The sequence below is a fragment of the Staphylococcus taiwanensis genome, from assembly GCA_020544305.1.
GTDB lineage: Bacteria > Bacillota > Bacilli > Staphylococcales > Staphylococcaceae > Staphylococcus > Staphylococcus taiwanensis.
This window is the reverse complement of the sequence record CP058667.1, coordinates 346028-403698: the sequence shown is the minus strand read 5'-3', so window position 1 is coordinate 403698 and position 57671 is coordinate 346028. Positions and strand designations below refer to the sequence as shown.

Genomic DNA, 57671 nt, shown 5'->3' with positions numbered 1-57671 from the left:
GTTTGAATAGCCATTATGATGACCATCGTTATTGTAATCATTGTTATTGTTGTGACGCTCTTCATCATCTAAGTTACGTAAGCCGCCTTCATTGTTGTTTCTATTGCGATTGTCATTATGATCATTGTTATCGCGATCATAGTTACGATTGTTGTCGTAGCCATAGTCATTACGGTTATGATTGTTGTTATTATCATAAGCATTGTTATGATTGTTGTCATAACGATTGTCATTATGACGGTTATCATTATTTCCATAATAGTTATGATCGTAATTGTTATGTTTCTTAGCTTTTCTAACTAATAACATGATACCTGCAATGACCCATAGCAATGCACTGATCCAGTTATTTGTTAATGCAACAATTGCTGCAACAATAAGTAAAACACCTGCAACTTTCGGTTTTTTACTAATTAAAATACCACCAATAATTGCTAGAACTAATGCGATAATTGAACCCCATGTAAAGAATCCAATTAATCCACTTAAAGCACTAAAGCCATCATTAACTTCAGTTGAAGATACTGAATTGCCTTGATTTTGTGATTGTGTTACAACTTGTTCTTTAAAGCTACTATTACCAATAAATGGTTTTAAAATTAAGAAGATAATTGCTACTAAAACTTGAAGGGCAACGCCAAGCCATGTGAGGATATGTTCACCTGTACGTTTAATTTTGTTCTCTTGAGTATGATTTGATGTATAATCTGTAGATTGATTAGCCATGTTGATGCCTCCTTTTTTTGTTGTATACCCTACCATTCAATAGGTTACACTTAATTTTAAAAAGTATAGCAAATTTCCTTTCCAAAATATTAAGGATGACGATTCACAATGAGGTAATAAATACGTGATGTAATCCAATACATCAATGCATAAATGGCTACCACAGCTACAAGCACACCTATATAGCTTGTCGCAAAAATACCTAAATTATTTACATTCAAGATTCCTAACACATTAAAAATAATCTTAGATGCAAAGGCAACATGAATCGTAGCGACCAAAATAGGTAACGTGAAAATCCAAATAATCTGGCTATTAATGGTCGATTTAATGCGTGTGTCCTCTATACCCACTTTTTGCATAATTTGATAATTTTTTCGATCTTCATAACCTTCAGCAATATTTTTATAATACATCATCAGAAATGTGCCTATAATTAAGATGATTGAGACAACGGTACCAACAAAAATGAGACCACCGTTAATTTCGTATAATGTAGCTGCCACTTCTTTTTTATCTTCAATACTCACACTATATTGCTTCATTAATTGATCTTTCACTTTATCAAACTCAGCAGTATTTTTTGTCATGATATTAAAATGCATAAATGTATTTTGCACTTTATTTGTACCATGTGTGTTTGCTTTGTCTTTATTCGCATAATAATTTGTTAATTGACGATACGTTGTCAAATCTGGTGTAACCACCGTTAAAGATCCAGGCACTGGATAAGAATAGTTTCGACCATTAAGTTGTTTTACGTTGAATTTATCTCCCATCATCGTCGTTGTATTCAATTTCTTAAAAGGTTGATTGGCACTAGAGAATCCTAATTCACCGTGTTTAAGTTTAACTTTCTTCGTATTCAATTGATTATAATCATGTTGCGTCATAATCACTAAATAGGCACTGTCTAAGGTCATATTTAAATATTTATTATCTCGATATTTAAATACACCATTTTTGTCATAATCGGTGGCTATCAATGTCACAGCATTGATTTTAAAGAAATCAACATCGGCATGTTGTTTAATATCATGCTCTAAATTGCGAACTTTCTGTTGTGTGTGCTTATTGAAATGACTATTTCCATCAATCGAAATTCTATATTGGTCTGTAATAATCGAATCGACTTGATTCGAAATGCCTCGGTACGTCGATACGGTCATTCCAACTGTAACAATTAGAAATGTGCATAACATTGTGATACTCGCAAGGCCAATAGCATTGGAATTCATTCGAGACCGCAAACCTGAAATAGTGAAAAAGAACTTGGGATTGTAATACAACTTGGGAATATATTTCAGCCAATCTAAAAGCAGAACACCTAGTGATAGGAATAAACAATAGGTACCAATCATGACCAACGCAATCGCACTAAACAAATCATATAATGATTTCAAAACCATTTGGTTAGATAAGGCGATATGATAACTGCAAAATAACGTAACCAATCCAACGATTAATAATACATACAAGATAGGTTTAGGTAGTTTCCTTTCCGCTTTATGACGCTGATGGATTAATTTAATGGGACTTTGAAATAATATTTTGACATTATTAATTAAGAATAAAACTAACATAATCACTGCTAAACTGATTAACGTGATACTCATCGCTTTAATATCAAATGGATAATCCATTAATGTCATGCCAGTTTGGTACATGAGTTTGTTCATTAACATGAAGATTAACACGCCAAACAAATAGCCACCTGTAATACCAATAAGTGCAATAAGAATAAATTGATACAACGTCTCAAACAACATAATAATGCGAAAATGTTTCTTCTCCATACCGAGAATCATATTCATCGCAAATTCCTGTTGGCGTCGTTTCATCATAAAACGATTCGCATATAAGATAAAGATAAGTCCTAATACACTCATAAAGAAATTACCAATACCTATGAAGATCGGTAATAATTGGCTACGTCTTTGCACATAAGCATTCATATTAAGAGACAATAATATAAACTCCGTCCCAAACATGATACCAAGCACTAATATGAAAGGCATAATTACATGTCGCTGCATTTTAAAATTTTGAGCAGTCATCTTCCATAGCATGTGCCACGTCATCTTAGTCACCTCTTTCGTTTAAAATAGCCAAACTATCCGCAATTCTCTTCTGAAACGCTTGTTGTGATTCCTCTCCACGATAAATTTCGTGATACAATCGACCATCTTTAATGAATAGCACTCGCTTTGCATAAGAAGCGTCTACAGCCGAATGTGTAACCATTAATATCGTTTGTGCATGCTGATTAATTTCTTTAAACAACTGCATGATATGCTTTGAGGTCTTTGAATCGAGGGCACCTGTTGGCTCATCGGCTAGTAACAAATCAGGTTCATTGATGAGTGCACGTCCAATAGCAATACGTTGTTGTTCCCCACCTGAAATTTGATACGGATATTTATTTAGCAGTTGATCTATACCAAGTGCTGTACTAAGTTCATTTACGCGTTGTTCCATAAATTTATGAGAACGATTGGCTAAGACAAGTGGCATCAACATATTATCCTTATTCGTCATCGTCGGTAACACGTTGAAATCTTGAAAGACAAACCCCATATGATCACGTCGGAAATGTGCAATCTGTCTATTGCGCAGTTTACGAACATCTTGCTTATTGATAGTAATGGTACCTTCCGTCACTTTATCGAAAGTAGCAATCAGGTTGAGCATCGTTGATTTGCCTGACCCCGATTCGCCCATAATCGCTACGAATTCTCCTTTATCAACGGTAAATGAGATGCCATTCAATGCCGTTGTAGCATTTAACCCTCTGCCAAATGTTTTTTTAACATTCCTCACATCTAATAGCATTTGTCGTCCCTCCTTTTCGGAAAATGAAAAACCAATCCTTTATAAATGAGTGACTTAATTAAAAGCCTCGCAATAATCATTTGTATCAATTGTCGTTAAATCTATCATAAAACAAAAAAGCACCAACAACATTGATAATTTCTTACAAATGTCGTTGGCTAACTTACAATATCGAAAGGTTAATTATTTTTCGGGAAATAAATATGAAATGTCGTACCTTCTCCAAGTTCAGATTGTACTTCGACTTTATGGTGTAAATGACGTGAGATATGCTTAACAATAAACAGGCCAATGCCACTTGATTTATCATTTAAACGACCATTATAGCCAGAATACCCTTTATCAAAAATCTTCGGTAAGTCTGCTTTACTAATACCAATGCCGTTATCACGAATCGTTAACACTTGTTGTTCCTTATCAAATGCAACCCATATATCTTTACCACGTGCATACTTGAGCGCATTATTTAAGATTTGTTCAATCATAATCGTACACCATTGCACGTCTGTAAGCACTTCATCTTCACAACGTTCATAGTGAATCTTCGTCTTCTGATCAATAAATTGAATAGAATATTTCATAATTAGCGGTCGCACCAAGTCATTTATTTTAACCTGTGAAAAGGACATGTCCGTTTCTTGATTCATTAATTTTAAATAACTCAAAGCTAGACTGGTATAATTGTCAATTTGTATAATCTCTTGACGTACGCGATTGACCACATTCTCTTCATTTCGTTCCAATAACAACTTCGAAGCCGTAATCGGTGTCTTCATTTGATGCACCCACATCAAGAAATAGTTCTCCACATTTTCTTGATACTCCGTTTGGTCACTCTTTACCTGTTGAAGTTCATGCTCTAATTCAGTAATCGTATCTTCCAAATGCACTTGTTTTTTAAAGCCACTTAATTGCACAAGCCAATAAATCACCATAACAAAGATAGTAATGCCTGCACCTAGAAGATAAGCCCCCATTGAAAGGTTGAATAAGAAAAAGATTAACCAAAACAATAATAAAAATGCAATGACAATGATGATTTCATTCAGTATTGATTTAAAGAAAGCTTTCATCATAATTATGGCACCTTATATCCGACATTTTTCTTCGTTTCAATTAAATCCTTCACACCAATCGACTGTAATTTCTTACGCAGTCGTGTCATGTTAACCGCTAACGTATTATCATCAATAAAATTCTCTGACTCCCAGCACTTTTCAATCAACGCCGTTCGACTGACATACTTACCTTCATTGCGAAACAGCATATTTAAAATCTGTAATTCAGTAAAGGATAATTGCACCGACGCATCGTGATAATATAGTGTTGCTTCATCTACAACAAGCTTGCAATCTTTAACCGTCACTTCATTATTAGAAACCGCCAAATCATACGTTCTACGTAATAATGCTTGAATCTTCGCCACAGTTAAAGACAAATTGAATGGCTTCTCAATAAAATCATCGCCGCCCATTTGAATTGCCATAATTTGATCCATATTATCCGTACGTGAACTAATGAAGATAATTGGTACATTAGACGTCTTGCGAATCTCTTGGCACCAATGATAACCATTAAATGTAGGTAAGTTGATATCTAACAACACAAGTTCTGGTTGATGTGTATTAAACAAATCGAGTATATTATCAAATTGTTTGGCAACTATAACGTCATAATTCCATTGCGATAGTTCTTGTTCTAGGCTTTCAGCAATTACGAAGTCGTCTTCCACGATTAATACTTTCATATTGTACACCTTTCATTACAAACTTCTATTTAATCTATGATTATTCCTTATGATCATTGTCATAATAAGGATTAGAAAGTTTATTCTTCTCTTTATCAATTTCTGCTTCTTTATTTTGTGTTTTGTTTTTACGTTTTCGTTCTTCCATAATTGATAATGCGATAAAACCGATGATGAGTAATGGAGATAACATAATTAATATCATAGGTAGAACACCTCTATTTCTATATTTAATTGATATATTGTCTTAATTTTCATTTTACAACTTTCATCTCGAAATGAACATTATAAAAACAGAATCGATACCGAAATCATAAATATTTCAAGGGACCGCTTCTATCATATATCTACTAATGCTTTAAGAAAACACACGAGCCATTATTTCTTATTTAAAATATACGTTCTAATATCTTCAATCGAAACACTACCATATATTTGCTTTTTTATATCTCCTTTTTTTGCCGCTTTCAACATACTGCCACCATAATTCTTTGGTGAAAACTGCTCCCAATAGTCTAATTGTTCAAATAGTTCTTGCAATGTTGCCATATGTTTTACCACCTTTTCATAAATTTGGGTAAATAAAATAGCCCTCCTTAAATAAGAAGCGCTCACGGACATCTTCTTATCTTTCAGGAATTCCTGTTGGATTTAGCACCTCACGTCAAACGCAGTTGCTGGAGTTTCATAGGGCCAATTCCCTCCACTCACTCTTAATAAGACAAACTATTTTATTTAATATGATTATAACTATTTTCTGAAAAAATGAAAAGCAATAAATCGAACGTCATCAATAAAGTTAAATTCGCAATGGTTTCAAATAGTTAATAATTGTTTACAATTACTTAACTTAAAAATAACTTTATACTAACTGTATCTCAAATAATGTTTCTTAATATGAATATGTAACAACTACTTTATACATATTAGGGGGCTTTTTGAAATGAGTTTCATCAGCAAATTTGGTAAAACAACAGTGGCGAGTTCAATCATAGCTGCATCTCTATTGGGGACAACACAAGTATCTTTCGCCTCAGATTCTGGCGAAGGAAATCAAGGCCAACAAGGTCAAGACGGCGACTACATGGCAATTGGTAATACTAAAAATCCTAAAAATGTAATCTTCATGGTTGGCGATGGTATGGGTCCTGCCTATAACTCAGCTTATCGTTACTACGCTGACAATCCAAACACAAAAGAATTAGATCAAACTGCATTTGATAAGTACTTAAAAGGGACAAATCGTACAAACCCAAATGACCCTAAAGAAAATGTTACTGACTCAGCAGCAGGTGGTACTGCCTTTGCGACTGGTCACAAAACATATAATGGTGCTATCTCAGTTGATAATAATAAGAAACCATTAAAGTCAGTATTAGAAGATGCTAAAGAACGTGGTAAATCAACTGGTATCGTTACAACTGCAGAAGTTACAGATGCAACACCCGCTGTATATGCTGCACATGTAGATGATCGTGATAAAAAAGATGAAATCGCACAACAATTTTATAATGATAAAATTAACGGTCAACATAAAGCAGATGTCATCTTAGGTGGCGGCTCTAAATACTTCGGTAAAGACAATGGCAACTTAACTGATAAATTTAAAAAAGACGGTTATGATTATGTAACGAACAAAGATGAATTGGCTAACTCTCAAAGTGATCAAGTGTTAGGTCTATTCTCTGAAAAAGATATGCCATTACAAATTGATGCACCTCAAAGTAATCCATTATTAGTAGATATGGAAAACAGTGCATTATCTAAATTAGAAAAAAATGACAAAGGCTTCTTCTTAATGGTTGAAGGTGCGTCAATTGATAAATCAGGACATCCTAACGATATTACTGGCGTTATGTCAGAAATGGGTGGCTTTGAAAAAGCTTTCCAAAACGCAATTGACTACTCTAACAAACATAAAGACACTTTAGTTGTAGCAACTGCCGATCACTCAACTGGTGGTTTATCAATTGCTAAAGGCAAAGATTATGTCTGGAATCCTGAAGCGATTCATAAAATGAAACACTCTGGTAGCTACATGACGAAACAAATTGCTGAAGGCAAAGATCCTGAAAAAGTAATTAACGAAGGTTATGGTATTAAATTCCCTTCTAAACAAATGGATAAAGTGAAAGACGCTGCTAAAGAACTTAAAGATGCTAAATCTAAAACTAAAGATGAAAAAGATCCTAAAGTCGTAGCAGCTACAACGAAATTACAAGATGCAATTCAAAAACCAATTAACGATGAATCTCATACTGGTTGGACAACTTATGGTCATACTGGTGAAGACGTAAACACTTACGCACACGGTCCAGGCGAAGATAAATTCACAGGTAACAAAGATAACACAGACAGCGCGAAAAACATCTTCGACTTCTTTAGTAAAGACGTATCATCTAATCAAAACCAACAATAATATCTCAGTCATAGCGTTATAGAGATCAAGACCCCTCCATGGAGCGGGCGTCTTTTTTTGTGTTCCTATTGTGTTTTTGAGTTCTAATACAAGAAAACACTCTGTCGATGATTATTGTCATCAACAGAGTATTTTCTAAGATATTAAAAATTAATTATTTAATTTCTAAGTTGTCTTTTAGTTTCTTTTTAATGTCATTTAAACTATTTTTATCAGGATAGAAGTAATATAAATTGTCATCTCCTAATTTATTTTGACCATTAATTGTTAAACGTTTTACGTTATCTTGTGCATTATCATAATCTGATTTAAAACGATTTAATTGGCCAAAGCTCAAGTCTGTTTTCAAGTTATCTTGTGCTGCTTTGAAAATACCATCTAGTTTTGTAATGGAATTAATTGAGAATGCTTCTTTAGCAACTGCAGTAATGATTTGTTGCTGTCTCATTTGACGACCTTCATCACCGCCTGCACCTTCATCTTTACGACTACGCATATATGCTAATGCTTCTTCCCCATCCATATCGTACTTTTTACCTTGTTTAAATTGATAATCTTTCTTCGAATCTGTTGTATTGAATGTTGCATTACTTGGAACAGTTACGCCACCAATTTCGTCTACTACGGTTTTTACACCATCCATATTAATTGCTACATAATGGTCAACTGGCACGTCCATTAGCTTTTCAAGAGATTTTACTGCCATATTTGGACCACCATATGCATATGCATGATTAATTTTTTCAGTAGTTCCATGACCAACGATTTTAGCTCTCGTATCCCTAGGGATACTTACCATTACAGTTTTATTCTTTTTAGGATTAATTGACATTAATACGATTGAATCACTTCGTTGACCTAAAGCTTCTTTTTCTCTTTGTGCATCATCATCAATACCATATAATACTACTGTCATTGGATCTCCATCTTTAGCCGGCTTATCTCTTAATTCGGATTTATCCCTATCGAGAGGTTTAGTAATATTATCACTAAAAGAATGTATTTTGGCAAAAATGTATATTCCTGCAGCAATAGCTAAGACAAGCAACACAATGAATATAGTTAAAAGAATTTTAAATAACTTTGATTTTCTTTTTTTCATTCTTTTTCTCCTATCATATTTTTCAACTATATATGCTCAAAAAGCATCTCAATTTAAGTTGATATGAGTTTCAACTTCTGAGATGCAATTTGAATATTTATTAGTTATCAACTTTAAATGACTCAGGTTTTGCTTCTCGAATACCAAAATAATATTCTATATTTTCACAAATGCGTCTTGAAGCTTCACCATCACCATAAGGGTTACTAGCTTTACTCATTTTCACATATTCATCTTGATTATCTAATAACGTCTTCGTTTCATTAAATATTGATTCATATGTTGTTCCAACCACTTTTAATGTACCAGCGCTCACACCTTCTGGTCTTTCAGTTGTATCTCTTAAAACTAATACTGGTTTACCTAAAGAAGGCGCTTCTTCTTGTACACCACCTGAATCTGTAAGAATTAAATGAGATTCATTCGCGAAATTATGGAAATCAATCACATCAAGTGGCTCAATCAATTCAATTCTAGGATGATTTTCCAGGTATTGGCCAGCAATTTCTCTTACTTTAGGATTTTTATGCATTGGATAAATAACAACAATATCTTCATACTCGTCCACTATTTGCTTAACTGCTTTAAAAATATTGTGCATCGGTTCCCCAATGTTTTCTCTTCTATGAGCTGTTAATAAAATAATTTTTTTATCACTGTGTCTTTCAAGTATGTCTGATTGGTAATCATCTTTAATTGTTGTTTTCATAGCATCAATAGCAGTGTTACCTGTTATTGCAATACTATTTTCTGCTTTATTTTCTTCTCTTAAATTATCAGCAGCTTTATCAGTTGGCGCAAAGTTTAAATCGGCCATATTTCCAACCATAACTCGGTTCATTTCTTCAGGGAATGGAGAATATTTATTCCAAGTTCTTAGCCCTGCTTCAACATGTCCAATTGGTGTTTGATTATAAAAAGCAGTAAGACCACCTACAAACGTCGACGTTGTATCACCATGAACAAGTACCATGTCTGGTTGTTCTTCTTTTATAACTGCATCTAACTTTGTTGTAATTCTAGAAGTAAGTTCTGCTAGAGTCTGGTTTGCTTTCATAATATTTAAATCATGATCTGGCTTTACATCAAATATCTTTAAAACACTATCAAGCATCTCTCTATGTTGTGCTGTAATGACAACTACTGGTTCTAAATGTTCATTCTTTTGTAATTCTTTAACTAAAGGTGCCATTTTTATCGCTTCGGGACGAGTACCAAAAATAGTCATTATTTTCTTCATTTTTATACCCCTTATTAATTGAATATGGTTAATGCGAATTTGCTTATTTTTTCAACTCAATATCCTTAGTTTTATATAGATTACCATAGTTAAAGTAAGATACTTCATTAAATTCAGATTTAACAATATTTTTTGTGTCAAAGATGATTTTGTTTTTCATATTTTCAAAGTCACTGTCATTGAATGTTTTAAATTCTGAATGATCGCTAAGTATTAAAACAAGTGATGCGTTATCTGTTGCTTTTTTAATATCTTTTTCAACAAAATCTAATTCTACATGTGGATCATAAGCAGTAACTTCTAATTGTTCGTCTTGTAATAATTTATAAATATCAAATGCTGGTGACTCACGAATATCATCAACATCACCTTTATAAGTTAAACCAAATACGGCTACTTTAGCATTATCGACGTCAATTAAAATGCGTTTTACGTTTTCAACAACATATTCAGGCATTGAACGGTTAACTTTGCGTCCAGTTTGGATTAATGGTGAGTGCTCTGGATCTTTAGCGATAATGAAGTAAGGATCTACTGCTAAACAATGTCCTCCTACTCCTGGTCCTGGAGAATGAATGTTTACACGTGGATGCTTATTTGCCATTTCGATAACATCTAATACATTAATGTCTAAATTGTTACTAATTTTAGTAATTTCATTAGCTAATGCAATATTTAAATCACGATACGTATTTTCCATTAATTTACTCATTTCAGCAGTACGTGCATTGGTTTCTATCATTTCACCTTGCACGAAAGTACTATAAACACGCTTACCCGCTTCAACACAATTAGGTGTTACGCCACCAATAATACGGTTGTTATACACTAATTCTTCTAATATTTTCCCAGGTAATACACGTTCTGGGCAATGCACTAAATAGATATCTTCTCCAATCGTGAACCCTTTTTCTTCTATTAAAGGTTTTACATGGTCATCCATAGTTCGTGGCGCAATTGTAGATTCTACAATAATCGTATCCCCTTTTTTAAGGTAAGGTAATACGCTATTCACAGCACTCAATACGATAGAAATATCGCAAGACTCATATTCATCATCATTATTAGGCGTTGGTACCGAAATGATAAATGCATCTGCTTCAGCAGGTGTTGTAGATACTTTTAATTTCCCTTTTTCTAAGACTTCTTCAAAGACTTCTTGTAATCCTGGTTCTTCAATGTTAACTTTTCCACTTTGTAAGCTATCAATCGTTTTTGGGTTAATGTCTACACCTAGGACATCCACACCATGCTTAGCGAACATAATTGACGTTGGTAAACCAATATAGCCTAATCCTACTACTGTTAATTTCAATGTAATACCCTCCATTAAACGCATTTTTTATATGTTATTTTCATTTAAATGTTTCTAAAAGTATTAGCTATTATTCATGATGTCATTAATGATTGTTTTAAAATCTTGTTCTCCGAGTTCCACTTTGTTTTCATGTAAATATAAATCATTTCCATATATTAAATTCCCATAAAGCTTTGAAATTACTTTCACTTTATTTAAAAGTGGATAAGTAAATTTTGGTATTGGTATTAATATCGTTTTCTTATTTTGAGAATTACGAATTTCTGTAATTACCTCGGTCGTATCAAAATTGAAACTATCTTTAGGATGATAGATACCGTTGTAGTCCTTTTCAATAAGTTGTTTGATATAACCCTCTAAATGTTTAATATATAGCGCACTTCTCATATTATTAATCTTTGGTATAACTGGTAATATCTCAGCCACTCTTTTCAATCTAGAGAAATTACCTGGTGAATCTTTTCCGTAAATCATTGGTGGACGTACAATTACTATCTTGAAATCTTCATTATTCATTTCAAATAGTTTCTCTTCGGCTTTAGCTTTGGACATACCATAATTTGTGACAGGATGGATTGCTAAAGGATTCGTAATTTCATCTACAGAACCTAACTCTCCATCTTTACCATAAACTGCCATAGTACTCATAAATATAAATTGATGAACACCGTCTTCCTTAGCTTTCTTAGCTAATTCTATCGGCAAGTGAGTATTTACTTTGAAATAATCTTCAAGTTTCGCATTCGGATCATTATTATGAACCAGTGCTGCTGTATGGATTATTGTATCTATGTCACTAAATGATTGGCTTTTCCAAAGTGAATTTCTCACGCTTAATCTTCGAACGATATTGCCACTTCGTTCTAAACTTTCTGCTAAATGACTTCCTACATATCCACTTGTACCGGTAATTAATATTTTTTTATTCATTAGTGTGATACACCTTCTGAAGAAATCGTATTAATAACTGTTTTATAGATAATATACATATCTAATTTAAATGATTGATGCTCTAAATAATATTTGTCATACATTACTTTTTGATCGTCAGTATTATTATCTCTACCCATGACTTGAGCTAAACCTGTTACCCCAGGTCTTATAGTATGAACATTGACTTTTGTTCTTTTTTCAATTAATTCATATTGATTATAGAGTGCCGGTCTTGGACCTACAATTGACATGTCCCCTTTTAACACGTTAATTAATTGAGGTAATTCATCAATTGATGTTTTTCGAATAAATTTACCAGTTTTAGTTATAAAATCAGCTGGATCCATTAAGTCAGTTGCTACATTTGGTGTATCCATCTTCATTGATCTGAACTTATAGATATTGAACAGTTTGTTATTTAATGTAGGTCTTTTCTGTTTAAATATTGCTGGTCCCGGTGATTCTAATCTAATTAATAAACTTACTATTAATAGAAAAGGACCTGCTACAATGAGTCCATAAATCGCACAAAATATGTCGAAAGCTCTTTTCATATTAATGACCTCCATTCAATAATTTATAGTATTTTTCCGTGTTATGTGCTCTTGTATATTTATCTTTAAATAGCTGGTAGGCATTTTGCCCTAATTTTTGTAAATATTCTTTTGAATGATGGTCTACAAAGTGCTGAATATCTATCGCTGCACCATTGTTAATTTGAATACCTGCATCATATTCTTCGACATGTTTAACAATGTCTGACTGTTTATCCATTATTAAAATAAGCGGTTTTTTATTCGCTAAGTAACCATAATTTTTACTTGGCACTCCTAGCCCTACGCCCTCTTCAACTAATGAAGCGAAACAGGCATCTGCTATTTTTAATACATCCGTATAATCAGTTCCAGTTAAAAACTCATATATTTTAACATTAGGAATATTATTTGCTTCTATTGTTTGTTTCACATGTTTGTATTTCTTACCATGGCCACATAATATGGTTAAAGTATTATTGTTTTCCTTATTTAATTTAAGAAAATCAATAATAGTATCCATGTCTTGTAATTGACCCATATTTCCGCTATATAATAGAATCTTGTCATATTGTTCTCTTAATTTACGGAATTCTGAATTATACACTTTGTCATCTTTTGACTCCGTATACCAATTTGGAATCACATGAATATTACCTGGGTTACCAGAAATCTTATTTTGTAATAAATAATTTTTCATTTCAGTTCCCAATACGATGACGTTTTTGGCACTTCTATAAACACGTTTATTAATAAATTTCATCAATCTATCAATTAAACTACCAGGATTTGTTGCACCTGTTTTCAAAGCATTATCTGGAGCAATATCATATACAACAAAAGAATAATCTTTCTTAAACACACGATGTAGTACATCCGGTATCAACGGTAAAATGGGAGGATTTGAGTAAACAAGTATATGGTCGTATTTCAACATTTTTGGCATTTGCAGTATAAACATTATGAATAGAGAAAAGAAGTTAAAAATACGTCCGATTTTAGATTTATTATTAAACTTAGAATATTTTAATCTACGAATATTAATTCCTTTATAATTCACCTGTTTTTGGACTTTTCTTTCTTTACTATATTCATAAGGCCAACCACAAATAACGTCTATTTTCATTCCTTTTTCAACTAAATCTTCAGCCATTTGTGTAGGTAAAGTAGCCGAAGATACATATTCAGGATAAAAATACTGACATAGTATTAATATTTTTTTCTTTTTCATTTTTTATCACCCAAAACTTTTCGGTTTTTCGAAAAATAATACAAAACTACAAAAAATAGGACATAAGAAACTATTAGTACTACTGTATTTAGTTGCACAAAATTTACAAAATCAAATTTTAAAAACTTGCTAATATAGAAAGTGATTACTGTCCCGATAACAAAGGCAGCTTGCAACATCAACTCTATTTGTTGTTTTTTTATAACAACAACTGATAGCGATACTGTAGATACTATTAACCTAATGGCAAATAATGGAATAGTAATCTGCATTATTGTTATAGTACCTGTCCATTGAGTTCCTAAAATTAGATTTACAAAATTCCCACTTAAAAAATAAAATGGTACATAAAGTACTATTGATAAAGCAATTAATGCTCCAGTAAATTTTATTAATAAGCTTCTAAAACTGCCTGTTCTAATATAGAAATCGTTTGCTCTTTGCATAAAAATCTTAGATAGCCCTAGTGAAATTATTGTTACAGGAATACCTAATATTCTAATTGCCATACCATATATTCCAACTTCTTCACTAGAATACAAAATTCCTAAAAAGAAAATTACAATTGAAAAAGATAGACTATTTAATAAAATAGAAGGAGTTGAATATACTAATTGATTTTTATGTTCTAAGAAATCCTCTTTCATTTCTTGATTATTTTTAATTATGTAGAAATGTTTTTTAAATGTTCTGTAACCAATTCCAATACCTGCTACATATGAAAATGCAAATCCAATAATTAGTCCTAAACTTCCAAAATGCACCACTCCAAAAGCTATTTGTATAATAGTCATCGATGCTGATCTTAATATATTAATTAGACTAAGAGATTTATAATCTCTTTCTCTATTTAAATAATTAGTAAAAATATTGGTCAAGCTAACTAGTAATAAAGTTACTAAAATAAAAAGCATATCCATTATATATTGAGGATAAATGAAGGAATATATTATTGTTATTGGGATTAAGATCACTAAAATTATTGCAGAAATGATAAAACTGATTTGTGACAAAATATTAGCTTTATGTCTATTCTCTGCATTAATAATTAAAAGATCATACCTCGCATTTATTATTGGAATTAATATCATTGCTATATTAGAAAATATTGTAAATTCTCCAAATTCTGAAGGAGAATATAATCTTGAAATTAAAGGAGTTGTGGCAATTAAAATTAATTGTGATATCCCACTACTAACTATCATTAAGAGTGAATCACTTAAAAACTTATTTTTTTTCATATATTACCCCAACTTTTTTATAACTCTTGCAGGATTACCAGCTATAACAATGTTTCCTTCTTCAAAACTTTTAGTAACAACTGACCCCGCGCCTACAACTGTTTTTTCTCCTAATTTAACGCCTGGTAATATAACTGAATTCATTCCAATCCAGCTATTCGTTCCAATAACAACATTTTTTCCGTCCACGTGTTTTTTTAAGTTGTTTACGTCATGATTAGCAGTTATAATCCCAACATTAGGCGCAATGTAAACACCTTTCCCTAAAATAATTTGTGCTGAAAAATTATTGAAATAAGTTCCAGGTGATTGAAAGATATGAATATCATCTTTATCAAATATTAAATTACTAGCTTTATGAATCCTTACTGTAGGATCTGCTGGAAATGGTAATCTAGTGTTAATTCCAATTAATTTAAAAGGGATTGCTTTCCAAGCCCATAGCCATCCCATTACTTTTTTATCAAAATAATATCCTGTTAAATATTTTTCTTTATAAAAAAGTTTTAATGGCCAATTTGCAATTCTAAATACTTTTGTTTTCATCAGACGTCTTATCATTCATAAGCATCTCCTCTACTAATTGCCTTTTTAACTAATATTGAAGCAAATATTATGATTGAATAAATAATAATTATTGAAGATATTAAAGTAATAATTGGTGTTGTGTGTCCAAACATACTAGCTACAACCCTCATATATATATACGTACCAACAAATATTAATTCTAAAGATTTTGTTTTGTGTAAAAACACTTCAAATACACATGATAAAAACAAGTTGAAAACTAGTACTAAGAAAAATAGGATTGGTCCGAAGTATATATATCCGTATCCTGCACTAGAGATTAAGTGACCAGTTAATTGTTTGTTACCATAAATTAATTGGTTAAATAACTGACTAGTTATTAAATGATCGTGATTAATAAATAAATTCAAACCAAAAATCGCTCTAGTGTTATCAAATATAAATTGACTAAATGAACCTTGATGATAGTTTAAATAATCCATTGCACCTGCAACATTACTTGGGCCATAAAAATAAGATTGAATTTGGTCAACAAAATTAATTTTACTTGTGCTACTAGCTTCTAATGCCGCACTATATGAAGAATAGTTAAATATGTATAATTCTTTATATAGAGTCATTAATAACAACACAAAGCCACCTACTATTAAAATAACTACATTAATTTTTTTACTATGTCGTTTGAATAATAGAGTAATGATAACCAATACTGAAATAAGGGTATAAAGTTGTAAACTTCTTCTTTCTCCAACAATTAAACTGATATTGATTAATCCAAAGATTAAAGGTAAAAATAGATAATAGATTCTAGGATTATTTTTGTATTTCTTATAAGATAAGTAAGATACTATAACAAACATTAATGCTAACGCTAACTGTAATAGCATTCTAATTAGTACTACCATACTGCTAGTATCTTCAGTACCTCTTCCGGTATCATGAGTTTGTATAATTAAAAAAGATACACTTTCTCTTGCTTTTTCACTATATATAAATACAAAAAATACTACGATAATAAATATTGCATAAAATATTTTAGAACCTGCAACTTTATAATTAATCGATTTTCCTGAAACTTTATTTGTAAATAATTTACTGAAAATATAGAGAAAAACTGCCCCTATAATATATTCAACAGAAATCAAACCTACTGCTTGATTAAAATATTCATGCCCTAAAGGTAAATTATCTATTATTTTATCTCCAGTTATTCCAATTAGAAGTGGGATAACTAATAACCTAATAATTCCAAACACATCATAAATCATACGTGTAAATTTTAAATTTACGTTTGATATAAATAATAAAATAACCTTAGCTACTAAATAACTTAATGGCATAATAGTTAATAACATTTCATTTTTGAAAACTAGAATAATGATTGCACAAATCAAAAGAAAAGAAATTAATATATTATATAACTTATTCATTAAATACACTTTCTAACTTCTTATAAAAAAGGGTATTTTGTTTCATTACATTTGTTATATATTCTTTTCTTTTTTGATTTATCTGTGCATTATCTAATGTGTTATAATAATCAATTATTTGCTCTCCAAGGTTTGATAAATCATTCGAATTAATTTGAATTCCTAAACCAAAATTTTGAGCTTGTTGATTAGTGTATGTGTCTTTAGAAGTGAGGATTGGTTTATTCAAGAATAATGAATAATACATTCTAATAGATAGCGCAGTATCAAGCGCTATATCTTTACTTCCATATAGATTATTAATTATATCTGTATCGTCCAAAAATTTAGGTGTTTCATGAATATCAAAACCACCTGAAAATCTTACATTTTTAATGTTGTTATCTTTTGCATATTCTTCTAAAGCTTCTGATCCAGTTCCAAAATATTGTAATAAAAACCTTGAGTCATTTTTTAATTCGCTAATAATTTTTTTATTTACATCTAAAAATCTCACATTTCCTATAAAACTAATTTTTAATGGAGATTTCAATTCAATTTCATCTACTGATTTCGCTTGTTCTATTACTTTAGCGTTATAACTATAAATCACTTGATATTTTTCGGAATTTGGTAAAAATTTCAAAAAGCCATCAGATGATATTGTAGTCATATAACTAAAATTTACTAATTGAGCCATTCTAGCAAATATGAAATTGTTATTTTCATAAAAATAGTCCCTAATATTCAAAATAAAACGCTCTTTGTAATTTTTAATTAAAAAATTTTTAAATAAATGACCAGTATAGCTCCCCCATACAATTACAAAATCATAATTATTTTCTTTCAAAATCTTTGTAGCATATGGTTTAAAAGCATAATAGTTCATCGCTTTTTTCACAAAAGACCAATTGGAATTAATGTCAACTGAATATTTATAATAGTTTGTTATTCCATCAACTTTTTCATCAATATCATATTTATCTGTGTATATTATGTCTACTTGATTCTTACTCATATCAATATTGTCAAGGTAATGAGATATCAAAGACATATGTTTAATATTAGTTGCTCCTAGGATAGCAATTTTCATACTTACTTCCTCCAAGTATTGCGATTGATAATATCTTTATAGCTTTGGATAATTTTCACAACTTTAGTTGAAACATTCGTATCTTTGTAATCAATTGCGTCAATCATTGGTTCATCATTTTCTTGCATAGATTTAGCCAATTCTACTGATTGCACAAGATTATCATATGAAATACCACCCACGATGACTGTACCTTTATCTAATACTTCTGGTCTTTCTGTTGAAGTACGAATTAACACGCCTGGGAATTTTAAAATTGAAGATTCTTCAGATAAAGTTCCGCTATCAGATAAAACTACAAAAGCATTTTTTTGCAATGCGTTGTAATCAAAGAAACCAAATGGTTTTAATTGTTTAACTAACGGATGGAATTTGAAGTTTCTTTCTTCAATTTTCTTCCAACTTCTTGGATGTGTTGAATAGATAACTGGTATTTGATATTTTTCTGCAATATCATTAATGGCATTCATTAGTGACAGAAAGTTTTTTTCATTATCAATATTTTCTTCACGGTGAGCTGAGACTAAAATATAATTTTGAGATTCTAATTCTAATTTTTCCAAAATAGTACTTTCGTCTATTTTATATGCATATTCGTCTAGGACCTCTTTCATAGGCGAACCAGTCACGAAGATATTTTGTTTTTGAAAGCCTTCATCTAATAAATAGCGTCTACTATGTTCCGTGTAAGGTAAGTTAACATCACTGACATGGTCAACAATCTTACGATTGATTTCTTCAGGTACATTTTGGTCAAAGCATCTATTACCAGCTTCCATATGGAATACAGGAATCTTAAGTCTTTTAGCAGACACGGCTGCTAAACAACTATTTGTATCACCAAGGATTAATAGTGCATCTGGTTGCTCTTCAGCCAATACTTCATAAGATTTGGCTAAAATATTACCCATCGTTTCACCTAAATGATTGCCAACCGCTTCTAAATAGTGATCAGGTTCTCTTAATTCTAAATCCTCAAAGAACACTTGATTCAATGTATAATCATAATTTTGTCCTGTATGAACTAGAACTTGATTAAAATATTTATCACACGCTTTTATTGTTGCAGATAAGCGAATAATTTCTGGTCTTGTACCTACAATTGTCATTAGTTTTAATTTTTCCATTTAATTAGACCTCCAAAAAGTATGTGTCTGGATTATTAGGATCAAAGATTTCATTTACCCACATGATAGTAACCATATCTGTGTCACCTAAATTTTCAATATTATGTGTGTAACCCACTGGTATATCAACAACCTCTAATTTCTCGCCTGAAACATGATATTCTATCACTTCGTCTTGTCCTACTTTTCTAAAGCGTATAACACCATTACCTGAAACAACCAAGAATTTTTCATTTTTTGTATGATGCCAATGATTACCTTTGACAATACCTGGTTTTGAAATATTGACTGAAACTTGTCCTCTATCTTTCGTTTTAAATATCTCTGTAAATGATCCTCTATTGTCGACGTTCATTTTTAACGGATAACTGAAACTTTCTTCAGGTAAATAGCTAAGATATGTACTATGTAACGCGTGTTCAAATGGGTCTTCAATATTTGGTAACGATTTATCATTAGGAATTTCTTTAAATTGATATAACAATTTAGCAATGGTTCCTAATTTCTTTTCATACACATTCGGAACTTTTGGTTCTCCATCTTCTATATTAGGATGACCATCAATTGCATTTTTAAATTCTTTAATTACATCATCAATATAGTTTAAATTAAGAATCACATTTTCATCATTAACTTGAATATCTTCATCTCTTGCAATTTTGTAGCAAAATGTTGCGATAACAGAATTATAATTAGGTTTACACCATTTCCCAAATAAATTAGGTAAACGATAAATCAATACTTTATTACCATTATCTTTCGAAAATTGCTCAAGCACTGCTTCACCTTCACGCTTACTATTACCATATGGATTATCATTTTCCGCTTGAATTGACGATGACAAAATAATAGTTGGCTTATTAGTATTATCTTTTAAGATATTCAATACTTCACTTAGAAAATCAACATTGCCTTTTTTAAACTCTTCTTCATTTTTCGGTCTATTAATACCTGCTAAATGGACTACTGAATCAGCTTCTAATAAATATGTTTTCATATCTTCTGCGGTAGTTTGTCTATTTACTTCAAGAATTTCATTATCTGTAGTTGCTTTTAAATCTTCTTTTAAGTTTTTCCCTACGAAACCATTTGAACCAGTTATAACGATTTTCAATGTAAATTCTCCTAACCTTTTTTATAATTGCTTAATTCAGTTCTCACATATTCTAAAGATAATAATTTTTCTTTGATTTCTTCAACTGTTAATATGTTTGTATTATCAGAATTGTATTCATACGCTTCAGTGATTTTTTCGCTACCATCTTCATAGTAATTGCTATAGTTTAAATCACGTGAGTCTGCTGGAACTCGGAAATAATCGCCCATGTCTTCACATTGTGCATACTCTTCTCTAGTTAATAACGTTTCGGCTTTTTTTTCACCATGTCTTGTACCAATAATTTTTATTTCATTATCTGCTTCGAATAATTGTAAAAGTGCCTCAGCTAAGTCACCAACTTTTGAACTCGGCGCTTTTTGAACCATAATATCGCCAGTCTGTGCATGTTTAAATGCATGTACAACTAATTCAACTGCTTCTTCTAAGCTCATTAAGAAACGCGTCATATTCGGATCTGTCACCGTTAAAGGTTCACCAGCTTTGATTTTATCGATGAATAAAGGTATTACTGAACCTCTAGAAGCCATAACATTGCCGTATCTTGTTCCGCAAATTAATGTTTGATCACTATCAACATTTCTTGATTTTGCGACGAATACTTTTTCCATCATTGATTTTGAAATACCCATTGCATTGATTGGATATGCAGCTTTATCTGTTGATAAACAAATCACTTTTTTTACATTATTTCTGATTGCATTTTGTAAAACATTTTCAGTTCCAATAACATTCGTTTTAACTGCTTCCATTGGAAAGAATTCACAAGATGGTACTTGTTTTAAAGCCGCTGCATGAAAGACATAATCGACTTCTCTCATGGCTGTTTCAACACTATGTGAATCTCTAACATCTCCAATGTAAAACTTCAATTTAGGATTGTTATATTTTTTTCTCATATCGTCTTGTTTTTTCTCATCTCTAGAAAACACTCTGATTTCTTTAATATCAGTGTCTAGAAATCTTTCCATAACCGCATTACCGAATGATCCTGTTCCACCCGTAATTAACAACACTTTATCTTTAAACATATTAACTCTCCTATTCATTAGCAATCTTAAGTATTTTGTCTTTATTAAAGTCCTTACCTAAATCTTCGATAATCGCATCTACTTCTTCTTTAGAAAAGTCTTTTACTTTTCCTCTATATATTTTTTCGTAGACTTGTTCAGGATGTATTTCATTTTCATTAAGTAGTTCTTCGTACATTTTTTCTCCCGGACGAATACCACTAAATTTAATTTGAATTTCATCCTCAGTTTTACCACTTAAACGAATTAAGTTACGTGCTAAATCAACAATCTTCACTGGCTCACCCATATCTAGTACGAATACTTCCCCACCTTGTGCAAGCGCACCTGCTTGAAGTACTAATCTTGAAGCTTCAGGAATTGTCATGAAATATCTTGTCATGTCAGGGTGTGTAACAGTAACTGGCCCTCCTGCTTCGATTTGTTTCTTAAATAACGGAATAACAGAACCACGAGAACCTAGTACATTACCAAATCGAACTGCTACAAAGTTTGTTTTACAATTTTCATCGTTAAGACTTTGTACTACCATTTCAGCTACACGTTTTGATGCTCCCATCACATTTGGTGGATTTACAGCTTTATCTGTTGATACCATTACAAATTTTCTTACTTCTGCATTTTTAGCTGCTGTTGCAACATTTCTAGTACCTAAAACATTATTTCTAAATGCTTCGATTGGGTTATATTCCATTAATGGAACATGTTTGTGTGCCGCAGCATGGTATACTGCATATGGTTTATATTCATCCATGATTTCTTGAATACGTTCTCCATTTTGAACATCGGCTATAATTGGAATAATGTCTATTTTATCCTTGTAAATTGCATTTAATTCTTGATGTATAAGATAAATACTATTTTCACCGTGGCCTAATAAAATAATGCGCTCTGGCTCAAACTTGCAAACCTGTCTACATATTTCAGAACCAATAGAGCCCCCTGCTCCGGTTACCATAATAGTTTTATGGGTGAGTTCTTTAGAAATCATCGCCATATCTAATTCAACTGGATCACGGCCTAACAAATCTTCAACTTCTACACGCTTTAATTGATTAACTTCCAACTCACCAGCTAAAACTTGTTCGATACTAGGCATTTTAAACAGTTCAATCCCTGTGCTATTACAAATGTTATTGATTTCTTTTAAGCGATCTGGTTTAAGTGTTGGAATGGCTATAATAATTCGTTTAATTCTATATTTATTTACCAAATTGGGTATATCGTCGATTGTGCCTTGAACTTTAACACCTTCAGCAATAGTCAGCTTTCTTTTTTGAATGTCATCATCTACGGCTAATACAGGCTCTAAACCCATTTCTGGACTTCTCAACATTTGACGAATTAATAATGAACCGCCACGTCCTGCCCCAACAATAAGTGTTGGTTTTTTCTTTTTTTTCTTACCTACTACAAATCCCCTACCGACTCTCCATGAAATTCGAGATCCACCAATTAATATTAAATGCATCATCCAAGTAATTAAATATAATCTGAAGAAAGGTGGATGAGCAGTGAAAATAGGTACTAAAATCATAGTAGAGATGATAGAACAAGTAACTGATTCAACGATTAATAATAATTCATTAACACTGGCATACTCCCATGCTCGATGATAAAGATTAAATATGTATGCAAAAACATGATGCGAAATTAATAAAACTATAGAGTTAATAATTAAAAGATTACGTGAGTATCCCTTAAAAAATTGTTCTAAAATGTTGTAACAAATAAAAACTGAAAAGGCCACAATTAATGAATCTATTAGTATTAATATAAGTAGACGTCTTCTAGCACTTAAATTGTCCACACGTCTATCCCCCTTAGCTGCTTTCTAATTAAAACAAGCCGAATAATTTTTTATCATTATAATCTTGAGTCGGTTGTTTTTTTCTTAAATCCTCATTTCCAACAATATATTTTGCATTTTCTATGAGTTTTTTTATGCTTTCTTCATGTTTTTTCAACTTTTTATCTTTAAATAGACTCTCCATTATAAAAGGTCTTTTAGTATCGTGGTGTGCATCTGAAGCTATAAAATGTACTAAATTATTTTCAATCATTTGGAGGGAAATTTTTTGAATCTTCTTACCATGAATGCCAGATAAAGATGCAGAAGTGAGTTGGCTAAGTGCTCCTTCATTGACGAGTTGAAATAAAACATCTAAGTTTTGACTTATTTCTTTATTTCTTTCTGGATGCGCAATAATCGGAACATACCCTTTAGACTGTAATTCAAAGAAAAGGCGATTGGTATAGTGCGGAACCCCTCCTGAAGGAAACTCAATCAATAAGTATTTTGAGTGATTCAACCCAATAGCCTCGCCTTTTTCTAGTTGCGGTATTATTTGATCGCTTATTCTAATTTCTTGACCTGGATATAGTTTAATACCTAAATCTTTAACTTCATCTAGGTCTAAAAGTTGTTGTAATTTTTCTTTTACATTTCTGTATTCATTATCAAATTGAGGACTTAAGTGATGAGGAGTTACAATTATCTCTGTAACCCCTTCACTTTTACCTTGTTCAAGCAAATTCAACATATCTTCTTTACTTTTAGGCCCGTCATCTACATTAATTAATATATGATTATGTATATCAATCATCTTGCTGATCATCTCCATAATAATAATATGTTGAGGATTTTTCTTTAGGTGTTTTATTAAGTATTGCACCTAAAAGGTGTCCATCTGCTTGTTCGATTAAAGTTTTGGCTTTTTTCACTTCATGCTTGTTATTGCTTTCAGTATCTATTACTAAGACACAATCTTTAATGTTTCTTAAATAAACTTGTGCATCAGTTACTGAAATTACTGGCGGTGTATCTATTAAAATAAAATCATACATATGAGATAAATCATCTAGAATATCTTTAAATCTTTTTGAGGCAATTAGTTCTGACGGGTTAGGTGGTATAGGTCCAGAAGTTAATAAGTCTAAATTTCTTATTCTTGTCGCTCTAATCGCATTATCGTAATTAGATTTTCCTATTATTAAATTTGATAAGCCATCGTAATTAGAAGATTCAAAAATGTAATGTTGAGTTGGTTTTCTCATATCTCCATCGATAATTAAAGTTTTGTATCCTGCTTGTGCATACGTAATTGCAACATTTGCAGAAACAATACTTTTCCCAGCTGCTGGCTTTTCAGAAGTCACTATAATACTATTTATCTCTTCAACACCAGAAAACATTATATTTGAACGTATTCCTCTTACTTTTTCACTAACGATTGACTTGGGTTTATCTTCAACAAATAATGGTGTTTGTAACTTTTTACGCTTTTCATTTTTTTTCGCCATAAAACATTACTCCTATTTCAATTTTTGAATTGAACCTAAAACTGGAATATTCAATTCTCTATTCACATCTTCTTCAGTTCTAATTCTTCTATCAAACAATTCTTTAAAGACTACAATGATCATTCCTAAGATGAGTCCAAGTATTAGTCCAATAGCTAAATTTTGAATTAAATTTGGTGAAACTTTAGTAGCAGTACCATCAGCTTTAGATAAAACTGAAACGTTATCAACACTCATAATCTTAGGCATATCTTTTTTAAACACTTGAGCTATTTCATTTGCTACATTTTCAGCGTCGGCTTTACTACCATTTTTCACATTGATGGTTAATATTTGTGAGTCTGACTGACTTGTAATATCCAACATACTTTTTATTTGTGACGATGAATATTTCGAATCTTTTTTTGCTACGTCATCAATAATACGTGGACTTTTTAAAATTTCAGCATATGTATTTACTAACTGTAAGTTACTTTGTACTTCTTGAGCCATATACTCGTTGTTTTTTTCCTTTTGATTAACTAACACTTGGGTATTAGCTTCATATTTAGGTTTCATTAAAAACACTGTGACTAATAAGCTAATTAGCATAAATATAATTGGTAATAAAACTAATAGCTTCCAATTTTTCTTTATAGCTCCTAAAAATTTTGATAAATCTAATGAATTTTCCATGCTAACCTCCATTATGTAATTTCAATATTAATTTTATATTTTTAATATGAATTTTACAACAAAATCTAAAAATATAATCAATTTTATTAATTATGTTTGTGAATAAATTTCGTTTTTTCTTTGTGGTGAAAAAGAAATTATTTTTCAAATCAATCAACTAACTTTAATTATATATTTTTTGTGCTAATTTTTGATGTTTATTTTGTAAATTCCATGTAAATCTAGAAAATTTAAGTTACTTTGGAAAATAGTTTTCTATTATTATTAAATTTATGTAAGTCATATCTTTAAAATTTTAATAAATTAGTACGATAACTCTTTCCGAACATTATATAATATTCGTCAGTCAATATATGTCCACTAATGAGAAAAATATTAATATTTCTTATATAAAATTATACATATTTAAATTAATTTAAAATCTTATATTTTTCTCACTAAAATTCCCATAAAAAAAGCCAAGACATTTTCTTTTTTAGAAAACATCTTGGCCATTCATATTAATATTCAATATTAGGCATTTCATTTACCTTATCTTGATACTTTTTGAAACCAACATATGCAGCTACGCCTAAAACTACTGTAATTAATAATCCTCTCATGTCTGTCACTCCTTTAAGGTTCTACATTCATTAGATTTCTTCTTTATATATAAAATCTAAATATACTTATATTATACACTTAATATAAGCATTTTTTAAAGATAGAGTGGGTGATTGAATACCCCATTGGTCTGATTTTTTATAAAAGGTATTGTATTATTTTGAAATTCGAGTATATTAAATATATCGATTTCGAAATAAATATTTCTAGGAGCAAAACAATGACTAAATTATTATACATTACAGCACACCCATTAGATGAATTAGCTTCTAATTCAATGGCTGCTGGCAAAGCATTTATTGATGCTTATAAAGAAAACCATCAAAATGACGAAGTAAAACATATCGACTTATTTAAAGAAGATATCCCTATGATTGATAAAGATGTATTAACTGGTTGGGGTAAATTACGTAACGGTGATGAACTTACTAAAGAAGAACAACAAAAAGTAAATCGTTTCAGTGAAATCTTAGACGAGTTCCTTTCAGCTGATAAGTATGTATTCGTATCACCAATGTGGAACTTATCATTTCCTCCAGTATTGAAAGCTTACATCGATGCCATTTCAATTGCTGGTAAAACTTTCAAATATACTGCTGAAGGTCCTCAAGGTCTTTTAACAGATAAAAAAGTATTACACATTCAATCACGTGGTGGTTTCTACTCTGAAGGTCCTGCTGCTGAAGTTGAAAGTGGCGATCGTTACTTAAAAACAATCATGACATTCTTAGGCGTTCCTTCATATGAAAGAATCATTATTGAAGGTCATAACGCTGTTCCAGAGAGAACAGAAGAAATTAAAGCAGCTTCAATCGCTGAGGCAAAAGAAATGAGTAAAAATTTCTAATAACTCTATTTAAAAGGCATTGCGTAGTCGTTTACGCAGTGCCTTTTTCTCATTTATTTATCTTTACTTTTCGTCTTTCAAATGTTGAATATCTTGAAATCCTTCGCGATGATTTGAAAGTTCTTCCATAATGCCATACCAATCGTGTCCCACTTTTTGAAACGTATTTTGCATTAATTCATTTTGTGCTTTATTTAATTTATCAACAAGTTTACTTCCTTTAGGTGTAGGAAATAATTGCTTCACACGGCGGTCTTCTTCAGAAGTTTGTTCGACAATAAGTCCTTCTTCTTTAAGTTTACGCAAAGTCGCATGTGACCCTTGTTTTGATATTTCGAGTGTTTTCAATAATTGCTTAATAGTGATGCCAGGTAACTTATTAATAAAGAATAAGAATCGGTGATGCTGTCGGCTCATGTCATATTTCTCAATAATTTCATCTGCTGTTGTAATAAATGTCTTATAGGCAAAGTAAAACAACATATGTTCATAATCATTTTTATTACTGTCCATAGGCTTCTTTCCTTTTCAATTTGTGAATGATTATCCACATTATAATCAATTTTCAAAAAACAGTCGAAAAAAGGTCAATAAAGTTGACTTTAATTATTCATAGAATTATATTGTAAGTGTATTCTAATTTACAAACAAAGGTGGAATGAATATGAAACAACGTGTAGGACAATATTTAATGGATGCTGTACATTCAGCAGGCGTGAACAAAATCTTTGGTGTACCTGGAGATTTCAACCTAGCCTTCTTAGATGACATCGTGCGTCATGATGGCGTGGAATGGGTTGGCACAACGAATGAACTCAATGGTAGTTATGCTGCAGACGGTTATGCACGTATAAATGGACTTGGCGTACTTGTTACAACATTTGGTGTAGGTGAACTTAGTGCGGTCAATGGTATTGCTGGTTCATATGCAGAACGTGTACCGGTTATTGCGATTACTGGCGCACCGACTCGTGCAGTTGAACAAGCTGGTAAATATGTCCATCACTCACTTGGTGAAGGCCGTTTCGATAGTTATCAAAAAATGTTTGAACATATTACAACAGCACAAGCTTACATTACACCAGAGAACGCTACAACTGAAATTCCAAGCGTGATTGATGCTGCGATTCATGAACGCCGCCCAGTACACATTCACTTACCAATCGACGTTGCAATGACTGAGATTGAAGTAGATTCAGCTTATGAAGTTTCACCAGCACCTGAATCTGATGTTGCGCGTTATATGGATATGGTCGCTGAAAAGTTACGTTCAGCCTCACAACCAGTCATTATTACTGGACACGAAATCAATAGTTTCCATCTGCATGAGGCATTAGAACAATTTGTAAATAAAACGAATATCCCAGTCGCACAATTATCATTAGGTAAAGGTGCTTTTAATGAAGAGAATCCACATTATATCGGCATTTATGATGGTAAAATTGCAGAAGATCAAATTAAAGATTATGTCGATAACAGCGACGCAATTTTAAATATCGGTGCTAAATTAACAGACTCAGCAACAGCTGGTTTCTCATATGAATTTGATATTGATGACGTGGTTATGCTTAATCATCATAACTTCAAGTTGAATGAAACAATAGCTGAAGACGTGACGTTACCTAGCTTGATTAAAGGACTTAATACCATTGATTATCACTATGAGGGCAGTTACCATACTTTTGAAAAGGAAGCCACAAAAGACGTTACATTAACAGACGATATCTTAACGCAAAAAACATACTTTGATATGATGCAACAATTTATTAAAGAAGACGATGTCTTATTAGCTGAACAAGGCACATCATTCTTCGGTGCGTATGATTTAGCTTTACCGAAAGCTATGACGTTTATTGGTCAACCATTATGGGGTTCAATCGGTTATACATTACCAGCGACACTAGGAACACAAATGGCAGATTCAAATCGTCGTAACATCTTATTAATCGGGGATGGTTCATTGCAACTTACAGTTCAAGAGTTATCTACTATGATCCGCCAAGATATTAAACCAATTATCTTCGTGATTAATAACGATGGTTATACTGTTGAACGCCTAATTCACGGTATGGAAGAATCATACAATGATATTCGCATGTGGGATTATAAAGCCTTACCTAAAGTATTTGGTGGCGATAATGTTGTTGTTCATGACGTGAAGACATCTAATGACTTGCAAAACGTTTTCGATGCTATTAACGCTGCACCAGAGCAATTACACTTCACTGAAGTCACAATGAAATGGGATGACGCGCCAGTAAAACTTCGCGACATTTCAAAAGCATTTGCCGAACAGAATAAATAAGTCATTTTAAACTAGTAAAAACAGCCTGTGATAGGTTTCGTATCACAGGCTTTTTTGCATTTCATATGAAACGTATAATAATCATTTTATATGCTCTTTTCATCTAAATAGTTTGAATCAATCACGTCTTTTGTGATGTCTTGTAGACGTTTAATACCCCACTGGCTTTTTCTATCATTATTTAAGCCATGCTTGTGCGCTAAATCCTCATTATATTCATCTAAATTATACACTTCAAAGTCATGTCGAGTGTCTTTATTATCTGGGTCCCATTGTTCATAATGATTGACCATACTTGTCCACTTAACATGTTCTATATGTGCACCTTTAGGCACTTTAACAATATCAAAGTTTAATCGACCTAATAATTGATTGTGTTCGTTACCGGTATCTTGTCCATTCAGAAAATTACCTAACGAATATGCGACAAGCGTTTGATGATGATCATGTTGACTCTTCACCCACTCAACAGGTTGAATAACATGGGGGTGCGTGCCTATTACGACATCTACGCCCTCATTCGCAAATAATTGGGCATATTTCTTTTGTATGCGATTAGGTTGATGATGATTTTCTAATCCCCAGTGCGCTGATACCATTACCACATCACTTTGTTTCTTTGCTTTTCTTACATCTCGTTTAATGGTCTTTTCGTCAAATGTTTTAACGGTATATGGATATTTAGATGTCATGTCATTCGTACCATATGTATAACTTAGTAAACTTACTTTGATGCCATTCACTTTCATCACTGGTGTAGCTTGAGCATCCTTTTCCGAATTAAAAATACCCGTAAATAACACATCTTGCTTAAATCGATTCCATGTATTAAGGTGATTGTGAACGCCATCATCCCCTTGATCTAACGCGTGATTATTAGCGCCATTGACCATATCAAAGCCAGTTGATACTACATCTTGTGCAATTTGACTTGGTGTATTAAAGTTCTTAAATCCTGAAAATGGTCGATTATCTCCACCTAACGGAGATTCTTGATTAATCAATGCAAGATCTGGTTCTTGAATGTCATGCTTAATATGAGCATACATTGGCTTAAAGTTAAAAGAACCATTCTGCTGAAGTGCATCATTGTAAACTACTGGATGAATCAAATTATCTCCAACTGCAACTACAGACGCTTCCTCAGTCACATCTTCTGCCAGTGCCATGCCACAAAGGATTGCGAAAGTTAAAAATAACAGTAAACAACTACCATAATACTTAATCACAAAGTACGCCTTCTTTCATTGAAGAATTCCAACGTCTTTTGTATTCAGAACATATTTTAAACAAGTTATATAACATTTAATTTTTAAATCTTTATTATTATTTTAGTGTATGAGACGTTTTAATGCAATTTGAATATAAATATTTTTTGATATAGTATTTAAATATATGACTTTATGAGAATATAAATGTAATAAGGAGTTTATTTAATAATGTTACTACTACCTTTGAGCGTTATTATGGGGTGTTTAGGATATATTTTTAAAAATAATCCACCTACCGAACGTAATAGATGGTATGGCTTTCGAACAAAGAAATCCATGGCCAATGATACAAATTGGAAAAAAGCACAACTTCGGTTCGGCGACTATTCAATCAAATATTTATGGCTTACATTGTTGTTCGGTATTATCGGACTCGTGATTGAAATGGTAGGTATAGTGAATAGTAATGATTCACTTATTTTAAGTGGTATCGGTTTGGAGTTTATCATGATGTTGTGGTATTTGTTTATTGTGTATTGGAAAGTCGAAAAGGAACTATGAGGTTGTGTAACAAAAGCCCTCTACTTCTGCATATTGAAATAGAGGACTTTTCATATTTATTCTTTATAACATTAATTTAATGCATTTTAACGATAATTCTTCCTACATCACCGCTAGCTAATTTATCAAACCCTTCATTGATATCATCTAACGTAATTACTTCGCTAATGAGTGAATCAATATTTAATCTTCCTTGTTTATATAAACTTACAAAACGCGGAATATCTCTATCTGGAACGCAACTTCCTACATAAGACCCTTTTACAGTACGCTCTTCTGCAGCTAAGGTTACTTGAGGGAATGAAAATTCATCTTTAGGATGAGGTAAACCAGTCGTAACTGTAGTTCCCCCACGTTTAGTAATTTTATAGGCAACTTGCATGGCTGGAACAACCCCTGCTGTCTCAAACGCATAGTCTACTCCGCCAGGCACATATTCTTTAATTTGTTCATCAATATCTTCATCACTAGAGTTAAACGTCGCAGTAGCTCCAAATTTTTTAGCTAAATCAAATTTGTCTTCATTAATATCTAATGCAATAATTTCATTTGCACCTGCTAATTTAGCACCAATAATGGCATTTAATCCTATACCGCCTAGTCCAACTACGGCTACATTACTACCTGGTCGAATATGTGCAGTATTCATCACTGCACCAATGCCAGTAATAACAGCACATCCAAATACTGCTGCGCGTTCAAATGGTATTTCATTACTGATTTTTACAATAGAATTTTCAGAAACAACTGCATGTTCTGCAAATCCAGAGACGCCTAAGTGATGATATACTTGTCCATCTTCATTAGATAATCGAATACCACCTTCTAACATTTCGCCTTTTTCATTTGCTTTAGCGCCATTTTCACACAATGCTGGTCTACCTTCTTTACACGGAATACATTTACCACAACTCGGAATGAATGTACATACAACGTGGTCGCCTTCTTTCACTCTAGTGACACTACTTCCGACTTTTACTACTTCACCAGTTGCTTCGTGACCAAGTGCCATTGGTAAAGGTCGTGGCCGATTACCGTTAATCACTGATAAATCTGAGTGACATAGACCTGCTGCGTGTATTTTTAGTAATACCTCATACTCATGTGGATCTTCTAATTCTAAGTGCTCAATTTTTAAAGGTTTCGATGCTTTATAAGGTTGAGATGCTTCCATTCCATACAACACTGCTGCTCTTGTTTTCATAACTAAACACTCCCTTGATTGTCACTATTCATAATATCCATCTGTTGATTTTCGAAATTCGGCAAATTGTTCTCCGTCGTGACCAAACCAAATTTGCGCATTTTTCTCTGCAGCTAATTTTTTTATTTTTTCAACAGAATTTGTCCAGCCAACAGAGTCATACAAGATACCTGGTGGTTTAAGTGTTGGTTCCATACTTTCTTTAGTATAAATAGCATCTGAGGCGAGAATAATTGTTCCAAGTTCTTCAGTTTCAATTTCTAAGCCAATCATGCCCCATGCATGACCACTGCCAAAATTCAATACCTTAACACCATCAACAAGTTTTAAATAATCTTCATCTCGCTTAATCGTCTTCCAAGTTAAATCGTTTTTAATCCATGCGTCTATATCCGCCCAAATATAGGCACCTTCTTTTTGGTTACGTGCATAAGATTGCATTGTTCCATTGAGTTCATCGTTGTGCACTATAACTGTGGCATTCGTAAAATATTCAAGACATCCTGCATGATCTAAATGAAGATGTGAGGCCACTACAATATCAACATCTTTAGGATCTATACCAATTTGTTCAAGCCGATTAGGTAAATGACATGCTTCGTCGGCAAAGTAAGGAAATGCTTTTTGCGTTGCCGTAATCCAACGTCCGTTATCTCCCATAGCATTTGGATTACATGCTGTATCGAATAGAATCTTTGCTTCAGGATGATCAATAAATACAGTGTAAATAGGAAACTCATGCATTTCATTAGGTTGGTTCGGGTTATCCATCGTTGCTTGGTTCGAATTTGCAATCATCAAGTTTTTGTCCATTTTCATGCGTCCGTTGTCGAGTACGTAAATTTTCATTCTTTGCTTTTTCACATTAACCATGATACGCATCCCCCTTTTAACTATTGCATGTAATAAACATAGATGTTATTTACATTTTACAACTTTTAGAAAATTCATACAATTCAAAAGTTAATGATTCTTTAGTTTCTGAAATTTAAAAAGACTGCTATTGAGCAGTCTTTTTCGTTATCTATCTTTACCTGAATCATCTATTTGTTTAATTGCTTTATCAAGTGCATCTGAGAATTTATACATCACTGGTGACCAGTTATTTTTTTCTGAACGTGATTTAGGTGACATATTTTCATTAATAAATAAAGATTTTCTAAATGCGGTGCTTAACTCAAGTTGAACGCCTTTATCTTTAAAGTCACGATTAACAAAGTTTTGTTTTAAATCGCCTCCAAGATAGGTTGGTGCAATTTTGACATTGAAATGCGCTTTTACTAACTGCTGTTTAATCGCTTCTTTTAATTGCGTGTCTAATCCACCTAAATAAATCACTGGCTTATCACCTTTGGCACCATGAATTGAAACTGCAAAGTCTTTAGATTTTACCATCTTAAGCAAAGTTGGATCATTATAATTTGCTGAAGTCACGTGAAATTTTTCTGGATTTTTTCTGTTTAGTACAGTAAACGAATAATAATCATAGTGATTATCATTAGCTACCATTTTAGTTAACTCCGTTGTCCCTTTTTCAATGTTGCCTCCATGCGGTGCGACAATAATAACATTACTGCCTCTTTTTTTAGTTTCCTTCTTCCAATCCACCCCTTCTTTAGTATGTGCAAAGAGTTGTGTCATTGAACGAAAGTAATCCTTATGATGTACCTCTGGCATAACCGGTGCAGCAGGTTCCAAGTTGATATTAGACGCTCTACCCTTTTCATAATCATGATTCATGATATGAGATAACCTATGTTTCTCCTCTGCTTTATATGGTACACCTTGATTTGAATCCGTTGCTTTCGCTTGCTTATGAAAAAGAGTAATTGCAAAAACGACTACAAATAAACTGATTACGATGATTGTCCAAATTTTTAAAGACGAGAAACCTTGTATATCATTCTTTCTCAAATGAAACATTTCCTTCCCAATGTTAGTAGAAGTTGAATGATAGCCGTAAATCAAATGTCGTACATTTCCATATCTTCATTCACTAATATAGAAAGTATTTAGTGATTTGAAATCATTCCTCAGTCCTATTATGACAAAAAATTAGTGTTAATTTTGTAATTTTTTTATTAAGGAAAGATTGAGCCAAAAATTTATTTTATAATGCTTATTCATTAAACAAGCCTTCCACTTCGTTTAAAATTCGAAATGGAAGGCTCTATTTATGTGCTTTGTCGTTCTACGATATTTAATTTTAATGAATCTTCATCACCATTAAATTCTGTATCTTCTAGTATTGACAGTAAACAAGCAATGGATTGCTTTCCAATTTCATTTACTGGTTGATTAACTGTCGATAATGGTATTTGCAATAAACTAGACATAGGTTGATTATCATAACCCATAATGGCAATTTGGTTAGGTACATCAATATGATGTCTAGTCATAAAATGAATTAAGCCTAAAGCTACTTCATCACTACCTGTAAATACTGCATCAGGTAACGCTTTCTGTTCCAATAACATTTCTCCAACGCGTTCGCCATCTTCAATTGTATGTATATTATTAAAAATCCATTCTTCTTTGATATCTAAGCCGTTATCTTCCATCGCATCTCTAAAACCGACATTTCTCGGTTTTTTGTAGCAATGGTCAAAGTAATTATTATCAGTACAGTAAGCTATATCGTGATAACCCTTATTAATCAAATATTGAATCGCATCATACGTTGTTTGACGTTGATTGGTATGAATCATATTCACTTTGTCAGAGTGCATCGACTTGTCGGCTGACAATATGATAGGCCCATATTTTGTAAAATCTTCTAACACTTCTATATCATTTTCCAATGCACCCATAATAACACCAGCAACTTGTCGTTGTTTAAACATGTTCAATAAACGTAACTCTTCGTCTTTATTATTATAGGTTTGCATAATTAACGTATGATAAGGTGTATGCTTAATTTCTTTATCTATCGCATCAATTAAATACGCAAAATACGGGTTAGTGATTCTCGGCACAATAATCCCTATGGTGTACGATTTATTAGAACGTAATTGTGTAGCTACTGAATTAGGTACATAATCCAATTCAGTCATTGCTTGTTGAATTTTGTTTTTCTTTTCCTCAGATATATAGGGATGATGATTTAAATAACGTGAAACTGTTGAAATAGATAGCCCAGCTTTGCGAGCTACATCTTTAATTGTTGCCATAATACCACCTTAAATGAAAACGTTTTCATATATAATGATATATTTTCTATTTACCTTTGTCAATGCTAACAGAGCGTTACGTTAAAGCGATCATTTATATGGTTAAAGAGACTAGAACTGAATTCTTTTCAAATTCATCGTCCTAGTCTCTTCGTTATTTCTCACTCTATTCTTCTACTAACCATTCAATTGTACGTTTGATGGCTTTATCCCAATATGCATAATCATGAGCGCCTGGTTGTTCTTCATATTGATAGTTTATTCCTTTATCGTCTAAGTATTTCATAAATTGTTGGTTATCTTCATATAAGAAATCTTCCGTGCCACATTGAATCAATAACTCCGGTATTAACGCATCATTAGTCACCGCTTCATCTACTAAATGATACGTATCCAATTCAGTCCCTTTGATATTAATATCCTCACCAGTGATTGCTTTAGGTGCGAAATCTGGATAATCGAGTTCCATTAAACCTTGTGCTTGGCATACTGCGGATAATGGAGATGCTTTTGAAAATAATTTACCCTGCGTGAATGCATACTTGATTGTGCCATAACCACCCATCGAGTGACCTGCGATAAAATTGTCATCACGTTGCGTAGATAACGGGAACATTTTATGTGCGTAATGATATACCTCTAAAATGTAGTCATAATAGCTATGACCATATTTCATATTTGCATAAGCACTATGATCTGCATTAGGCATAATAATAGCCAGATTGTGCTCATCCGCATAGCGCTCTACACTCGTAAAACGTGTATAAGATGTCGCATCGCTTGATAAACCATGTAATAATATGAGTGTTTTTAATGGTGGTACAGATTGTGTTGTATCAAAGAACCCCTTATCATCAGGAATAATTGCGACAAATGATTGTTGCATACCTAGAGTGGGAGATAAATAATTTACTGTCATTAATGCCATGTTGCTGCTCATCCCTTCTAAAATAAATGATTACAACCATTTTACACTTTTTTGGTGAAATAATTAATCTTTAAAAATAAAATGACGCTGGTGATTTCACCAACGCCTATTGTAGCAATTTCGTTCATATCGGTTTTGGTAGTTTGATATCAACTTCATATCATTCATATCTTAGTAGAAGTAACATATGAATGGTCCCCAACAACGTCTTCAATCATTTAAAACCCGGTGTTAGGAAGGAATTGGAAACGTAAAATTCTTTCAAGAAGCGTAACAGAAGACCACGTTTGAATTCTTGCTAACGTAAACTACTTTACAATCATCCAGTCTTTACCGTTTTTCATCAATATCTTCTCTTCTTTTAACTCATGCACGGTATGACCTGTTGTTTCACGTGAAATACCAGCTAAATCACTTAACAATTGTATGGTCATAATATGTTTGATTTCATAAAATTCTTCATGGTCGTATCCCACTGCATGGCACAAGTAATACATGACTTTCTCAATACGTTCTCTCGCTAACTTTGTTGTTAACGCCATATTATATTCTTTTTGTAGTGTCAGTTCGTCGTTTAACTTTTCAAAGAGCGTAACAAATATATCATCCTGATTCTTACATAAATATTCCAACAAATCTTTAGGAATGGCAATGATATGACAAGCCGTCATCGCGGTGCACATTTCATTCAAATCTACTTTACGAAATAAATTTGTTAATGGAAACAGCACTTTCTCCTTATTCAACTGACGATAGACATCTCCATCTTGATTAAATGTTTCACGCAAAACAATGCCATCCATTAATAAATAAACATACTCTGGTTGATCTGATGCATAATACATCACTTGACCTTTATTATAGTGACGTACGAAACATTCATCTTTATATGCATGAATCACACCTACTGGAATATTTAAATATGATGCCAACTGTTTAAAGTTTTCACTTAAATCAGTTTCTTTATTTTTATTTGGAAAATGTTTTTCAGTCATAATGATACGCTCCTAAAAATTTCAGACTTAAATGTACTAGAATACTGACACGCTACCCATTGCCAATCGAATCACACCAATGATGGCGAGTACAATAATGACGACAAAAAGAATGTAGTCCACTTTCGTCAAACGTTTCTTATTAGTATGTTGCACATAACTGTATACGACTAAACCTGGAATATACAACAACATCGTTAATAACAAATAATCAATACCTGCTGCGTAAACTAACCAAATTGCATATATTGAAGCGATAATGCCGATAGTCCATTGTTTGACTGTGGCATGTCCTTTATGTTCAATAGTGTATTTTAATTGGTAGAACGCACTAAACATATACGGAATTAAAATGGCACTTGATGCAAGTGAAAATGCGAATTGATAGGCACTATCTGTAAATAACATACTCACTAAGAAAATTTGCACTAAAATATTCGTAATTAAAAGTGCATTGATTGGGGCTTTGTTTTTATTTTCCTTAGCGAACCATTTCGGGAAGAGTCCATCCTTCGCTACGATAAATGGTAATTCGCCGGCGAGTAAGGTCCAGCCTAACCAAGCACCTAATACTGAGATAATTAAGCCAATATTGACTAATACTGAACCCCAGTGACCAACAATGTACGCTAACACTTGAGCCATAGATGGGCTTGTAAGTTTAGAAATTTGGTCTTGTTGAATCACACCTTGTGCTAAGACCGTCATTAAAAAGTAAATGACTAATACTGAAACAAGACCAATCACTGTCGCTGTGCCGACATCTTTCTTCGTTTTGGCACGTCCTGAGAAGACGACGGCCCCTTCAATACCTGTAAACACCCATACAGTGACAAGCATTGTACTCTTCACTTGAGCCATTGTGTCACCCCAACTAAAGATGCCCACACCACCACTTGTCATGCCATAGAAACCCGCTTTGAATGTATCAAAGTTAAATACGACAATCATGCAGATTATGACAAGAAAGATGGGGATTAATTTTGCAACGGTCACAATACTATTGATAAATGCCGCTGTTTCAACGCCTCTTAGAATTAGGAAATGCACGCCCCACAATAGTATTGACGCTACAATGATACTTGGAAGTGTGTTCCCACCTTTGAAGATTGGGAAGAAGTTACCGACTGCTGACATTAATAGTGTTGCATAGGCCACATTTCCTAGAAACGCAGCAAACCAATAACCCCATGCGCTTGAGAATCCTATAAAATCTCCAAATCCTGCTTGCGCATAGCTATATATGCCGCCTTCAAGATCTGGACGTACATTTGTCAGATTTTGGAAAACGAAGGCAAGTGAAATCATACCTATGGCAGTAATTATCCAGCCAATCATAATAGCTAAGCCACCTGCTTTACCACCCATATCAGAAATGATGTTGAACGCACCGCCACCAATCATTGAACCAATGACAAGACCAATAAGAGACATTTTACCTAGTTTATTTGTGTCTGATTTATTCATAATTCATTTCCCCTTATAAGAAAGGTTATTTTAAAAAATTAGGACTCGAAGCATGACTTATTCAGTTGTACATAATTGCTTCAAGCCCTCTCCTTTGTGTTGTTGTGCGGTATCGCTTAGTTGAATTAGCGCTACCTATTTTTAGTCCTTGTATTGAGTCCTTTAAATGTCTTCTCTAAATAATGGTTGGCTCATACATCTTGGGCCCCCGCGTCCACGAACAAGCTCACTACCTGTAATTTCAAGTACTTTAATACCTTTATCACGCAGTAATTGGTTAGATACATAGTTTCGATCGTAAGTTACTACGACACCTGGGCGAATACATAATGTATTTGAACCATCATTCCATTGTTCACGTGCACCGTCGATGACATCACCGTTACCTGTTGGAATGAAGTCAATTTTTTCTACACCTAAGACTTCTGCCAATGTTTCACGTAGTTTATGTGAATGCGTAATTTTAATGTCATCTTTTGTTTCATCATATTCAATCGTAAAGAGATTCATATGATTTTCTTCTTTGAAGATAGCTGAATGCACTGTGAATTTATCGTAATCTATCATTGTGAATACAGTATCTAGGTGCATAAATGTACGACTATTTGGTATTTCAATTGCTACGATTTTTTTGAATGTGGTTGTTTCATCTTTGAAAATGTTTCGCGCCAAGCGTTCAATTGCTTGTGCTGATGTACGTTCTGAAATGCCGATAGCTAATGCCTCTTTAGATAAAATTAATTCATCTCCACCTTCAATATTGAATGGTGAATTACGATCTAACCATACCGGTACATCTGCATCTTTAAATCTTGGATGATATTTTAAAATGTATGTCATAAATAGAGATTCTCTACGACGTGCTCTCCAATACATTCTGTTGATTGTCATTCCTCTACCTACAGATGCTTGAGGGTCACGTGTGAAATAAAGGTTAGGCATTGGGTCTAAATAAAATGGATATCTATCATCCATATATTCAACTAAATGTGTTGTTTCAAGTTGAATTTCTTCTTTGCGAATACCAGCCATAATTTTATCGATAAGTTCTTGGTCTGATAGTTTAGAGAAGTATGTTTTAATTTCTTCTTCATGTCCTAAGATTGTTTTTTGAGATTCTGCTAATATGTCGTCGATAAATTGATTACGCACTGCTTGATCAGCGATAGCTTCTGCAGCAAGTTTTTCTAAATAAAGAACTTCTACACCTTCATCACGAAGCGTTTGTGCAAATTTGTCGTGCTCTTCTTGTGCTACTTTTAAATAAGGAATGTCATCGAACAACAAGCCACTTAAGTGATCTGGCACTAAATTTTCTAATTCTTTGCCAGGTCGTTTGAGTAATACTGTTTTTAATCTACCGATTTCACTGTTTACTTGAATAGGTCCTTGAGTCATATTCATTTCCTCCTTTATTTATCTACAACCATATTGTAAAACGCTTTCATAATTGATTATGTGATTATTTTCACATTAAAAATGTGTATTACTTCATGCTTTTTGGTTATTCAATGCATATTTTTGTTTGAATATACAAATTTATGAGCTATTTTGAGTTAAATATGTATATTTCATTTATTAGCACATGTTGAATATCGCGATAAAAGTTTTTTATGCATTATCATGTATTAATAACCACTTTCTTTTCTACTTTACTCTTTTGAAAATAAAAATATTAGAAATACTTATTTATTAGTATTTCACTCATCATTATAGTGAACATCTAACTATAATACCATCCTATATTTTATACACTATACTGAATATTTATGACCAAATAATTTATAATGCACATACTTTGCCATGTCTTCTGAAGCAGTGAGTACCATTAACGTATCATTCCCACCTACAGTTCCGAGTATTTCTTTAATATTCATTTGATCAATAAAGTAATTAATACCTTGAGCAAATCCAGGTGATGTCTTAATGATTAAATAACTATCTTTAATCATAATTGATTGAATTTCTTCATGATAATAATGGGATAACTTCTCTTTAGCATTCATTTGTTGCGTGTTATCTAACTTTTTATAATAAGATTGATTGCCAGCAGCCGGCATTTTATATATTTTTAGCTCTTTTAAATCTCGCGCAATCGTCGTCACGCTATAACGTACTCCAAAGTGCATATCAATATAATCCGCAATATCTTCTTTTTTATTAAATCTGTTTTGCGTTACCACAGTTGCGATGAGATCTAGACGTTTACTCTTTTTCATATTATAAACTCCTCTATCCCTACATCTAGACCGTTTCTAATCGTTCTAGACGTGTATCGTACTTATTACTATCTTTAAACTATCATCTTTCTAGCTTATTATGTGTATCAATTTTATGAATTCTATCATTAAGTATAAAAATAAGAGTAGAACAGAATTCAGTTGAATTCTTTGTTCCACTCTCATAAAGCGTTCATCATATTGAATCACTTATTTTAAATCAATGATTCGTTTAGGTAGCTAATGCCACTTTTTAATGTGACATTTGCCTATCGATTGAGACCTAAATACAATGTTAATTAGCATGAACTAGTTCATTGCTTTTTTAACTGTACTATAACCCATTACAACACGATCCACTTTTCCTTTATTAACATCGAACCAAACGGTCATACCTTTTGAATTTGGTTGATAGAAATAGATACCAGTCGTATTGTTTTTATTATTTTTAACTTTTTGTAAGTCTTTACCATACATTTTATTTAATTGATCTAATGATAATTTACCAGTTACTTTTAAATCAAGTAATGATGCAGTTTTACCGTCTTTTGATACATTTCTGAAATACTGATCATATTTTTTCACATTTTTTGTTGAATTCGTATCTTTTAATTTAACACCATTAAATGTTACATTTTCGTTTTTAACGGCATTTTTGAAATTTTTATCTAATACAAATGATGCATCTTGACCTGCATAACCTTTGTAATTGTAATACGCAGACGTTGAATTCGTTTTATTAGTTGTAGTAGCTGCTTTTGAAGTAGTATGTTCTGTTGATGCATGTGCGAATTCTCCAGTTGCGCCAATACCAAATAACGTACTAAACGCTAATGTAGCTGTTACTAATGTTTTTGTAGTTTTTCTCAAATTAGTCTCCCTCTTTCTTTTTAGCTACGAATATATTACTCCATTCTTTTCGCTTATACAATTTTTATCCTTTGAAAATATACAATTAATTTCTTTTCATTCACACCTATAACAAATTATATGTAATTAAATTTCACAATTCTTTAAATAATATTTTTATAAAAACCATGTTATAATAAATGTAGGAGTAATATCCCCATTATCTCCTTCACAAAAAGTTATATTATGTAATGACTATGGGTCATAAGTTTACTTCCCCTTTGTTGAACTTATGACCCTCTTTATATATAAAGTGATTCATTTTCAAGATAAATATAAAATTTATTTATAATGTAAAATACCACTTCAAAAATACGAACAAATGTTCTATAATGATGTTGAGGTGATTAAATTGATTCCAAATCCTGATGCGCCAGATGAATATAAATATGAAACGGATTATCGTAAAATTCCTAGACAATATTTAAATTCTAATATTCCCCAAGGTCGTGGCATGGTCAAATGGGCACCGTTTGCGACAATGCCAGAACAGTATCAACGTTTAAATGAATTTATCGAAGAACAAAACAAAATTGACATGCCGTCGTTATCAGACGATCAGTTTGAGAATATTAATCGACAGATGACATTAAAGTTTACGCAACATCAACTTGCCATGATTAGTTACTGGAGAAATGGCTATATTCAATCCGTAGCCGCATATATTCAACGTATCGACTCACTCAATAAATGCATCACTATTAGCAATGAGAATGGTTCACAAACAATGAAGCTCGATTTCGCAGTAATATGTAATGTGGAGTAAGACAATCGCATCATTGCGACATTGCATTGTTTAATTTTAAACACGCATTAAAAGCAATTCTTTGATGTCATTCATTAGAACTGCATGCACTTACATTCATTTCCATTAACACATAAAAAAGACTAGGACAGAATTCATTTCGAATTCGTTGTCCTAGCCCTTGTATGGATGACTAGAGTTGAGAATAGCTTAATACGAGCACTTTCTCAATTCAGTCAGCTACTGTGAATTTGCTAAATAGCCTCATCCTATTATTTTGTTTTACATTCTTTCAACATTAATTATTTACTTGTTGTAAAACCTGCGTAGCTCACATCTACTTCAACTACACGATTATTATTAAGCACAAATGAAGTTGCTAAACCATCTTTATTAGGTTTATAAACGTAAATACCATTGCCCTTAACATCATTATTTCCTTTTACTTTTTTCAAATCTTTTCCATAAGCTTTTTTAAGCTGATTGTAAGTTAAATCACCTTTTACAATAAATTGTAATTTGTTTGCTTTTTTGCCATCACTAGTGACACCAGTGAATTTTTGATTATATTTTTCTTTAACAGTGTTACTTTGTGTTTTTGCAAGTTTGATTCCATTAAATGTGATGTTGTCATGTTTAACCGCTTTAATGAAGTTCTTGTCTGTTAAGAATTTGGCATCCTTATCGATATAGCCATTGTAAGAATAATGATAACCTTTAGTTTGTGTTGCAGCATGTGCTGTATCTTGTACAGGTAATACAGCTGCACTTGCTCCTAAAAGTGTTCCAAATGCTAAAGTTGTTGAAGCAATCGTTTTAACTACTTTATTCATGTTAGTCCTTCTTTCTTTATTAGATTAGCACTACACTTATATTATTGCATATTGTGCACAAACAATCACTGTACTTAAGATGTATTTATCAAAAATTTTAGTAAACAAAATTTAATATTATAAAGTTGTGTAAATACTATCTATTTTATGAAGTTTTATTATAATAAAATAAAGAAATGAATTAAGGACGGAGGACTACAACTTGAAAAAAATATTAGCAGGTATAGTTATTGTACTACTTGTAGTTGCTTTAGGTTTTTCGATATTCTTTGCCACAACAGTTTCTAAAAATTCAGATACTAGCAGTGACAACAAAACAGAAAAACATGATAAAAAGAAAAAAAGTAGTGAAAAAGAAAAAACGAAAGAATCAAAAACACAAGAACAATCAACAGAATCTGACAACGGGGAAAATGCACAATCCGAACCCGCTTCAAACAATACAGTAAACACACAACAAAGTTACGCAACACAACAAAACAATAAAGCAACTAGAACGCAAGAAACTAAGACAAAAGAAAATGCAACTAAAGAAAGTAGTGCTGAAAAATCAAGACAAAATAGTTCAGAAAGTTCAACATCAGAGAAAAACACAGCAGAAAATACAAAAGAAGCACAAACAACGCAGCAACCAAGTACACAACAACCATCTACGCAACAACCAGCATCATCACAGCAAAGCACGCAAAAACCTTCAACCCAAAGTAGTTCAACACAAAATACAGGTAATACAGACAAATCAAGTAGTGGTAAAAGTCAATAGAACAAATGATGGGGACACAAATCTAATTTAATAAGCTGATTTCTGTCCCCATTTGATTACATTATCGAATATCATCTATTTCTTTAGCAACCTTCTGTTCCATCCAATTTCCACTTTGGTTCAACTGTAAAATAATATTTTCTTTTTCTTTATCACTACGATTTTGACTTAGCTTAGCTTTCGCCTCTATGTGATTGGCCTTCACTTTAAATCCCACAATACCTTTAATTTGTTTTTTATTTTGGTCTGACAATTTATTCCAAGTCACACCATTCTCACGATGGCCTTCATATTGATCTAACATTTTAACTAATTCCGTTTTCAACTGCGCTTCAGTTAACAACTTACCTTGACCATATACATGTACTGATTGGTAATCCCAAGTTGATACATCCTCATCTTCATACCAACTTGCAGACACGTACGCATGCGGACCATGAAAGATAATTAATGTAGACGCTGTATCTTCAATCGTCTGCCATTGCTTATTATTCTTCGCAAAATGTCCAGAAATATAGAGGCCTTCATCAGTTTCTTCAACAATAACTGGAAGGTGTGTAGCAACAGGTTTACCACCCTCTATTGTGACAATAGTGACAAAATTATTTTCTTGCATGAATGACACAATATTTTGATAGTCTGTCATTTCATATTTTTTAGGAATATACATCCCCATCCCCCCTTATTCCACCTCATTATACTAAAGCCCTAAACTTATATCATAGATTTCATTAATATAGCATTTGCTAAGAAAAACGTTATTAATAATCACATGTAATTAAGTAATTAGGTAAACTGAGCCAGAGCGAGCTCGTTTACTCACTAACTAAAAAGCATTCCACCAACTTAATGGTAAGAATGCTTTTAAGAAAGTTATTCAGTTACTTTACTTTCATCTACACGTTTTGAAATTTTATGCATAATTGGATCTAGTACAGGTTTAATCAAGATTCCAAGTACAAAGAAGCCTAGTCCAAATAATGATAAAATTAGTACTTTTGTAATTAATATTTCTGGAACAATACCGCCTACTGTTTCACGTAATGAATCAATTACATACGTAAATGGTAAATAAGGTGATATCGTTTGGAAGAACTTAGGTGCTGTTACTACTGGGAAGGTACCACCACCACCTGCAATTTGTAGTACTAATAATATAATCGCAATGGCTTTACCTGGGTTACCCAGTAATGAAACGCTTGTATAAACAATCGTATTAAAGACGATTGCTCCAAACAATGCTACTAAGATGAATAACATTGGCGATTCGACTTGTGCTTTCAAGATGAATATGTCGCCCATAGTTACAATGAGTGTTTGAATGATACCCATCATGACAAAGAAAGCACCTTTACCTAGGTAAATTTGACGTTTTGTTAATTCATCTTCCAATTCTTCATGTTTATTATCCACTGATAATAAGCTGACTAGTAGTAATGCCCCTACCCAAATAGATAATGATGTGTAGAATGGCGTCATGCCTGAACCATAATCTTTAACTGGGAAGACATCGACTTGTTTTTTATGGATCGGATTGGCGATAACATCTGCTTGTTTTTTCAAGTCATTTTTCAATGCATCGATGACTTTATCCACTGCATCATCTTTGTCTAATTTTTTGAAAATCTTATTCGCTTTATTCAAATCTTTTTCAATACCTGGCAAACGATTTTCAGAGAAGTTAGCCAGATTCGCCAATGCTTCTTTCGCACGTGGTTGATTTTGATCTAATAGATTAACTGCATTGTCATATTTATTAAATAATGTTGGTAAATTCGCATTTACCGTCGCAGTCGCATTTGCTAATTGTTGTTCTATTCCTGGTAGATCATTACGTACAAAGTCAGCTGCATTTGCCACATCTTTTTTCACTGTTGGGAAATATTGTTGCGCTGTTTGCATCGCATTAATATACGCTTGTTCTAGTCCTGGTAACTCACTTTGAATATTTGAAATACGCGTTTGACCATCAGACACAATATCTTGACCTGCTTTGATGACTTGATTAATCGTATTTAATTTAGACTGCACATTAGATAACGTATTTTGACCTTGATTTAATTGTTGCGTAATTTCATTAGACACCACTAACAAACGATTATTTAAATCATTTTTAATAAACTTACGGTAGTTTCCTAAACCTTTATTTAAATCTGGTAAAGTTCGTAATACATTAACTGCTTCTGCTTTACCTGAACTACCATTACCTAAAGCGTCTATTAGTTGATTTGTTGAACGTAATGTATCATTAATACGATTATTCGCTTTCTCAATTTCTTTGATTTGAGACGATAAATCCACATTTTCTTTCTCTTCTACTTCTTTAAGAATATCTATAAGTTGTTGATTACTTTTCGAGCTATTTTCAAGACGTGATTTCAGATTACGTAACATATCATTAAATTCAGATGGTCGATTAGATCCGATGACACCATATGAAATGTTCTTCAATGCTTTGACATCTGATTGTGACGCCTTCGCTTGATTATCCGCGTTGCTAGATAGCGCTAATAATGATTCAGCAAGTGCACTATTCATAGACTTAACATCGTTGTTAGACACAATTTGTTTATCATTCGTCGTATCGTTGCTACCGTCTGTACTTAATTGTTGTACTTTAAATTTAGTCTTGCCTGATGTACTTTGATTTCGTAGCGCATTATTTGCTTGGCCATTTACTTCTTGTGCGCGTCCCGCGGCTTCTTGATAATCACCAACACGTTGTTGGGCATTTGTTAGATAACCTTGTGCATCATTTAAACGCGTATTCGCTAAATTGAGTCCATCGCTCGCAATATCGACACCACGATTTATCTTAGGGAATTGTGCTGGAACATCATTAGAAGCGATGTTAAGCACTTTCTCAATATTTGGCATATACTCGTTAAGTGCTAAGATGAGTTTGGCCTTCTCATTTAGAGAAGGGATGGCTGCATTCACGTCATTTAATTTCTGTTGAGCATCTAAAATATCTCCTTTATAGTTGCCTAATGCTCGGAACTTATTCGCATATCGATCTAAGTCGTCTTGATGATCATTGAGATATTCAATACGATCAGCAATTTTATTAATTTGAGGTAGTGAATTATGTGCTGCGTACACAGCATTTTTAATTTTATTAATCGTTGGTACTTCATCTTCAAGCTGAATACCTACTTTATTCGCTTCTTGCAGTAACGCTTTCGTCACAGTTGAATTGAATTGCTTATTGGCTTCATCAACGATAACAGTTGACCCTGTATCAGTCATTTTAGGTGCTACAGCGTTGATTTTCTGATTCACTTTATATTCAATATCTGCTTTTTGTGGTTTCTTTCTTAATGTACCAGTAATTTGGTGTGAGAATTCTTTAGGTATGTATATACCGGCATAGTATTTCCCCATTTTTATTTCATGGTCTGCCTTTTCTCGACTCACAAATTGCCAATCGAATTTATTATTCTTCTTTAAGTTATTCTCAAGTGTATCCCCTACATTAATCTTCTTACCACGAACTTTGTCGCCTTGGTCTTCATTTACTACCGCAACTTTGATATGTCCGGTATGACTGTACGGATCCCACATAGCCCATAGGTTGAACCATGCATAAAATGACGGAAGTATGGCTAGACCAGCTAAGATAATCCAAACAGCTGGAGTCTTAGCGACACGTTTCAAGTCCGTCTTAAATAATTTCAGTGCGTTTTTCATTTTCACACTCCTAAAAATGAAATATTAAAATTTTATCTCAAAATGATTTAAAGCATTGTTTTTTTCTTTATAGAGTTAGTATAATACTTTTATTAAGTAAAGTAATAATTAGTTGATAGTTATCAACTAAAAAATCATAATAAACATTATACCAAATTATGATTTGTTCGCATACCATTACTGGAAAATGTTAGGGGGATAACACTATCCATGTCGAAACATAGATTAATGATTTATTTTTTAACCACAACACTGGTATTACCAACATTTTCATCAAGCATCGCGCATGCAGACGATGATAATGCAGGTGCTAAGTCCAAAGCATCCACATCACAAAGTAAAGACGACACAACATCATCGAACGACAATAATGACGATGTTGATAATACTAATTCTGAAGAAACATCTGATTCTCATAGCAAAGACACAGATACTGCAACGTCTGAAGAACCTTCTAAAGAAACGAAATCTAATCAAAAAAATGTCAATAAAGCCAAAAATTCTAAATTATCATCAAACACTAAAGACAAAGCATCACAAACTCATCAAACAACTACTCATAAAGACAATACGTATCGCACACCCTTATCACCTATCTTTGATGCGACACAATCTAGTGGTTTGAATGCATCTAAATTCTTGAATCCAAATCTATATGATAATGGCTTTAGTTTAACAAATTTAATTGCGTCCATATTCCACTTTAATAGTGACATTTCAGATTATGAACAACCTGCTAATACGAATGACACTTCTGAAAATGATAATACAAATAGTGGCGACGAAAATGATGTCTCAACTGAAAAACATACATCATCTACTGAAACATCAAACAATGATGATACCAACACTAAAGAAGCGAACAAATCTAATGAAACGCCACGAGAAGAAAGCAATAACGCAAGTAATCAGTCAACTACAAGTCAAAATAAAGACGATGCAAATGTCAGCAAAGCATTAGATGCAATTGATGACTTAGTATCTGATAAAGAAGATTCAAGTAGTGCCAATCAATCAAATCAAAACGATGGTGAGAACACTACAGACAAAAATGACTCAACTAAAGAGCAAACACCTTCTAATCAAACTGACTCATCTAATAATAATGCAACATCTGGAAGTAAATCAGAGGATAAAAGCTTTTCAGAATCTGCGTTAGATTCAGTATTGGATAAATATAGTGAAGATGCGAAACAAACACATCATAACTATGAATCTTCTAAAAAAGAAAGTACATCAAAGAAAACAACAGATTCAGCAACTAACAAAGATACTACTTCAAAATCAGTCAATCCACAGTTACCAACCAAAGCGGAACTTGAACATAAAACTGAACCTGCACAATCATTTGAAGATGACTTTAAGAAAAGTAATACGCGTTCAACTAGCCTATTCCAAACACTGCCACAACTTGATGGTAATGACGTTAGTGACGGTGATATAGCAGTCGTTGAAAATAAAGACACGCGCAACTTTATTAAATCAATCGCTAAAGATGCACATAAAATTGGTCAAGACAAAGATATATATGCCTCAGTAATGATTGCTCAAGCTATTCTAGAATCTAGTTCAGGTAATAGTGCATTAGCACAATCTCCAAATTATAATTTATTTGGTATTAAAGGTAGCTATAAAGGACAATCTGTTAACTTCAATACACTCGAGGCGAATAGTGATAATAGTATGTTTAATATCAATGCTGGTTTCCGCAAATATCCAAGCACTAAAGAATCCTTGGAAGATTACGCTACTTTAATTAAAAATGGCATTGAGGGTAATCCAACAATCTATAAACCTACTTGGAAAAGTGAAGCTATCGATTATCGTGATGCTACTCAAAATTTGAGTCGTACCTATGCTACTGACCCTAACTATGCTACTAAATTAAATAGCTTAATCAAACATTATCATTTAACTGATTTTGATAAGAAAAAAATGCCAGATTTAGATCACTATGCGAAATCATCTTCAAGCGGTACTGATGTTGCAGGTGGTGACTTTAAAGCCTTTGAAATTACAGATACTTCATCACCATATCCACAAGGCCAATGTACTTGGTATGTATATGAACGTGTCCAACAATTTGGTAAGAAAGTCGGCAGTGACTGGGGAGATGCACACAATTGGGATAATCGCGCCGAAGATGATGGCTATAATGTGAGTCGCACACCTAAAGCACATACTGCTGTAGTCTTCGAAGCAGGTCAAGCTGGCGCTCATGACGTATATGGTCATGTTGCTTTTGTTGAAAAAGTAAACGACGACGGCTCAATCATCATCTCAGAATCTAACGTTAAAGGATTAGGTATTGTGTCATATCGTACAATCGATGCAGATACAGCTAAAGAATTACATTATATTGAACCAAAATAACATTGCTACTGATGAAGTACACTTAAAGTAAAATAGAGTCTGGGACATAATTCCTAGAGAAATAGCCAGTAAATGAGTTTTAACAAATTCATTTACTGGCTTCTTTATTTACAATACTCCGTATTGTTGGCTCGCTTTCTTAGGGGACAGCTTCAGCCTGTAGTCTTCAGCTTGTCCTGTTCCCTCAAGAGTCTCGCCAAAATACTTTGTATTTATATGTAATTTTACATTGTAATACTTTAAAAAAATAAAGCACTTTCGTATAATTTAATAAACATCACTAAACTAAATTAACGAGGTGCCTTATGTATAAAAATTATAACATGACTCAACTTACTCTACCAATGGAAACTTCAGTTCTTATCCCCACAAATGATATTTCACGACATGTAAATGATATTGTTGAAACAATTCCTGACAATGAATTCGACGAATTCAGACATCACCGTGGTGCAACTTCGTACCATCCTAAAATGATGTTAAAAGTGATTCTATATGCCTACACACAATCTGTATTCTCAGGTCGTAAAATAGAAAAAATGCTTAATGATAGCATCCGAATGATGTGGCTATCACAAAATCAAAAACCTTCTTATAAAACAATTAATCGATTTAGAGTAAATCCAAAAGTAGATGCTTTATTAGAATCTTTATTTATTCAATTTTACAGTCAGTGTATAAAACAAAATCTTATAGATGATAAAGCTATTTTTATTGATGGTACAAAAATTGAAGCAAATTCCAATCGATATACATTTGTATGGAAAAAGAGTATTCAAAACCATGAATCAAAGATGAATGAGGATTCTAAAGCCCTCTACCATGAATTGGTAACCAATAAAATCATACCGGAAATCAAAGAAGATCATGATAATGAATTAACAAAAGAAGAAATAGATTTGATTGGTAGTCATTTAGATAAAGAAATCGAAGATTTAAACCAACATATCAACAATGAAAAATGTACTAAAACAAGAAAACAAATACGTCTCAAAAGAACTAAAATCAAAAAATACAAAAAGCAAATCAATGATTATTCTGAGCGAAAGTATCGATACGAATTTCAAAAATCTATTTTAAAGGATAGAAATAGTTATTCTAAGACAGATCATGATGCGACATTTATGAGAATGAAAGAAGATCACATGAAAAATGGACAACTTAAGCCAGGGTATAATTTACAAATAGCGACAAATTCCCAATTTGTTTTATCTTATAATGTGTATCAAAATCCAACGGATACTAGAACGATGATTCCATTTTTAAATTCAATTCAAGAGACCTACGGTCATTTACCTGAATATATTGTAGCTGATGCAGGTTATGGTAGTGAATCAAATTATATGGCAATTATAGATGACTTTAATCGAACGCCACTCATAACATATGGAATGTTTATAAAAGATAAAACTAAAAAATATAAAAGTGACATCTTTAATACTCAAAATTGGGACTATGACGAAATTAATGACGAATTCATTTGTCCGAATAATAAACGGCTAGGTTTTAAAAGATATGCCTATCGTCATGATAAGTATGGTTACAAGCGAGACTTCAAATTATATGAATGTGACGATTGTTCAGAATGTCCTCTGAAAAATCAATGTATGAACTTCAATTCAAAAACAAACAAAAAAATAATGAAGAATTATAACTGGGAATATTTTAAATCCCAAATTAACAAAAAGCTTTCAGAACCAAAAACAAAAAATATCTACAGTCAAAGAAAAATTGATGTGGAACCTGTTTTTGGATTTATGAAGGCTATTTTGGGTTTCACTCGGATGTCTGTCCGAGGACTCAATAAAGTCAAAAGAGAACTTGGTTTTGTATTAATGGCACTTAATATAAGAAAAGTAGTAGCTCAACGAGCTGAAAATAATCAAAAAATTTATAAAAAAGACAATTTCTATATTATTTCAATAGAAATTACCTTTATTACTTATCTAAGTATTTAAAATATCAATGTTTTTAAGACTTTTGTTCTAGTACTTCTTCAACTTCGTTTTTAATTGTTGTAACGTGCGGTCCATACACAATTTGGGCTCCATTGCCACGTATTATGACACCTTTGGCATCTGTGGTCATCAAAGTATCTTTATTTAATAATGATCCATCTTTTAGCGTCACTCTAAGTCTAGTAGCGCAACAGTCAACTTCCTCAATATTAGTAGCACCACCTAAACCTTTAATAATAGTGTCGGCACGTTCAGTAGCTTCAACACTTTCAATTTTCTCTTTATCTTCGCGTCCAGGTGTTTTGAAATTGAATTTAACAATTAAAAATCTAAAAATGAAGTAATATAAACAGAACCATACGATTCCGATTGGTATTACCCATAAGTAATTCGTTTTAGAGTTTCCTTGTAATACACCAAATAATATATAATCTATGAATCCACCACTAAATGTTTGGCCTACTGTAATATTAAAAATATCTGCCATCATAAATGCCAATCCATCTAAAAAAGCATGAATTAAATATAATACTGGTGCGACAAATAAAAATGAAAATTCCAATGGCTCAGTTATACCAGTTAAGAAGGAAGTCAAAGCTGCTGATAACATTAATCCGCCCACAACTTTTTTGTGTTCTGGCTTGGCAGTATGATAAATAGCTAATGCTGCACCACATAATCCAAACATCATTGTGATAAAACGTCCTGACATATATCTTGAAATACCAGAGAAGTAATGTGTTACGTTTGGGTCACCTAATTGAGCTAAAAAGATATTTTGTGTACCTCGTACCATATGTCCATTTACTTCTAATGAACCACCAAGACCTGTTTGCCAGAAGGGTAAATAAAAGATATGATGCAATCCAAAAGGTCCTAATAATCTTAAAATAAATCCAAAGAAAAATGTCCCAATAACACCTGTTTTTTCAACCAATCCTCCAGCATTAAAAATCCAACTTTGTACCGTCGGCCAGATGAAAAACATGATGACTCCCAAAAATATTGAACTAACTGCAGTAATAATGGGAACAAAACGAGAACCACTGAAGAAACCTAAATAAGCAGGCAATTCAATTTTATTAAACTTATTATGTAAATAAGCTGTTAGAATACCAGTTACGATACCACCAAACACGCCTGTTTCAATTGTTTGGATACCTAATACCATACTTTGCCCTTTTTGAGCTAATTCTGTTGTTTTAGCTAAATCATCTGTAATTTGTAGCATTCCGTTCATAGTTGCATTCATAATTAAAAAACCAATTAGCGCCGCTAAACCTGCTGTCCCTTTGTCACTACGTGCTAGACCTATAGCTACACCAATAGCAAATATTACTGGCAAATTCTGAAATACAATATTACCAGCTGAAGACATAAGCGTAAAAATATTTTGTAGTAATGTTATGTCTAAAAATGGATATGCTTTTACAGTATTAGGATTACTTAATGCTCCACCAATACCAAGTAAAAGCCCTACGGCAGGTAAAATTGCAATTGGTAACATAAATGATTTCCCAAATTGTTGTGCTTTTACAAATACTTTATTCATTTTTAATCTCCTCCCAATAAAGTCAAATTCTGCTCACCAATATTGACAACGCTTTCTTAAATAGAAATATAATACTAACGAAATTTTTTATCAATATTATATTTAAAATTGAAAATTATTTTCATAATAATGCACTTAATCTTTAAATTTATAGACATAAAAAAGAGTCAATTGAATCTATGCTCAATTGACCCCATTATTTTTATTGTTCAAATTTTCAAAATTAAGAATAGATTAACACTTGAGTGATTAACATGCCTCCACCAAATATGAATACGAAGACGACGATTGGCCAAACGAATTTCAACCAGTGTGAGTATTTCATATCTAACATTTGAAGGGTTGCCATAATCAATCCTGTTGGTGCTAAGAATAACATTGCATATTGTCCGAATTGATAAGCTGTTACGATTACGAATCTTGGAATACCTACTGTATCAGCTAGCGGTGCAAATATAGGCATTGATAGTACGGCTAATCCTGAAGATGATGGTATGATAAATCCAAGGAAGAAGAAGATTATCAATAATATTACTATGAAGATTGGACCGCTTACACCTTTAACAAGTGATGATGAGAAGTTTAAAATTGTATCTGAAATTAAACCGTCATTCATAATCATGTTAATACCACGTGCTAAACCGATAATTAATGATACACCTACTAAACTTGATGCTCCATTTACAAAGGCATCGACCACGGCTTTTTCACCAATACCTTTTTTACCTAACGCTACAATTAACATAATAACGATAGTAAATGCTAAGAACATTGATGCCATGACTGGGAACCACCAGCCTTGAGTCATAACGCCCCAAACCATGATTGGGAATGGTAAGATAAATAAAATTAAAATTAATTTTTTACGTAGTGTAAAGATGCTTTCATCACTATCATCTTTAATAACTGACCATTGTTTTTCAAATTTAGCTTTATCTTCATACGTAAATGATGCTTTAGGATCTTTTTTAATACGTTTTGCATACCAATATAAGTAACCTACTGTGAAGATAGCGGCAATAACTAAACCTGCGATTCTCCAATATAAACCATCAACGAAGGTTGTGCCAGCTGCGTTTGACGCAATTACTACTGAGAACGGATTGACAGTTGAGAATGTACTACCGATTGAACTTGCAAGGAATATAGAACCTACACAAATGATTGAATCATATCCCATCGCAATAAAGATTGGAACAAGGACAGGATAAAATGCAACGGCTTCTTCTTCAATACCGCATAATGTTCCTCCTAGAATCATCAATATTGATACCATAAATACTAGTAAAAATTCATGTCCTTTAGTCTTTTTAGTTAATGCTAGAAGTCCTGATTCAAATGAACCACTGGTTTGAACGACTCCAATCAATCCACCTAATACTAAGATAAATACCATGACATCAACCGCTTCAATCGTACCATTGACCATGCTTGAAGTAATTTGATCTGGGCCTGCAGGTTTTTGATCTAGACGTTCATACGTTCCTGGTATAGAAATTGGTTTATTAATCGCACCTGATTTAAATTGCTTTACATCTATTTTTACGCCTAATTTATCTAATTGTTCTTGCGTTCCTGGAACAGTTTTAGATTTATTATGTGCATCGACAATTTTAAATTCGTGAGCGCCTGAATCATAAGATAATTTAGAATATGCACCAGCTGGAATCATCCATGTCGCTAGTACGGCAACAACAGTTAAAATGAATAGAATTGTAAATGCACCGGGCATCTTAAGTTGAAATCGTTTTTTATTGCCTTTGCTCGTACTGTTTGGAATTTCGTTAGTGTGTGTCATGCGTTTCAACCCCTTTGTGTATTTTTATATTTGAAAATGAGTCACACATTTAAAACTTATGCTTAATATCATGAAATGAACGATGCGAGATTGTGAATTTTTTATCAATTTCTTTTTCCACTACAAGTGTATGTCTAATGCACATTACATTCAATATGAATATAAAATAAAGTGTAAATATTTTTGCTAAATCCATAAATTTTCACATAACTTTACGAATAATTTCCGGAAAAACACTTGATATTTTCCGCACTTTGTGAAAGCGTTTTCTAATATAGTGTAATCCCCTTTTTCAAAAGAAAAGAGTAGATAATGAAGCTGAAACTAACTTCTCGATTATCTACTCTTTCGTTCTATATTTAATGTCTAGAATGGTGCGTTTTTCGGCGTCCTAACCAAACTAATGTCGTTCCAGCGATAGCAAGAATCACTGTAATTGGTAACCATGATTTCTTAATTGCTTCACCTGTTGCAGGTAATGAAACATTACCATCATCATCAAATAATCCACTTAAGAAACTATCATCATTACCTAAATTACCTAATGATAATCCTTGTACTGGATTAGGAATATCACCAATATTATCCAATAGGCTACCACCAGAATTTAAGCCATCTAATAAACCACTGCCAGTTAAACCATCTAGTAAACTAGAACCTTGATTTAACAAGTTTGTGCCTTGACCCGTTTGACCATTAATACGATCTAATAATGAAGGACGTTGTGTAATTGGTGACAAGATATAATCTAAATTTTGTTTTGCATTGTCTAATCTATTTTGTAATTGTAATAAATCACCAGCAGTACCATTTAATGCGCTTTTTACTAGTTCTAATGTGTCTGCTTTATTTGTTTGAGCTTTAGCAATTAAATCTGCTAGTGCATGTGCTTTCGCTTGATTTAATTTAGTAGCTAATAACGTTTCAATTGTCTGTTTCTTATTAGACGATTTGTCTAATACATCTTTCAAAATATCATCTGCTGAAACTGTACCATGTGCTTTGATTTCTTGTTTCAAACGGTTGACCAATTCATCATTTGATAGGTGTGCATGAGCTAAACGCTTAGCAATTTGTGAAGCTTCATTGCTTCCTAAACGCGTTGAAAGTAATGTCTTTATCAAATCTTCTTTATTAGGTGCTTGCTCAAACATTGATTTCAAGATGTCATCACTTGTTGTGCCTTTAAATCCATCCAGTTGTTTCATAATTTGATCAGTAATTTGTTTATCTGATTGCCCATTTGTTTTAATATTTTTTAAAATATCTTGAGCTTCATTTTTACTAAACATACTACCTAGAATATTTTCAGCAGCTTGTTGTTTATTTGAAGATTTCTCCAAATTATTCATAATGGTATCTCGATTACTTTGCACATTATGTCTTATTGTTGAGATATCTTTTTTAATTTCATGTTTCTGTTGATCTGTTAAATCTGTGTTATCTTGAGTTTGTTGACGCAAGTTTCTCAATTGTTCTAGTTTGCGATCAGTATAGCGTTGGCTTGAGTCACCTTGTTGATTTTCTACTTTAGAAATTGCTTGATTAATCTTATTATTTGTTGATAATTTATCAGTTAGTGCATCAATATGTTTATCCTCGTTTGATACTTTAGTATCGTTTGATTGGCTCGCTTGACGTTCACTTTTACCAATCTGTTTGATACCTTTTTCAACACTATTATCAGAATGATCATTAGTGCCCTGTACACTAGATTCCTCTGTTGAACGATGAGTTTCGGTTGATGTTGGTTCGTTCAATTTATTATTATCTGTAGATGTTTCATGCGTTTGTTTGGCAGATTCCACATCATTTTTGACGTTATCCAATTCATCTAAGATTGATGATTGTCCATTATGAAGATCAGAACGATTATTGTCATGATTTTGCGCAGTAGACGTTTTGTTATCAGTAACTGATTTAGATACATCATTA

At 32.5% G+C, this 57671-nt stretch carries 51 protein-coding genes and 1 riboswitch (2 of these 52 running past the window's edge); of the genes, 8 read left to right on the top strand and 43 right to left on the bottom strand.

Features of this window, described 5'->3' with window-relative positions; genetic code table 11:
- The 7 genes from HYI43_01845 to HYI43_01815 all read right to left on the bottom strand — a co-directional run.
- On the bottom strand, positions 1-726 hold the 5' portion of the coding sequence (locus HYI43_01845) for a DUF4064 domain-containing protein (GenBank protein UDI77354.1). Its footprint begins 516 nt before the window's first position; 726 of the gene's 1242 nt are visible here — the first part of the coding sequence; its start codon is at positions 724-726; its stop codon lies off the left edge, out of view.
- Positions 727-815: 89 nt separating this feature from the next.
- The gene (locus tag HYI43_01840; GenBank protein ID UDI77353.1) at positions 816-2807 is read right to left on the bottom strand and encodes an ABC transporter permease; all 1992 of its coding nucleotides are present in this window, start codon (positions 2805-2807) and stop codon (positions 816-818) included.
- 1 nt (position 2808) lies between these two features.
- Positions 2809-3558: an ABC transporter ATP-binding protein gene (locus HYI43_01835; GenBank protein UDI77352.1), complete on the bottom strand. Its 750-nt coding sequence runs from the start codon at positions 3556-3558 to the stop codon at positions 2809-2811.
- Positions 3559-3737: 179 nt separating this feature from the next.
- Positions 3738-4634, bottom strand: coding sequence for a sensor histidine kinase (locus HYI43_01830; protein ID UDI77351.1), 897 nt, complete (start codon positions 4632-4634; stop codon positions 3738-3740).
- Positions 4635-4636: 2 nt separating this feature from the next.
- Positions 4637-5305: a response regulator transcription factor gene (locus tag HYI43_01825; protein ID UDI77350.1), complete on the bottom strand. Its 669-nt coding sequence runs from the start codon at positions 5303-5305 to the stop codon at positions 4637-4639.
- A 40-nt stretch (positions 5306-5345) separates the two neighbouring features.
- A complete protein-coding gene (locus HYI43_01820) occupies positions 5346-5510 on the bottom strand; it encodes a hypothetical protein (protein UDI77349.1) in 165 nt (54 codons plus the stop codon).
- A gap of 173 nt (positions 5511-5683) precedes the next feature.
- Positions 5684-5854 (bottom strand): hypothetical protein, encoded by a 171-nt coding sequence (locus HYI43_01815; protein ID UDI77348.1) that lies wholly within the window; start codon positions 5852-5854, stop codon positions 5684-5686.
- 73 nt (positions 5855-5927) lie between these two features.
- Positions 5928-6028: riboswitch (SAM riboswitch) on the bottom strand.
- A gap of 220 nt (positions 6029-6248) precedes the next feature.
- On the opposite strand from HYI43_01815, the gene HYI43_01810 reads away from it, so the two are divergent.
- On the top strand, positions 6249-7724 hold the full coding sequence (locus HYI43_01810; protein ID UDI77347.1) for an alkaline phosphatase: 1476 nt from the start codon (positions 6249-6251) through the stop codon (positions 7722-7724).
- Between the two features lie 154 nt (positions 7725-7878).
- Here the strand turns inward: HYI43_01810 and HYI43_01805 are convergent, their stop codons facing one another.
- The 18 genes from HYI43_01805 to HYI43_01720 all read right to left on the bottom strand — a co-directional run bounded on the left by HYI43_01805 (position 7879) and on the right by HYI43_01720 (position 26207).
- A complete protein-coding gene (locus HYI43_01805) occupies positions 7879-8826 on the bottom strand; it encodes an LCP family protein (protein ID UDI77346.1) in 948 nt (315 codons plus the stop codon).
- Between the two features lie 100 nt (positions 8827-8926).
- The gene (gene wecB / locus HYI43_01800) at positions 8927-10066 is read right to left on the bottom strand and encodes a UDP-N-acetylglucosamine 2-epimerase (non-hydrolyzing) (protein UDI77345.1); all 1140 of its coding nucleotides are present in this window, start codon (positions 10064-10066) and stop codon (positions 8927-8929) included.
- 43 nt (positions 10067-10109) lie between these two features.
- The gene (locus tag HYI43_01795; protein ID UDI77344.1) at positions 10110-11381 is read right to left on the bottom strand and encodes a nucleotide sugar dehydrogenase; all 1272 of its coding nucleotides are present in this window, start codon (positions 11379-11381) and stop codon (positions 10110-10112) included.
- 63 nt (positions 11382-11444) lie between these two features.
- On the bottom strand, positions 11445-12314 hold the full coding sequence (locus tag HYI43_01790) for an NAD-dependent epimerase/dehydratase family protein (GenBank protein UDI77343.1): 870 nt from the start codon (positions 12312-12314) through the stop codon (positions 11445-11447).
- The gene (locus HYI43_01785; protein UDI77342.1) at positions 12314-12871 is read right to left on the bottom strand and encodes a sugar transferase; all 558 of its coding nucleotides are present in this window, start codon (positions 12869-12871) and stop codon (positions 12314-12316) included. The genes HYI43_01790 and HYI43_01785 overlap by 1 nt, the downstream gene beginning before the upstream one ends.
- Position 12872: 1 nt before the next feature.
- A complete protein-coding gene (locus HYI43_01780) occupies positions 12873-14081 on the bottom strand; it encodes a glycosyltransferase family 4 protein (GenBank protein UDI77341.1) in 1209 nt (402 codons plus the stop codon).
- Positions 14078-15322, bottom strand: coding sequence for an oligosaccharide flippase family protein (locus tag HYI43_01775; protein UDI77340.1), 1245 nt, complete (start codon positions 15320-15322; stop codon positions 14078-14080). The genes HYI43_01780 and HYI43_01775 overlap by 4 nt, the downstream gene beginning before the upstream one ends.
- Positions 15323-15325: 3 nt before the next feature.
- Entirely contained in the window at positions 15326-15883 is a 558-nt protein-coding gene (locus HYI43_01770) for an acyltransferase (GenBank protein UDI77339.1), read from the bottom strand.
- Positions 15880-17280: a capsular biosynthesis protein gene (locus HYI43_01765; GenBank protein ID UDI77338.1), complete on the bottom strand. Its 1401-nt coding sequence runs from the start codon at positions 17278-17280 to the stop codon at positions 15880-15882. The genes HYI43_01770 and HYI43_01765 overlap by 4 nt, the downstream gene beginning before the upstream one ends.
- Positions 17273-18352: a capsular biosynthesis protein gene (locus HYI43_01760; protein ID UDI77337.1), complete on the bottom strand. Its 1080-nt coding sequence runs from the start codon at positions 18350-18352 to the stop codon at positions 17273-17275. The genes HYI43_01765 and HYI43_01760 overlap by 8 nt, the downstream gene beginning before the upstream one ends.
- 2 nt (positions 18353-18354) lie before the next feature.
- Positions 18355-19479 (bottom strand): UDP-N-acetylglucosamine 2-epimerase (non-hydrolyzing), encoded by a 1125-nt coding sequence (wecB, locus tag HYI43_01755; protein UDI77336.1) that lies wholly within the window; start codon positions 19477-19479, stop codon positions 18355-18357.
- 4 nt (positions 19480-19483) lie between these two features.
- Complete coding sequence (locus HYI43_01750; protein UDI77335.1) at positions 19484-20593, bottom strand: SDR family oxidoreductase; 1110 nt, start codon at positions 20591-20593, stop codon at positions 19484-19486.
- Between the two features lie 11 nt (positions 20594-20604).
- Positions 20605-21627: a polysaccharide biosynthesis protein gene (locus HYI43_01745; protein ID UDI77334.1), complete on the bottom strand. Its 1023-nt coding sequence runs from the start codon at positions 21625-21627 to the stop codon at positions 20605-20607.
- 10 nt (positions 21628-21637) lie between these two features.
- Positions 21638-23437 (bottom strand): polysaccharide biosynthesis protein, encoded by a 1800-nt coding sequence (locus tag HYI43_01740; GenBank protein UDI77333.1) that lies wholly within the window; start codon positions 23435-23437, stop codon positions 21638-21640.
- Between the two features lie 28 nt (positions 23438-23465).
- A complete protein-coding gene (locus tag HYI43_01735; GenBank protein UDI77332.1) occupies positions 23466-24233 on the bottom strand; it encodes a capsular biosynthesis protein in 768 nt (255 codons plus the stop codon).
- On the bottom strand, positions 24226-24930 hold the full coding sequence (locus tag HYI43_01730; protein ID UDI77331.1) for a polysaccharide biosynthesis tyrosine autokinase: 705 nt from the start codon (positions 24928-24930) through the stop codon (positions 24226-24228). Before HYI43_01730 ends, HYI43_01735 begins: the two co-directional genes overlap by 8 nt.
- A 12-nt stretch (positions 24931-24942) precedes the next feature.
- On the bottom strand, positions 24943-25605 hold the full coding sequence (locus HYI43_01725) for a capsule biosynthesis protein CapA (protein ID UDI77330.1): 663 nt from the start codon (positions 25603-25605) through the stop codon (positions 24943-24945).
- Positions 25606-26105: 500 nt separating this feature from the next.
- Positions 26106-26207: a DUF2648 domain-containing protein gene (locus HYI43_01720; GenBank protein ID UDI77329.1), complete on the bottom strand. Its 102-nt coding sequence runs from the start codon at positions 26205-26207 to the stop codon at positions 26106-26108.
- Positions 26208-26428: 221 nt separating this feature from the next.
- On the opposite strand from HYI43_01720, the gene HYI43_01715 reads away from it, so the two are divergent.
- The gene (locus tag HYI43_01715; protein ID UDI77328.1) at positions 26429-27055 is read left to right on the top strand and encodes an FMN-dependent NADH-azoreductase; all 627 of its coding nucleotides are present in this window, start codon (positions 26429-26431) and stop codon (positions 27053-27055) included.
- Positions 27056-27118: 63 nt separating this feature from the next.
- Here HYI43_01715 and HYI43_01710 read toward each other — a convergent pair whose 3' ends face one another.
- The gene (locus HYI43_01710) at positions 27119-27568 is read right to left on the bottom strand and encodes a winged helix-turn-helix transcriptional regulator (GenBank protein UDI77327.1); all 450 of its coding nucleotides are present in this window, start codon (positions 27566-27568) and stop codon (positions 27119-27121) included.
- Positions 27569-27719: 151 nt separating this feature from the next.
- Between HYI43_01710 and HYI43_01705 the strand changes: the two genes are divergently transcribed.
- The gene (locus tag HYI43_01705) at positions 27720-29360 is read left to right on the top strand and encodes an alpha-keto acid decarboxylase family protein (GenBank protein ID UDI77326.1); all 1641 of its coding nucleotides are present in this window, start codon (positions 27720-27722) and stop codon (positions 29358-29360) included.
- Between the two features lie 86 nt (positions 29361-29446).
- On the opposite strand, the gene HYI43_01700 is transcribed toward HYI43_01705, so the two are convergent.
- Complete coding sequence (locus tag HYI43_01700) at positions 29447-30529, bottom strand: CapA family protein (GenBank protein UDI79250.1); 1083 nt, start codon at positions 30527-30529, stop codon at positions 29447-29449.
- A 270-nt stretch (positions 30530-30799) separates the two neighbouring features.
- Between HYI43_01700 and HYI43_01695 the strand changes: the two genes are divergently transcribed.
- Positions 30800-31132, top strand: a complete 333-nt coding sequence (locus tag HYI43_01695) for an SdpI family protein (protein UDI77325.1) — start codon at positions 30800-30802, stop codon at positions 31130-31132.
- A 76-nt stretch (positions 31133-31208) separates the two neighbouring features.
- Here the strand turns inward: HYI43_01695 and HYI43_01690 are convergent, their stop codons facing one another.
- The 10 genes from HYI43_01690 to HYI43_01645 form a co-directional block, all read right to left on the bottom strand.
- On the bottom strand, positions 31209-32336 hold the full coding sequence (locus HYI43_01690; GenBank protein ID UDI77324.1) for a zinc-binding dehydrogenase: 1128 nt from the start codon (positions 32334-32336) through the stop codon (positions 31209-31211).
- A 24-nt stretch (positions 32337-32360) separates the two neighbouring features.
- A complete protein-coding gene (locus tag HYI43_01685; GenBank protein UDI77323.1) occupies positions 32361-33209 on the bottom strand; it encodes an N-acyl homoserine lactonase family protein in 849 nt (282 codons plus the stop codon).
- Positions 33210-33356: 147 nt separating this feature from the next.
- Positions 33357-34259, bottom strand: coding sequence for a poly-gamma-glutamate hydrolase family protein (locus HYI43_01680; protein ID UDI77322.1), 903 nt, complete (start codon positions 34257-34259; stop codon positions 33357-33359).
- A 251-nt stretch (positions 34260-34510) separates the two neighbouring features.
- Positions 34511-35506, bottom strand: coding sequence for a LacI family DNA-binding transcriptional regulator (locus HYI43_01675; protein UDI77321.1), 996 nt, complete (start codon positions 35504-35506; stop codon positions 34511-34513).
- A gap of 166 nt (positions 35507-35672) precedes the next feature.
- Positions 35673-36434: an esterase family protein gene (locus HYI43_01670; protein UDI77320.1), complete on the bottom strand. Its 762-nt coding sequence runs from the start codon at positions 36432-36434 to the stop codon at positions 35673-35675.
- Positions 36435-36742: 308 nt separating this feature from the next.
- Positions 36743-37429, bottom strand: coding sequence for a Crp/Fnr family transcriptional regulator (locus HYI43_01665; GenBank protein UDI77319.1), 687 nt, complete (start codon positions 37427-37429; stop codon positions 36743-36745).
- A 36-nt stretch (positions 37430-37465) separates the two neighbouring features.
- Complete coding sequence (gene arcD, locus HYI43_01660) at positions 37466-38896, bottom strand: arginine-ornithine antiporter (protein UDI77318.1); 1431 nt, start codon at positions 38894-38896, stop codon at positions 37466-37468.
- Positions 38897-39058: 162 nt separating this feature from the next.
- Positions 39059-40294: an arginine deiminase gene (gene arcA / locus HYI43_01655; protein UDI77317.1), complete on the bottom strand. Its 1236-nt coding sequence runs from the start codon at positions 40292-40294 to the stop codon at positions 39059-39061.
- 356 nt (positions 40295-40650) lie between these two features.
- A complete protein-coding gene (locus tag HYI43_01650; GenBank protein UDI77316.1) occupies positions 40651-41115 on the bottom strand; it encodes an ArgR family transcriptional regulator in 465 nt (154 codons plus the stop codon).
- Positions 41116-41424: 309 nt separating this feature from the next.
- Entirely contained in the window at positions 41425-41985 is a 561-nt protein-coding gene (locus HYI43_01645; GenBank protein UDI77315.1) for a hypothetical protein, read from the bottom strand.
- Between the two features lie 361 nt (positions 41986-42346).
- Between HYI43_01645 and HYI43_01640 the strand changes: the two genes are divergently transcribed.
- Positions 42347-42790: a YolD-like family protein gene (locus HYI43_01640; GenBank protein UDI77314.1), complete on the top strand. Its 444-nt coding sequence runs from the start codon at positions 42347-42349 to the stop codon at positions 42788-42790.
- A 281-nt stretch (positions 42791-43071) separates the two neighbouring features.
- On the opposite strand, the gene HYI43_01635 is transcribed toward HYI43_01640, so the two are convergent.
- Complete coding sequence (locus HYI43_01635; protein ID UDI77313.1) at positions 43072-43602, bottom strand: hypothetical protein; 531 nt, start codon at positions 43600-43602, stop codon at positions 43072-43074.
- Between the two features lie 202 nt (positions 43603-43804).
- Here HYI43_01635 and HYI43_01630 point away from each other — a divergent pair, with 202 nt between their 5' ends.
- A complete protein-coding gene (locus tag HYI43_01630; GenBank protein ID UDI77312.1) occupies positions 43805-44365 on the top strand; it encodes a hypothetical protein in 561 nt (186 codons plus the stop codon).
- Positions 44366-44426: 61 nt separating this feature from the next.
- On the opposite strand, the gene HYI43_01625 is transcribed toward HYI43_01630, so the two are convergent.
- Together HYI43_01625 and HYI43_01620 are read right to left on the bottom strand one after the other, a co-directional pair.
- Complete coding sequence (locus HYI43_01625; GenBank protein ID UDI77311.1) at positions 44427-45035, bottom strand: FMN-binding negative transcriptional regulator; 609 nt, start codon at positions 45033-45035, stop codon at positions 44427-44429.
- 203 nt (positions 45036-45238) lie between these two features.
- Positions 45239-48055 carry a YhgE/Pip domain-containing protein gene (locus HYI43_01620; GenBank protein UDI77310.1) on the bottom strand — a complete coding sequence of 939 codons (2817 nt, stop codon included), beginning with the start codon at positions 48053-48055 and terminating at the stop codon, positions 45239-45241.
- Positions 48056-48265: 210 nt separating this feature from the next.
- On the opposite strand from HYI43_01620, the gene HYI43_01615 reads away from it, so the two are divergent.
- Complete coding sequence (locus HYI43_01615) at positions 48266-50428, top strand: amidase domain-containing protein (GenBank protein UDI77309.1); 2163 nt, start codon at positions 48266-48268, stop codon at positions 50426-50428.
- Between the two features lie 305 nt (positions 50429-50733).
- Positions 50734-52386, top strand: coding sequence for an IS1182 family transposase (locus HYI43_01610; GenBank protein UDI77308.1), 1653 nt, complete (start codon positions 50734-50736; stop codon positions 52384-52386).
- A gap of 13 nt (positions 52387-52399) precedes the next feature.
- Here HYI43_01610 and HYI43_01605 read toward each other — a convergent pair whose 3' ends face one another.
- The 3 genes from HYI43_01605 to HYI43_01595 all read right to left on the bottom strand — a co-directional run.
- Positions 52400-53938, bottom strand: coding sequence for a PTS transporter subunit EIIC (locus HYI43_01605; GenBank protein ID UDI77307.1), 1539 nt, complete (start codon positions 53936-53938; stop codon positions 52400-52402).
- A 223-nt stretch (positions 53939-54161) separates the two neighbouring features.
- Positions 54162-55736 carry a YfcC family protein gene (locus tag HYI43_01600; protein ID UDI77306.1) on the bottom strand — a complete coding sequence of 525 codons (1575 nt, stop codon included), beginning with the start codon at positions 55734-55736 and terminating at the stop codon, positions 54162-54164.
- A gap of 359 nt (positions 55737-56095) precedes the next feature.
- Positions 56096-57671, bottom strand: partial view of a hypothetical protein gene (locus tag HYI43_01595; GenBank protein UDI77305.1) — the 3' portion only. Its footprint extends 566 nt past the window's final position; 1576 of the gene's 2142 nt are visible here — the last part of the coding sequence; its start codon lies beyond the right edge, outside the window — the gene reads right to left on this strand; its stop codon occupies positions 56096-56098.

Coding starts and splice junctions, on each gene's coding strand:
- HYI43_01840 (UDI77353.1), bottom strand. CDS start 2,807: ATGACGTGGCACATGCTATGGAAGATGACTGCTCAAAATTTTAAAATG.
- HYI43_01835 (UDI77352.1), bottom strand. CDS start 3,558: ATGCTATTAGATGTGAGGAATGTTAAAAAAACATTTGGCAGAGGGTTA.
- HYI43_01830 (UDI77351.1), bottom strand. CDS start 4,634: ATGATGAAAGCTTTCTTTAAATCAATACTGAATGAAATCATCATTGTC.
- HYI43_01825 (UDI77350.1), bottom strand. CDS start 5,305: ATGAAAGTATTAATCGTGGAAGACGACTTCGTAATTGCTGAAAGCCTA.
- HYI43_01820 (UDI77349.1), bottom strand. CDS start 5,510: ATGATATTAATTATGTTATCTCCATTACTCATCATCGGTTTTATCGCA.
- HYI43_01815 (UDI77348.1), bottom strand. CDS start 5,854: ATGGCAACATTGCAAGAACTATTTGAACAATTAGACTATTGGGAGCAG.
- HYI43_01810 (UDI77347.1), top strand. CDS start 6,249: ATGAGTTTCATCAGCAAATTTGGTAAAACAACAGTGGCGAGTTCAATC.
- HYI43_01805 (UDI77346.1), bottom strand. CDS start 8,826: ATGAAAAAAAGAAAATCAAAGTTATTTAAAATTCTTTTAACTATATTC.
- wecB (UDI77345.1), bottom strand. CDS start 10,066: ATGAAGAAAATAATGACTATTTTTGGTACTCGTCCCGAAGCGATAAAA.
- HYI43_01790 (UDI77343.1), bottom strand. CDS start 12,314: ATGAATAAAAAAATATTAATTACCGGTACAAGTGGATATGTAGGAAGT.
- HYI43_01785 (UDI77342.1), bottom strand. CDS start 12,871: ATGAAAAGAGCTTTCGACATATTTTGTGCGATTTATGGACTCATTGTA.
- HYI43_01780 (UDI77341.1), bottom strand. CDS start 14,081: ATGAAAAAGAAAAAAATATTAATACTATGTCAGTATTTTTATCCTGAA.
- HYI43_01775 (UDI77340.1), bottom strand. CDS start 15,322: ATGAAAAAAAATAAGTTTTTAAGTGATTCACTCTTAATGATAGTTAGT.
- HYI43_01770 (UDI77339.1), bottom strand. CDS start 15,883: ATGATAAGACGTCTGATGAAAACAAAAGTATTTAGAATTGCAAATTGG.
- HYI43_01765 (UDI77338.1), bottom strand. CDS start 17,280: ATGAATAAGTTATATAATATATTAATTTCTTTTCTTTTGATTTGTGCA.
- HYI43_01760 (UDI77337.1), bottom strand. CDS start 18,352: ATGAAAATTGCTATCCTAGGAGCAACTAATATTAAACATATGTCTTTG.
- wecB (UDI77336.1), bottom strand. CDS start 19,479: ATGGAAAAATTAAAACTAATGACAATTGTAGGTACAAGACCAGAAATT.
- HYI43_01745 (UDI77334.1), bottom strand. CDS start 21,627: ATGTTTAAAGATAAAGTGTTGTTAATTACGGGTGGAACAGGATCATTC.
- HYI43_01735 (UDI77332.1), bottom strand. CDS start 24,233: ATGATTGATATACATAATCATATATTAATTAATGTAGATGACGGGCCT.
- HYI43_01730 (UDI77331.1), bottom strand. CDS start 24,930: ATGGCGAAAAAAAATGAAAAGCGTAAAAAGTTACAAACACCATTATTT.
- HYI43_01725 (UDI77330.1), bottom strand. CDS start 25,605: ATGGAAAATTCATTAGATTTATCAAAATTTTTAGGAGCTATAAAGAAA.
- HYI43_01720 (UDI77329.1), bottom strand. CDS start 26,207: ATGAGAGGATTATTAATTACAGTAGTTTTAGGCGTAGCTGCATATGTT.
- HYI43_01715 (UDI77328.1), top strand. CDS start 26,429: ATGACTAAATTATTATACATTACAGCACACCCATTAGATGAATTAGCT.
- HYI43_01710 (UDI77327.1), bottom strand. CDS start 27,568: ATGGACAGTAATAAAAATGATTATGAACATATGTTGTTTTACTTTGCC.
- HYI43_01705 (UDI77326.1), top strand. CDS start 27,720: ATGAAACAACGTGTAGGACAATATTTAATGGATGCTGTACATTCAGCA.
- HYI43_01700 (UDI79250.1), bottom strand. CDS start 30,529: ATGGCACTGGCAGAAGATGTGACTGAGGAAGCGTCTGTAGTTGCAGTT.
- HYI43_01695 (UDI77325.1), top strand. CDS start 30,800: ATGTTACTACTACCTTTGAGCGTTATTATGGGGTGTTTAGGATATATT.
- HYI43_01690 (UDI77324.1), bottom strand. CDS start 32,336: ATGAAAACAAGAGCAGCAGTGTTGTATGGAATGGAAGCATCTCAACCT.
- HYI43_01685 (UDI77323.1), bottom strand. CDS start 33,209: ATGGTTAATGTGAAAAAGCAAAGAATGAAAATTTACGTACTCGACAAC.
- HYI43_01680 (UDI77322.1), bottom strand. CDS start 34,259: ATGTTTCATTTGAGAAAGAATGATATACAAGGTTTCTCGTCTTTAAAA.
- HYI43_01675 (UDI77321.1), bottom strand. CDS start 35,506: ATGGCAACAATTAAAGATGTAGCTCGCAAAGCTGGGCTATCTATTTCA.
- HYI43_01670 (UDI77320.1), bottom strand. CDS start 36,434: ATGGCATTAATGACAGTAAATTATTTATCTCCCACTCTAGGTATGCAA.
- HYI43_01665 (UDI77319.1), bottom strand. CDS start 37,429: ATGACTGAAAAACATTTTCCAAATAAAAATAAAGAAACTGATTTAAGT.
- arcD (UDI77318.1), bottom strand. CDS start 38,896: ATGAATAAATCAGACACAAATAAACTAGGTAAAATGTCTCTTATTGGT.
- arcA (UDI77317.1), bottom strand. CDS start 40,294: ATGACTCAAGGACCTATTCAAGTAAACAGTGAAATCGGTAGATTAAAA.
- HYI43_01650 (UDI77316.1), bottom strand. CDS start 41,115: ATGAAAAAGAGTAAACGTCTAGATCTCATCGCAACTGTGGTAACGCAA.
- HYI43_01640 (UDI77314.1), top strand. CDS start 42,347: ATGTTCTATAATGATGTTGAGGTGATTAAATTGATTCCAAATCCTGAT.
- HYI43_01635 (UDI77313.1), bottom strand. CDS start 43,602: ATGAATAAAGTAGTTAAAACGATTGCTTCAACAACTTTAGCATTTGGA.
- HYI43_01625 (UDI77311.1), bottom strand. CDS start 45,035: ATGTATATTCCTAAAAAATATGAAATGACAGACTATCAAAATATTGTG.
- HYI43_01620 (UDI77310.1), bottom strand. CDS start 48,055: ATGAAAAACGCACTGAAATTATTTAAGACGGACTTGAAACGTGTCGCT.
- HYI43_01615 (UDI77309.1), top strand. CDS start 48,266: ATGTCGAAACATAGATTAATGATTTATTTTTTAACCACAACACTGGTA.
- HYI43_01610 (UDI77308.1), top strand. CDS start 50,734: ATGTATAAAAATTATAACATGACTCAACTTACTCTACCAATGGAAACT.
- HYI43_01605 (UDI77307.1), bottom strand. CDS start 53,938: ATGAATAAAGTATTTGTAAAAGCACAACAATTTGGGAAATCATTTATG.
- HYI43_01600 (UDI77306.1), bottom strand. CDS start 55,736: ATGACACACACTAACGAAATTCCAAACAGTACGAGCAAAGGCAATAAA.